Source organism: Pantoea sp. PvP021, assembly GCF_054056055.1.
The window spans coordinates 1-57,671 of record NZ_JBSRXX010000009.1 but is presented as its reverse complement, the minus strand read 5'-3'; the positions used below and the strand labels follow the sequence as shown (position 1 = coordinate 57,671).

Here is a 57,671-nt window from a genome sequence, read left to right as displayed (position 1 = left end):
CGGCGAATAGGAATCAGATATTCGCAACGGATCTCGGTCGGTGGCTCAGCGCGTTTTTTACCGCCATCGGTGTAAAAGCGTTCGATGTCCTGTCCCTGACGGCGGGTCAGCCCCAGCGTCGGCATGCAGGTACCATAGAGCAGCAGGATAAACTCCTGCAGATTGACGCGCGGGCCGGTATAGGTGAACTGCACGTAGTCGCCCGCTTCCAGAATCACGTTCTGCCCGGAGTGCAGGTTGACCGCGCTGTCAGCAGGCACCGCCGTGGTGTAGAGAATCTCCTGCTCGTCATCTTTGTCCTGGCTGGCGCGCACCTGATGCAGGCCATACAGTACCGGCGGCACCGTATCGGTTTCCAGCAGGAACTGCTTCCAGAAGTGCATACGCATCTCGTCGCGGTAGCTGGAAATCTGCTCCAGAATACAGGTGTAGTTCTGGGTTTGTCCCACCAGCACCGTCTCCGGCAGGGTGACGTATGCCGGTTCCGGCTGCGTCTCATCGTCCAGCCGAATAGGGGGACGAATACCGAATGAGTTCCAGTCTGAAGAGCGGCGATACCACGCCGGTGTCTGAGCAAACTGTTTTTTGAATGCGCGAGTAAAAGTCTGTTGTGAATCAAAACGATACTGCAGTGCGATGTCCAGAATCGGGCGGCTGGTCAGGCGCAGCGCCACGGCGGCTTTAGACAGACGACGCGCACGAATATAGGCACCTATTGCGTGTCCGGTTACGTCTTTAAACATCCTCTGTAAATGCCATTTAGAGTAACCGGCTTTCTGGGCAACATTGTCCAGTGAAAGGGGTTGATCCAGATGGCTCTCCAGCCAGACAAGCAAATCGCGAATGATACCGGCTTGGTCCATAAAACATCCTCATACTCTGGTGGTGCAGCTAAACGCATTCGAAGAATATTAGCACTCATTGCTCAAAAGACGTGGGCCGTTTTCCGGGGAAGGTTGTGCTAAATCAGTACGGGCTTCAACCCGTTTTGGTTTGGTCATTAACTCGATTAACAGTACATTACATTCTCATCTATTCCATTTGCAATGGTAACTCCATGACAATATTCCGACTTATGATCGCTGCGCTGACCACGCTGACCTTTTCCAGCCCGCTGTTTGCCGAACAGATTGGCTCTGTTGATACGGTATTCAAGATATTTGGGCCTGACCACAAGATTGTCGTTGAGGCTTTCGATGATCCGGACGTTAAAAATGTAACCTGTTATATCAGCCGGGCGAAAACCGGGGGTATTAAAGGCGGACTGGGTCTGGCAGAAGATACCTCTGATGCCGCGATCTCCTGTCAGCAGGTGGGGCCGGTCGAACTGAGTGATAAAATCGCTCAGGGCAAAGCAGAGGGTGAAGTGGTATTCCGCCAGCGCACCTCATTGATCTTCAAGAAGCTGCAGGTTGTACGCTTCTTCGACAAAAAGCGCAACGCCCTGGTCTATCTGACCTATTCCGATAAAGTGGTTGATGGCTCACCGAAAAATGCGATTAGCGCTGTGCCAATTATGCCGTGGCACTGATTATGCCGTCACACTAAGGACAAAAAAAACGCCCGCAGGGGCGTTTTTTATTTGCCGCGTCTGACAGGGGCTTAATCCTGCAGGTCACCGCAGAAGCGATAACCTTCACCATGAATGGTGGCGATGATCTCTGGCGTGTCCGGCGTTGATTCGAAATGCTTACGAATACGACGAATGGTGACATCAACGGTGCGATCGTGTGGCTTGAGGTCGCGGCCGGTCATTTTTTTCAGCAGATCGGCACGGGTCTGAATTTTGCCCGGGTTTTCGCAGAAGTGCAGCATGGCGCGGAACTCACTGCGTGGCAGTTTATAGTGCTCGCCGTTCGGGTTGATCAGTGAGCGGCTGTTGATATCCAGCTCCCAACCGTTGAACTTGTAGCTCTCTACCTGACGACGCTCTTCGCCTGGCATGGCCAGATTCATGGTGCGCGACAGCAGGTTGCGGGCACGAATAGTCAGCTCACGCGGATTAAACGGTTTGGTGATGTAGTCGTCAGCGCCAATTTCCAGACCAAGAATTTTATCGACTTCGTTGTCACGACCGGTCAGGAACATCAGGGCGACATTGGCCTGCTCACGCAGTTCACGGGCCAGCAACAGGCCGTTTTTACCGGGCAGGTTGATGTCCATGATGACCAGGTTAACGTCATTGTCGGTCAGCACCTGATGCATTTCAGCACCATCAGTCGCCTCATACACCACATAACCTTCCGCCTCAAAAATACTCTTGAGGGTATTACGCGTGACCAGTTCGTCTTCAACGATAAGAATGTGCGGGGTCTGCATGTTTAGCTACCTAAAATTTGCCAACAAATTGAAAACAGGGCGTACAGCGGTATGGCGTTCTCCATCATCGAGAGCGGCGGGCCGCGCTGAACCGTTGTACGAAATCATATTTTGATAAGCCATCTATCAACGTCAACAACAGTATTAGCTCAGCCAGTCAGGATGAAAATTGCATGCCCCGGGCGTTAATGATAATGGCGCATATCCTAACTGTATTAACAGCAACCTAACAGCACCAACTACAACCGATAAGCATAAAAACAACGCTTCGTTGACTTATATCAAATGCAATTGTAGCACGTTAACACTTTTGTGAAAAACTTCTCGCAGATTGCCTGTTTAGCTCACAAAAAGCATCATTTTCGTTACATTTTTTACGCAGTCGGGCCAAAATAAAACCCGCCGGAAATCACATTCTATCTCGTTGAAGTTAAATGGTTTAATAATGATTTCTTTAATAAAGCTCGTTTCAGGGATAAAAAGATTCAGGCCATCACTTTTAACCAGTTTTAACATGGTTAACACACGATTTTCTTATTACCTTCTGGCGACTGAATCATTAACAGCCATGTTAATATGGCGTTATGTTAATGGACCAATGGAATAAATATGCTTTTTCCCCTGATTCTCGTCTCGCCCGCGCGGCCAGAAAATATCGGCGCTGCGGCGCGTGCCATGAAAACCATGGGGTTCAGCCAGCTGCGCATCGTTGCCAGTGACGCCTGGCAGGATCCCGCAGCGCGCCGGGTGGCACATGGTGCCGGCGAAATTCTCGACAACGTTCAGACCTTTGCAACCCTGGCCGACGCGTTAGCGGACATCGATTTTTCGGTCGCGACCACCGCGCGCAGCCGGGCAAAGTTTCGTTATTACGCCACACCGGAGCAGGTTGAAACGCAACTGCTGGAGAAACGCCTGTGGGTAAACAGTATGGCGCTGGTGTTTGGCCGCGAAGATAGCGGGCTGACCAACGAGGAGCTGGAGCTTGTAGACCTGCTGACCGGCATCCCGATGGCGAATGACTATCCTTCACTCAATCTCGGACAGGCGGTGATGGTCTACTGCTATCAGCTGTCGAAGCTGAATCAGGTTGAGGCATCAAAAGCCTCTGCGGCGGATGGGCAGCAGTTGCAGGCGCTGCGTCAGCGTTTCCATCAGCTGCTGGCGCAACTGGAGGTCAGTGATGATGAGAAGCTGTCAGACTGGATTGATCAGCGGGTGGGGCTGCTGGAACAGCGCGACAGTGCGATGCTGCATCGTCTGCTGCACGATATTGAAAAAAAACTCACAGATAAATCCTCGGCAAAAAGCTGATTTTACAGCAACAGATCGCAGGGAATTTCTGCATAGCAACCGATCGAACAGCGTTTTACGCTTTCACCGGTGGCTGTGCGCAGTGGTGGAAATCTGTCCGCCGGACAAATCGGGTTGACTTAATGTGCGCTTTGCTTTACTTCTGGAAGCAAGACGGACAGACAAAAACAGACAGAAAATAAATCTAAATGCGTAAAATCAGCCTGAACACCACAATTATTACCACCACCATTACCACAGGTAACGGTGCGGGCTGACGCATACAGGAAAAACAGAAAATAAGCCCGCACCTAAACAGTGCGGGCTTTTTTTTCGGCTTAAATTCAGGAGAGTTTATATTATGCGAGTGCTGAAATTCGGCGGGACCTCGGTAGCGAATGCGGAGCGGTTTCTTCGCGTCGCTGACATTCTGGAAAGTAATGCGCAACAAGGACAGGTTGCAACCGTGCTCTCTGCGCCAGCAAAGATCACTAACCATCTGGTGGCGATGATTGAAAAAACCATCAGTGGTCAGGATGCTTTGCCGAATATCAGCGACGCCGAACGCATCTTCAGCGAGCTGTTGCAGGGACTGGCTGACGCGCAGCCGGGCTTTGAGTACGATCGACTGAAAACCCGCGTTGACCTGGAGTTTGCGCAGCTGAAGCAGGTTCTGCACGGTATCAGCCTGCTGGGGCAGTGCCCGGACAGCGTCAACGCGGCGATTATCTGCCGCGGTGAAAAACTCTCGATTGCGATCATGGAAGCGCTGCTGCAGGCGCGCGGCCATGAGGTCAGCGTGATCGATCCGGTGGAGAAATTGCTGGCGGTCGGCCACTACCTTGAATCCACTGTTGATATCGCCGAATCAACCCGCCGCATTGAAGCGAGTCAGATTCCGCCGCAGAACATGATCCTGATGGCAGGCTTCACGGCTGGTAACGAGCGAGGCGAGCTGGTCGTACTGGGCCGTAACGGTTCTGACTATTCAGCCGCTGTGCTGGCCGCCTGTCTGCGCGCCGACTGCTGTGAAATCTGGACTGATGTGGATGGCGTCTATACCTGCGATCCGCGTCAGGTGCCGGATGCGCGCCTGCTGAAGTCGATGTCCTATCAGGAGGCGATGGAGCTCTCCTATTTCGGCGCCAAAGTGCTGCATCCCCGCACCATCGCGCCCATTGCCCAGTTTCAGATCCCCTGCCTGATCAAAAACACGGCCAATCCGCAGGCACCCGGCACCCTGATTGGAGCAGAAGGCGAACAGGATGAGAACCCGGTAAAAGGCATCACCAACCTGAATAATATGGCGATGGTCAACGTCTCCGGTCCTGGCATGAAAGGGATGGTCGGGATGGCGGCCAGAGTCTTTGCGGCGATGTCGCGCACCGGCATCTCTGTAGTGCTGATCACCCAATCCTCTTCCGAATACAGCATCAGTTTCTGCGTGCCGCAGAGCGAGCTGGCGCGGGCGCGTCAGGTGCTGGAGGAGGAGTTCTACCTGGAGCTGAAAGATGGCCTGCTGGATCCGCTGGATATCATTGAAAACCTGGCGGTGATTTCGGTGGTGGGCGATGGCATGCGCACGCTGCGCGGCATTTCAGCCAAATTCTTCTCGGCGCTGGCGCGCGCCAATATCAATATCGTGGCGATTGCTCAGGGCTCCTCCGAGCGTTCAATCTCGGTGGTGGTGAACAATGATGAAGTGATCACCGGGGTTCGCGTGGTGCATCAGATGCTGTTCGCCACCGATCAGGTAATCGAAGTGTTTGTGGTCGGCGTCGGCGGCGTCGGCGGCGCGCTGCTGGATCAGTTACATCGCCAGCAGGCGTGGCTGAAGAAAAAGCATATCGACCTGCGCGTCTGCGGCATCGCTAACTCCCGTGCGCTGTTAACCCACGTCCACGGCATCGATTTAAGCAACTGGCAGGCGGCATTAGGCGAAGCGAAAGAGCCGTTCAATCTCGGTCGTCTGACCCGTCTGGTGAAAGAGTATCATCTGCTCAATCCGGTGATTGTGGACTGTACCTCCAGCCAGGCGGTCGCCGATCAGTATGCTGATTTTCTCAGCGAAGGTTTCCATGTGGTGACGCCAAACAAAAAGGCCAACACCTCATCCTGGAATTACTATCAGCAGATGCGCGCCGCCGCTGCCAAATCGCGGCGTAAATTCCTTTATGATACCAACGTCGGCGCCGGACTGCCGGTGATCGAAAACCTGCAGAACCTGATGAACGCCGGTGATGAGCTGCTGCGCTTCTCCGGTATCCTCTCTGGCTCGCTGTCCTACATTTTCGGCCAGCTGGATGACGGAATGTCACTGTCGCAGGCGACAACGATGGCGCGTGAGATGGGCTTTACCGAGCCCGATCCGCGTGACGACCTCTCCGGCACCGATGTGGCGCGTAAGCTGCTGATCCTGGCCCGTGAAGCAGGTCATCAGCTGGAGCTGAGCGACATTGAGATTGAGCCGCTGCTGCCCGCCAGCCTGACCGAAATCCAGGACATTGAGCAGTTTATGCAGCGTCTGCCTGAGCTGGATAATGCCTTTGCCGCCCGGGTTGCGCAGGCGCAGGATGAGGGCAAAGTATTGCGCTATGTTGGCGTGATTGAAGAGGGTGGCATCTGCAAAGTGAAGATCGACGCCGTTGACGGCAACGATCCACTCTATAAGGTGAAAAACGGCGAGAATGCGCTGGCGTTTTACAGCCGCTACTATCAACCGATTCCGCTGGTGCTGCGCGGATACGGTGCAGGAAATGATGTCACAGCGGCCGGTGTTTTTGCCGACCTGCTGCGGACGCTGTCATGGAAGTTGGGAGTTTAATCATGGTAAAAATTTACGCACCGGCCTCGATTGGTAACGTCAGCGTCGGCTTCGATGTGCTGGGCGCGGCGGTTTCGCCGGTAGATGGCTCCCTGTTGGGTGACTGCGTCTCCGTGGAAGCGGCAGAGCAGTTTTCACTGACCAACGCCGGACGTTTTGTCAGTAAGCTGCCCGCCGATCCGAAAGAGAATATTGTTTACCAGTGCTGGCAGCGTTTCTGCCAGGAAATCGGCAAAGCGATCCCGGTGGCGATGACGCTGGAGAAGAACATGCCCATCGGCTCCGGGCTGGGTTCCAGCGCCTGCTCGGTGGTGGCCGGTTTAATGGCGATGAACGAGTTTTGCGGCAAGCTTCTCAGCGACAGCACGTTACTGACCCTGATGGGTGAGCTGGAAGGGCGAATCTCCGGCAGCGTGCACTATGATAATGTCGCCCCCTGCTTCCTTGGCGGCATTCAACTGATGCTGCAGGAGAATGACATTATCAGCCAGGCGGTGCCGGGCTTTGATGACTGGCTGTGGGTGATGGCCTATCCGGGCATTAAAGTCTCAACCGCAGAAGCGCGCGCCATTTTACCGGCGCAGTACCGCAAAGAGGACTGCATCAGGCATGGCCGCTTGCTGGCTGGCTTCATTCACGCCTGCCATACGCGTCAGCCGCAGCTGGCAGCTAAACTTATGCAGGATGTGATTGCCGAACCTTACCGGACCCGGCTGCTGCCAGGCTTCACCGAGGCGCGGCAGGCCGCGAAAGATATTGGCGCACTGGCGTGCGGTATCTCAGGCTCTGGTCCGACACTTTTCGCCGTTTGCAATCAGATGGAAACGGCACAGCGGATGGCTGACTGGCTGAGCCAGCACTATCTGCAGAATGATGAAGGCTTCGTCCATATCTGCCGTCTCGACACGGCTGGCGCACGACAATTGGGATAACGCATGAAACTCTACAATCTTAAGGATCACAACGAGCAGGTCAGCTTCGCCCAGGCGGTGAAACAGGGTCTGGGTTCGCAGCAGGGTCTGTTCTTTCCGCTGGAACTGCCGGAGTTTGAACTGACCGACATCGACGCGATGCTGGAGATGGATTTTGTCAGCCGCAGCAGCAAAATTCTCTCGGCTTTCATTGGTGACGAGATTCCGGCCCAGCAGCTGCATGAGCGTGTTAAAGCCGCTTTTGCTTTTCCGGCCCCGGTGAAAGCCGTCAGCGAAGATATCGCCTGTCTGGAGCTGTTCCACGGCCCGACGCTGGCGTTTAAAGATTTCGGCGGCCGTTTTATGGCGCAGATGCTGTCGTATGTCTCAGGCTCAGATGAGCAGATCACCATTCTCACCGCCACCTCCGGTGATACCGGCGCGGCCGTGGCGCACGCCTTTTACGGCATGAAGAACGTGCGCGTGGTGATCCTCTATCCGCAGGGCAAAATCAGTCCGCTGCAGGAGAAACTCTTCTGTACCCTGGGCGGCAACATCGAAACCATCTCTATCGACGGCGATTTTGATGCCTGCCAGTCGCTGGTGAAACAGGCGTTTGATGACGAAGAGCTGAAGCGCGCGATTGGCCTGAACTCGGCTAACTCCATCAACATCAGCCGCCTGCTGGCGCAGATCTGCTACTACTTTGAAGCGGTCGCACAGCTGCCTCAGGAAAAACGTAATCAGCTGGTGGTGTCAGTGCCGAGCGGCAACTTTGGTGATTTGACCGCCGGTCTGCTGGCGAAATCGCTGGGCCTGCCGATCAAACGTTTTATCGCCGCCACCAACGCCAACGACACGGTGCCGCGCTTCCTGGGCAACGGCGAGTGGCAGCCAAACCAGACGGTCTCTACGCTGTCGAATGCCATGGATGTCAGCCAGCCTAATAACTGGCCGCGTGTGGAAGAGCTGTTCCGCCGTAAAACCTGGCGCTTAACCGATCTGGCCTGTGGTGCGGTCTCGGATGAGACCACGCGCGCCGCCATGCGTGAACTGGCTGAGATGGGCTACATTTCCGAGCCGCATGCCGCCATCGCCTGGCGTCTGTTGCGCGATCAGCTGCAGGAAGGGGAGTATGGTGTGTTCCTGGGAACCGCGCATCCGGCGAAATTCCGCGAAAGTGTGGAAGCGATCCTTGAACAGACCCTGACGCTGCCGCCGGAGTTAGCGGAGCGCGCCGACCTGCCGCTGCTGTCGCATCAGATGAAGGGTGATTTCGCCTCGCTGCGGGCGTTTCTGCTGAAGTAAACCTGTGAAAGGCTTCCCGGTTGCGGGAAGCCTGTTTGTGGAAAGCAGAGGGCGCGGGGTGTTACTGCTCTGCGCGCTTAAAGACCAGCTCGCTCTCGCTGCTGCTGGCTGCATCAAAACGATAGCCATCCAGATCAAACGCCTTAAGCTGTTCCGGCTTCGTCAGGCGCTGCTGAATCACATAGCGACTCATTAATCCACGCGCCTTTTTGGCATAGAAGCTAATCACTTTGTAACTGCCATTCTTCTCGTCGAGGAACACCGGCTTAATCATCTGTGCCCGCAGCGTCTTCGGCTTAACCGCCCGGAAATATTCGTCCGAGGCGAGGTTGATCAACACCTCATCACCCTGTTCCGCCAGCGCGGCATTCAGCGTTTCAGTGATGAGATCGCCCCAGAAGGTGTAGAGATCTTTGCCCGCCGGATTCGCCAGGCGAATGCCCATCTCCAGACGGTAAGGCTGCATTAAATCGAGTGGACGCAGTACGCCATACAGGCCTGACAACATACGCAGGTGCTGCTGAGCAAAATCGAAATCCTGATCGCTGAAGGTCTCTGCCTGTAAACCGGTGTAGACATCACCTTTGAACGCCAGGATCGCCTGACGGGCATTCTTAGGGGAAAAATCGGGCTGCCAGCTGTTAAAGCGCTCGGCATTGAGGTGCGCCAGTTTATCGCTGATGCCCATTAACGAGGCGATGCTGGCGGGTGACAGCTCGCGCGCAATTTCAATCAGCTGTTGTGACTTTTCTAACAGCGCAGGCTGGGTGAAACGCGTTGTCGCCAGCGGGCTTTCATAATCCAGCGTCTTGGCGGGAGAGATCACCATCAACATAGTTGCTTCCTCGGTTAATGCCTGGTTTAACAGGGCATTGGCTGCTTATCAGGCTTCGCAGTGTACCAAAAAAGCCGCAAAGAATGACGAATCACACCTATTTGTTCGCGCTATCGTAAACGGCATTCCCTGACCTTGCGCCACCGTTGCCGCGTGATATTATCGCAACAGCCTTTTTTCACACTGACAGTTAACTAAGAGAAAAGAACATGACGGACAAACTTACCTCCCTGCGTCAGCTCACCACCGTCGTCGCCGACACCGGTGATATTGCAGCCATGAAGCTGTATCAGCCACAAGACGCCACCACCAACCCTTCTCTGATTCTCAACGCCGCGCAAATTCCTGAATACCGTAAACTGATCGATGAAGCGATCGGCTGGGCGCGTGATCAGAGCAGCAACAAAGAAGAGCAGCTGCAGCTGGTTTCTGACAAGCTGGCCGTGAACATTGGTCTGGAAATCCTCAAACTGATCCCAGGCCGCATCTCGACGGAAGTGGATGCGCGTCTCTCTTACGACACTGAAGGCAGCATCGCCAAAGCCCGCAGCCTGATCAAACTCTACAATGATGCCGGTATCAGCAACGACCGCATCCTGATCAAACTGGCCTCTACCTGGCAGGGCATCCGTGCTGCAGAGCAGCTGGAAAAAGAGGGTATCAACTGTAACCTGACGCTGCTGTTCTCCTTTGCTCAGGCGCGTGCCTGTGCTGAAGCGGGCGTGTTCCTGATCTCTCCGTTTGTTGGCCGTATCCTCGACTGGTACAAAGCCAACACCGACAAGAAAGAGTATGCCGCGCACGAAGATCCAGGCGTGGTTTCAGTTTCTGAAATCTACAACTACTACAAGCAGCACGGCTATGAAACCGTGGTGATGGGCGCCAGCTTCCGTAACGTCGGCGAAATTATCGAGCTGGCTGGCTGTGACCGTCTGACCATTTCTCCTGCGCTGCTGAAAGAGCTGGCGGAGAGCGAAGGCACCCTGGAGCGTAAACTGAGCTACAGCGGCGAAGTGAAAGCGCGTCCGGCGCGCATGACCGAGTCTGAGTTCCTGTGGCAGCACAACCAGGATCCTATGGCGGTTGCGAAGCTGGCAGAAGGTATCCGCAATTTTGCCGTTGATCAGGGCAAACTTGAGAAGATGCTGGCAGAACTGCTGTAATCTGTTGACCGTGGCGGCGCAGGCTGCCACGGTTTTCCCTTTTCCGACCCTTTCACTTTATATTATCCTCTCGGCTATTCCCCTTTTACTCCAACCGCACCGCGGTAAATCACAGCGAAGCTAATCATGAATACATTACGCATTGGCCTGATCTCGGTCTCCGATCGCGCCGCGAACGGCATTTATCAGGATCAGGGTATTCCCGCGCTGGAGAGCTGGCTCGGCAGCGCAATCAGCAGCCCGTTTGAGATTGAGTCCCGACTGGTGCCCGACGAGCAGCCGATGATTGAGCAGGCGATTTGCGAACTGGTCGATGAACGTTTTTGCCATCTGGTGTTAACCACTGGCGGCACCGGTCCGGCCCGACGTGATGTCACGCCCGATGCCACCTTAGCCGTTGCCGATCGTGAAATGCCTGGTTTTGGTGAGCAGATGCGCCAGATTAGCCTGCAGTTCGTGCCGACCGCGATTCTGTCGCGTCAGGTCGGGGTGATCCGCAAACAGTCGCTGATCCTCAATCTGCCTGGTCAGCCGAAGTCGATCAAAGAGACGCTGGAAGGGCTGAAGGATGAGCAGGGCAACGTAAAAGTTCACGGCATCTTTGCATCTGTACCTTATTGTTTACAGTTGCTGGAAGGGCCTTACGTCGAAACGCATTCCAGCGTAGTAGCAGCATTTCGGCCTAAAAGCGCGATACGTGAGATAAATAACTAAATATTCCCCATTTCAGGCATAAGCTATAGCCTTGCTGGTGTGGCAAAAGATTGACGGTATAGTAATAAGATCTTTACAACCTTATCTCTTTTGCCTCTGGAATATTATGAATCCGACTCACACTCAGCGTCTGACCGGTAAGGATTACAAGACCCTGGCGCTGGCCGCGCTGGGCGGCGCGCTGGAATTCTACGACTTCATTATCTTCGTTTTCTTCGCCACCGTGATTGGCGAACTCTTTTTCCCTTCGGATATTCCGGAATGGCTGCGTCAGCTGCAGACGTTTGCCATTTTTGCTGCAGGCTATCTGGCTCGTCCGCTGGGCGGCATCGTGATGGCGCATTTTGGCGATAAGCTCGGGCGCAAAAAGATGTTCAGCCTGAGCATTCTGCTGATGGCGCTGCCGACCCTGATGATGGGCGCTTTACCCACCTGGCAGACGATTGGCATTGCTGCGCCACTGCTGATGCTGCTGATGCGGATGTTACAGGGCGCGGCGATTGGCGGTGAAGTGCCGGGCGCCTGGGTGTTTGTCGCGGAACACGTGCCCTATAAACGTATCGGCATCGCCTGCGGCACGCTGACGGCCGGGCTGACTATCGGCATTTTACTGGGTTCGCTGGTGGCCACGCTGATCAATACCTCAATGTCGCAGCAGGCGATCCATGATGGCGGCTGGCGCATCCCGTTCTTCCTCGGCGGCGTGTTCGGGCTGGTCGCGATGTACCTGCGTCGCTGGCTGCATGAGACACCGGTGTTTATTGAGATGCAGCAGCGTAAAGCGCTGGCTGAAACTCTGCCGCTGAAGACCGTGCTGGCAGAGCATAAAAAGTCGATTGTCATCTCTATGCTGCTGACCTGGCTGCTCTCCGCCTGCATCGTGGTGGTGATCCTGATGTCGCCGGTCTGGCTGCAAAAACAGCAGGGCATCGCGCCCGCGCTGACCCTGCAGGCCAACAGCATCGCCACCGTAATGCTCTGCATTGGCTGCATTATTGCCGGACTCGCGGCCGATCGCTTTGGTGCCAGTCGTACGCTGTGTGTCGGCAGCCTGCTGCTGGCGATCTGTAGCTGGCAGTTTTATCACCTGACCGCCCTCTATCCACAGCAGCTCTTCCTGCTTTATGGCGTGGCGGGTCTCAGCGTCGGTATCGTTGGCGTAGTGCCCTTTGTGATGGTGCGCGCCTTTCCGGCAGAAGTGCGTTTTACCGGACTCTCATTTTCCTACAACCTCTCCTATGCGATCTTCGGCGGGCTGACACCGATCTTTGTGTCGCTGCTGATGAACGTCTCAGAGATGGCACCCTGCTGGTATGTGATGGCGCTGGCGCTGGTGGGATTGCTGACGGGGATCTGGCTGCGGCGTGATGTCAGCCACGAGCCTGGCCTGCAGCAGGGGATTAACTCTTTGTGATACAGGGACGCGGAGCCTGGCTCCGCGTCTTTTTTATGTGTAAAAGCAGGCTTAAAGCGATTTCGCGCCAATCGGCAGAATAGTGCGGCCAAAGGTTTCGTTCAGCACTTCACCCATCGCCAGATAGCAGGCGCTGGCTCCACAGAGTATCCCGACCCAGCCCGCGGAGACCACCAGCGCCGGCAGGTGCATAAGATGAGCCACGGCCAGCAGCAGAAACAGCAGCGTGAGCGAGCCGAAAACAAACTGCAGCATCCGCGCACCTTTCAGCGTACCGACGAACATAAACAGCGTGAAAATGCCCCACAGTGCCAGCCAGGCCCCCAGGAAACGTTCGTCTGGCACTTTTGCCAGTCCCATTTCAGGTAACAGCAGGATCGCCACAAAGCTTAACCAGAACATGCCGTAAGAGGTAAAGGCGGTCAGCCCGAAAGTGTTGTTCTTTTTAAACTCCAGCAGACCGGCCAGCACCTGCGCAATCCCGCCATAAAAAATGCCCATGGCTAAAATCGCCACGTCCATGGCAAACAGGCCCGTGTTGTGCAGGTTCAGCAAAATGGTCGTCATGCCAAATCCCATTAATCCCAGCGGGGCAGGGTTAGCCAGCGTTGAATTTGCCATAGTTCCTCGGCAGTAAAATGATCGTTGATGTAATAAACGGATTCCGTCCTGCTCCCTGAGGGGAACAAGGCGACGCATCATATTCAGCGTTGTGGCAGCGTTCTTTGATCCCGACAGGGCCAAAGGTAAAAATTTTTTTTTGGTTTAGCCCTTGATGCGCATCGAAGCGGCCCCATTTACTTGTCATCGAGCGTTGTGAACGTTGGAAAAAAAGCATGTGCTGGCAGTTGAATGCAAACAACCCGCCCACATAAAAGGTTCACAACCCAAATTGGCAACGAATTTAAGTGGGAGATGTTTAGATGGGTAAGATTATTGGTATTGACCTGGGTACAACCAACTCTTGTGTTGCGATCATGGATGGCACTAAAGCACGCGTGCTGGAAAATGCCGAGGGCGATCGCACCACGCCTTCAATTATTGCGTATACACAGGATGGCGAAATTCTGGTCGGTCAACCGGCTAAACGTCAGGCAGTGACCAACCCGCAGAATACCCTGTTCGCAATTAAGCGTCTGATCGGTCGTCGCTTCCAGGACGAAGAAGTACAGCGTGATATTAAAATCATGCCGTACAAAATCACCGGCGCTGACAACGGCGACGCATGGCTGGAAGTGAAAGGTCAGCGAATGGCACCACCGCAGATCTCTGCTGAAGTGCTGAAGAAAATGAAAAAGACCGCCGAAGATTACCTCGGTGAGCCAGTGACTGAAGCGGTTATTACCGTACCTGCTTACTTCAACGATGCGCAGCGTCAGGCAACCAAAGACGCCGGCCGTATCGCAGGTCTGGAAGTCAAACGTATCATTAACGAACCGACTGCTGCTGCACTGGCATACGGTCTGGATAAAGGCCAGGGTAACCGCACCATCGCGGTTTATGACCTGGGTGGCGGTACCTTCGATATCTCAATCATTGAGATCGACGAAGTTGACGGCGAAAAAACCTTTGAAGTTCTGGCGACCAACGGTGATACCCACCTGGGTGGTGAAGACTTCGATAGCCGCCTGATTAACTATCTGGTTGCTGAATTCAAGAAAGACCAGGGCATCGATCTGCACAACGATCCACTGGCGATGCAGCGTCTGAAAGAAGCGGCAGAGAAAGCGAAAATCGAACTTTCTTCTGCACAGCAGACCGACGTTAACCTGCCATACATCACGGCAGATGCGACCGGTCCTAAACACCTGAACATCAAAGTGACCCGCTCTAAACTGGAGTCACTGGTTGAAGATCTGGTTGCTCGCTCAATCGCGCCACTGAAAGTTGCGCTGCAGGACGCCGGACTGTCTGTTTCAGACATCAACGACGTTATCCTGGTGGGTGGTCAGACTCGTATGCCACTGGTTCAGGCCAAAGTGACTGAGTTCTTCGGTAAAGAGCCACGTAAAGACGTGAACCCGGACGAAGCGGTCGCGGTTGGTGCTGCGGTTCAGGGTGGTGTACTGGGTGGCGACGTGAAAGACGTGCTGCTGCTGGACGTTACCCCGCTGTCACTGGGTATCGAAACCATGGGTGGCGTGATGACTTCGCTGATCAGCAAGAACACCACCATCCCAACCAAGCACAGCCAGGTCTTCTCGACTGCTGAAGATAACCAGTCAGCCGTGACCATTCACGTGCTGCAGGGTGAGCGTAAGCGCGCCAATGACAACAAGTCACTGGGCCAGTTCAACCTCGACGGTATCCAGAACGCGCCACGCGGTCTGCCGCAGATCGAAGTGACCTTCGACATCGATGCGGATGGTATCCTGCACGTGTCGGCGAAAGATAAGAACAGCGGTAAAGAGCAGAAAATCACCATCAAAGCCTCTTCAGGTCTGAGCGATGAAGAGATCCAGAAAATGGTGCGTGATGCGGAAGCGAACGCTGAATCTGACCGCAAGTTCGAAGAGCTGGTACAGACGCGTAACCAGGGCGATCAGATTGCCCACAGCACGCGTAAGCAGCTGGAAGAAGCAGGCGACAAACTGTCAGCTGATGACAAAGCGCCAATCGAAGCCGCTCTGGCCGCGCTGGAAACTGCGCTGAGAGGCGAAGACAAAGCGGAAATCGATGCCAAAATGCAGGCGCTGATGGAAGTGTCCGGCAAACTGATGGAAGCAGCACAGCAGTCTCAGGCGGGTGCAGCGGATGCCGGTGACGCGTCAGCGAAGAAAGATGACGACGTTGTCGATGCTGAATTCGAAGAAGTGAAAGACAACAAGAAATAATTGCCCCTGACCGGGCGCGACGGTTGGCCTGACAGCCGTTGAAACCAGCACGGGCGTAGGAGATCTCTCCACGCCCGTGCGATCATGTTAAGGGCTAAATAAACATGGCGAAGAGTGATTACTACGAGATTTTAGGCGTCGCCAAATCCGCGGACGAGCGTGAAATCAAAAAGGCTTACAAACGCCTGGCAATGAAATTTCACCCGGACCGTAATCCCGGTGACAAAGAAGCCGAAGCCAAATTCAAAGAGGTCAAGGAAGCGTACGAAATCCTGACCGATGCGCAGAAGCGTGCGGCCTACGATCAATATGGTCATGCAGCCTTTGAACAGGGCGGTATGGGTGGCGGTGGATACGGCGGCGGCGGCTTTGGCGGCGGCGGCGCAGACTTCAGCGATATCTTTGGCGACGTGTTCGGTGACATCTTTGGTGGTGGACGCCGTCAGCGCGCATCCCGTGGCGCCGATTTACGCTACAACATGGAGCTGTCGCTGGAAGAAGCGGTACGCGGCGTGACCAAAGAGATCCGCATTCCAACGCTGGAAGAGTGTGACGTCTGCCACGGCAGCGGCGCGAAAGCGGGAACGCAGCCACAAACCTGTTCAACCTGTCACGGTGCAGGCCAGGTGCAGATGCGCCAGGGCTTCTTCACCGTTCAGCAGGCCTGTCCGACCTGTCATGGTCGCGGCTCGGTGATTAAAGATCCGTGCAACGCCTGTCATGGTCATGGCCGCGTTGAGAAGTCGAAAACGCTGTCAGTGAAAATCCCGGCAGGGGTCGACACCGGCGATCGCATTCGTCTGAGCGGCGAAGGCGAAGCGGGCGAGCAGGGCGCACCAGCAGGCGATCTCTACGTTCAGGTCTCGGTGAAGAAACACCCGATCTTCGAGCGTGAAGAGAACAATCTCTACTGTGAAGTGCCGATCAACTTTGCGATGGCAGCGCTGGGCGGTGAGATTGAAGTACCGACCCTGGATGGTCGCGTGAAGCTGAAAGTGCCGTCAGAAACTCAGACCGGCAAGCTGTTCCGCATGCGCGGACGTGGCGTAAAATCTGTGCGTGGCGGCGCGGTCGGCGATCTGCTGTGTCGTGTCGTGGTGGAAACACCGGTCAGCCTGAATGAGAAACAGAAAGCGCTGTTGCGTGAACTGGAAGAGAGTTTTGGCGGCCCGAGCGGCGAGCATAACAGCCCACGCTCCAAGAGCTTTTTCGACGGCGTGAAAAAATTCTTTGATGATCTGACTCGTTAATTCTGCCTGATAAAAAGCGGAGCCCCGGCTCTGATGCCAGTCAGTTAAGCGACAGGTGATAACGCAGTCTGGTGCCGCGCAGGGGCTGGCGGTCCTCGCGCCGCTGCGCGGTTCCTTCACTTCATTCCTCTGCCTGACGGACCGGCGGGGATGGCACATCCTGTGCCGCCCCGCCTTTCGCCCGCGTCCTGCGGGCTCTCCTGGCAGACTCATTCTGTTCAGCGCTGCGGATTACCTGCCCCTGCCCGACCCCAGCCTGCTCTGAAACTTCAGTGTGTAGTGTTAAAAAGGGCACGAGAGTGGAGGCCTGAGCGCCTCTGCTGCTGAAAGGGCTATCCGCAGCGCTGAGGTGTGACGGTGGGCCAGAAGTCCACGCCGGGAAGCGTGGACAGTTCGGGGCCGGCCAGGGAGGGCCGATCCCCGAACGGTTCGTCGGCACGCCGTCAAAGCCGAAGGTACCGCGTGAGCGGCGCGAGGACGGCCCGGCAGCAGCAGAGGTGCTCAGGCCCGCACTGCGGCTCGCTCGCCCGGAAAAAAAGCTGCCACGTTTGACCGTGACAGCCTTTACAAATCTAATCTTAACTGACCAGCATTAGAGCCCCGGCTCCGCTTTTTTTTACTTCAAATCCCCGCCTGTAATGGCTGCATTATCTCTCCCTCACCGCAGCACTCATAAAAATGTCGACGTTTACTGCTATTACTGCTCGGCGAAACCGAGCATATAGCGCGGTATAAGCTGCTTTTAACGAACTATATGAATCGTTACACTGTTTAACATTCTGTCTCTGCTCAGGAAGATGAACGTTGAACAAGCCGCGCAAATTAAAGAATCTGCTAAAAAGTTTTATTGAAAGTGATGCCAGCAATGGCGTGATGTTGATCGTGGCGGCGGTCGCGGCGATGATCCTCGCCAATACGGCCGCTACCGCCCAGGGTTACCAGGCGTTGCTGAATGAACCGGTACAAATCCGCTTCGGGGCGCTGGATATCAGCAAAAATTTGCTGTTGTGGATCAACGATGCGCTGATGGCACTTTTCTTTCTGGTTATTGGCCTGGAAGTTAAGCGTGAGTTGATGGTCGGCGAACTTGCCAGCCGTGACAAGGCTATCTTCCCGGTCATCGCGGCAATAGGCGGCATGGCGTTACCCGCCCTGATCTTCCTGCTTTTCAACCATGGTGATGAGATTGCACGTAACGGCTGGGCCATTCCCACCGCAACCGATATCGCTTTTGCGCTGGGTGTGCTGGCCCTTCTGGGCAGCCGTGTTCCCGTTGCGCTGAAAGTCTTTTTGATGGCACTGGCGATTATTGATGACCTGGGTGCCATTGTGATTATCGCTCTGTTCTATACCAGTGACCTCTCAGTGCTCTCCCTGTGCGTGGCTGCTGGCGCCATTGTCGTGCTGGCACTCCTGAACCGCTTTAACGTCCGTAGAATCTCAGTCTACATACTGGTGGGTATCGTACTCTGGACCGCCGTGCTGAAGTCGGGCGTCCACGCAACCCTGGCTGGCGTCATTGTGGGCTTCTTCGTGCCTCTGGAGAAGAAAGAGGGGCACTCTCCAGCGGAACATCTGGCTCATGGTCTGATGCCGTGGGTGAACTGGATGATTCTGCCGCTGTTTGCCTTTGCTAATGCCGGTATCTCACTTGCTGGCATTACGCTGAGTGATGTCCTCTCGCCTGAACCGTCAGGCATCATCTTCGGCCTGTTAATCGGTAAGCCATTAGGCATTACGCTCTTCTGCTGGCTGGCGGTAAAACTGCGGCTGGCAGTATTACCCAACGGCACAACCATACGCGATATTATGGCGATTGGTGTGCTGTGCGGAATTGGCTTCACTATGTCAATTTTTATCAGTTCGCTGGCCTTTGATGCCGCGCATGAACAGCTGGTGACCTTTTCAAAACTGGGCATTCTGACCGGCTCTCTGCTTTCAGCTGTCATCGGCTATACGCTGCTGCGAATTAAACTGCGTTAATGGAGAGGAGGCGCAAGCCTCCTTTTTTCTATGAATCAGCTCAATTTCAATCATCTCTACTACTTCTGGCACGCCTGCCGTGCGGGATCAATTACGGCAGCAGCAGAGGCACTCTCCCTGACGTCACAGACCATTACCGGGCAGATTAAGGCACTGGAGGAGCGCCTGCAGGGCAAGCTGTTCCGGCGTCAGGGACGGGGCCTGGTACCGACGGAGCTGGGGCAGCTGGTTTTTCGCTATGCTGACCGCATGTTTATGCTGAGTCAGGAGATGCTGGATATTGTGAATTACCGCAAAGAGTCCCATCTGCTACTGGATGTTGGCGTGGCAGATGCGCTCTCAAAGCAGCTGGTCAGCAAGGTGCTGGAGACGGCGGTGGTCGCAGAGGAGAAAATTCATCTGCGCTGTTTTGAATCGACCCACGAAATGCTGCTGGAGCAGCTCAGTCAGCACAAGCTGGATATGATTATCTCTGACTGCTCCATCGACCCCACCCAACAGGAAGGGCTATTTTCGGTGGAGCTGGGGGAATGCCCGATCAGCTTCTGGTCAACCCAGCCGCTCAGCGATCTCTCTTTTCCGGCCTGCCTGGAGACGCGTCCCCTGCTGATTCCGGGGCGCCGCTCCATGCTGGGGCGCAAAATCCTCAACTGGATCAGCACCCAGGGAGTGCAGGTGGAGATTCTCGGTGAGTTTGATGATGCGGCACTGATGACGGCGTTTGGTGCGCGACAGAATGCGATTTTTGTCGCGCCTTTGCTGGAGATGGGTCAACGTGAGGGGATATATGAAGTCGGGCGGCTCGACGCGGTATCAGAGGAGTATCACATACTCTTCGCGGAGCGGATGATTCAGCATCCGGCGGTGCAGCGACTCTGTCACGCAGACTTCAGCGAACTCTTTCCCCGCCAGGGGACAGACGAAAAAAAACCGGCGTAAGCGCCGGCTTTTTTAACAAAGCGATTAACAACAGGCGATTAAGCCAGTTTGTTGATCTGTGCAGTCAGGTTAGACTTATAACGTGCAGCTTTGTTCTTGTGGATCAGACCTTTAGCAGCCTGACGGTCCACGAGTGGTTGCATTTCATTGAATGCGTTCTGCGCAGCAGCTTTGTCGCCTGAAGCGATCGCCGCGTATACTTTCTTAACGAAGGTACGCATCATAGAGCGGCGGCTAGCGTTATGCTTACGGCGTTTCTCAGATGTTACGGCGCGTTTCTTAGCTGATTTGATATTAGCCAAGGTACAACTCCCAAATGTGTTCTATAGAGACAAATCAAAGGCCGAGGACTATGCCCTTCTAACCTGATTTTGTCAATGGATTTGTGCAAATAAGCGTCGCCCTGAGAGCGGCACTCGGTTACGTATTTGATGGCGCAGGATTCTACCAGCTTCCCCTCGCTGAATACAGTATTTCGCGACAAAATTCTTAACATGCGCTTCTGCAACAGGAAATGCAGCGCCTAAAGCATGAAAGGCGTGCTGACGGGTTAACCTGAGTCGCTTTCAAGGGTATAATCCGCCGATTTCCACCGGTTTGGGCCAGCCATGAAGTTTATCCGCGGTATTCATAATCTTAACGAGCAGCATCGCGGCTGCGTTCTGACCATTGGTAATTTCGATGGCGTGCACCGTGGGCATCAGGCGCTGATGTCGCGGCTGTGTGAAGAGGGACGTAAGCGCAATCTGCCGGTGGTGGTCATGGTTTTTGAGCCACAGCCGCTGGAGCTGTTTGCCGGTGACAAAGCGCCGGCTCGTCTGACGCGTCTGCGTGAAAAACTGCGATATATGGCGGAAGCCGGCGTCGATAAAGTGTTGTGCGTGCGGTTCGACCGTCGCTTTGCGGCCTTGTCCGCCCAGCGTTTTATCAGTGACCTGTTAGTCGAAAAGCTGGACGTAAAGTACCTTGCGGTAGGCGATGATTTCCGCTTCGGCGCTGGTCGCCAGGGTGATTTCCTGTTATTACAGAAAGCCGGTGCGGAGTACGGCTTTGAGGTCGTCAGCACCGAAACCTTCTGTGATGGCGGTAAGCGAATCAGCAGTACTGCCGTGCGTCAGGCGCTGGCCGTGGATGATTTAGCGCTGGCGCAGTCGCTGCTAGGTCACCCTTTCACTATTTCCGGCCGCGTTGTGCACGGTGATGCACTGGGACGCACGCTGGGTTTCCCCACGGCGAACCTCCCTTTACGCCGCAGCGTCTCGCCGGTGAAAGGGGTTTATGCGGTAGAGGTACGGGGTCTGACGCCCGAGCCACTGCCAGGTGTCGCCAATATCGGCACCCGTCCGACCGTAAAAGGTTTACGCCAGCAGCTTGAAGTTCACCTGCTCGACATCAATATGGATCTCTATGGTCGTCACATTGATGTGGTGCTGAAACAGAAAATACGAAACGAGCAGCGCTTTGCCTCACTGGAGGCGTTGAAAGAACAAATTGCGAACGATGTGGTAACGGCCCGGCAGTTCTTTGGGCTGCTTTAACCTGAGCGAAAAACGGAATCGAGAATCTGATGAGTGACTATAAATCTACCCTGAATTTGCCGGAAACGGGATTCCCGATGCGTGGCGATCTGGCCAAACGCGAACCGGGAATGTTGCAACGCTGGTATGCCGACAATCTGTACGGCATCATCCGCGAAGCCAAAAAAGGGAAAAAAACCTTTATCCTGCATGATGGCCCTCCGTATGCGAACGGCAGCATTCATATTGGTCACTCCGTTAACAAGATTCTGAAAGACATTATCGTTAAGTCGAAAGGCATGGCGGGTTATGACTCGCCGTATGTGCCGGGCTGGGACTGTCACGGTCTGCCAATCGAACACAAAGTTGAGCAGATGATCGGCAAGCCAGGCGAGAAAGTCACCGCTGCTGAATTCCGCGAAGCGTGCCGCAAATACGCCGCAGAACAGGTTGAAGGCCAGAAGGCGGACTTTATCCGTCTGGGCGTGCTGGGCGACTGGGATCGTCCTTACCTGACCATGGATTTCGGTACCGAAGCCAACATCATTCGTGCGCTGAGTAAAATCATCGGCAACGGCCACCTGCACAAAGGCGCTAAGCCCGTGCACTGGTGCCTGGATTGCCGTTCTGCCTTAGCAGAAGCGGAAGTGGAGTATTACGACAAAACGTCACCGTCGATTGATGTGATGTTCAACGCCATTGATGCCGACGCGGTGCGTCAGGCGTTTGGTGTGGCACAGGTTAATGGTCCGATTTCACTGGTGATCTGGACGACGACACCGTGGACGCTGCCAGCTAACCGCGCCATCTCGTTAAACGCGGAATTTGAGTATCAGCTGCTGCAGATCGACGGTCGCGCGCTGATCCTGGCAAAAGATCTGGTCGAGAGCGTGATGAAGCGCGCGGGCGTCAGCGAATGGCAGGTACTGGGCGAATGTAAAGGCGCGGCGCTGGAGCTGCAGAAATTCCAGCATCCGTTCCTGGCGCTTGAGTCGCTGGTGGTGCTGGGCGATCACGTCACCCTGGAAGCGGGTACCGGTGCAGTCCACACGGCACCTGGCCACGGTCCGGATGACTATGTTATCGGTCAGAAATATGGCATCGAAACCGCCAATCCGGTCGGACCGGATGGCCGCTATCTGCCAGGCACCTATCCGACGCTGGATGGAGTCAACGTATTTAAAGCCAACGACATGATCGTTGAGCTGCTGAAAGAGAAGGGCGCGCTGCTGCACGTTGAGAAACTGCTGCACAGCTACCCGCACTGCTGGCGCCATAAAACGCCGATCATCTTCCGCGCCACGCCGCAATGGTTCATCAGCATGGATCAGAAAGGATTGCGTGCGCAGTCGCTGAAGGAGATCAAAGGCGTGCAGTGGATCCCGGACTGGGGCCAGGCGCGTATCGAATCGATGGTGGCTAACCGCCCTGACTGGTGTATCTCTCGTCAGCGTACCTGGGGCGTACCGATGGCGCTGTTCGTTCATAAAGAGAGCGAAGAGCTGCACCCGGACACGCTGGCGCTGATGGAAAAAGTGGCGCAGCGCGTTGAGCAGGAGGGGATTCAGGCCTGGTGGGATCTCGATCCGCGCGAACTGATGGGCGACGATGCCGATCATTACGTAAAAGTGCCGGATACGCTGGATGTCTGGTTTGACTCCGGTTCAACCAGCTATTCCGTGGTTGATGCGCGTCCGGAATTTGGCGGACATGCGCCTGACCTCTATCTGGAAGGGTCCGATCAGCATCGCGGCTGGTTTATGTCCTCGCTGATGATCTCCACGGCGATGAAGGGCAAAGCGCCTTATCGTCAGGTACTGACGCACGGTTTCACCGTGGATGGTCAGGGCCGCAAGATGTCGAAATCGATCGGTAACACGGTTGCGCCGCAGGATGTGATGAACAAACTGGGCGCCGATATTCTGCGCCTGTGGGTGGCATCAACCGATTACTCGGGCGAAATGGCGGTCTCCGATGAGATCCTTAAACGTTCTGCCGATGCCTATCGCCGCATCCGTAACACCGCGCGTTTCCTGCTGGCTAACCTCAGCGGCTTTAACCCGGCGACCGATCTGGTGAAACCGGAAGAGATGGTGGTGGTGGATCGCTGGGCCGTCGGTCGCGCTCAGGCGGCACAGGCCGATATCGTTGCCTCTTACGAGAACTACGATTTCCACGAAGTGATCCAGCGTCTGATGCAGTTCTGTTCAATTGAGATGGGCAGCTTCTATCTCGACATCATCAAGGATCGTCAGTACACCGCGAAAGGCGATGGCCTGGCGCGTCGCAGCTGCCAGACCGCACTGTGGCATATCGTCGAAGCGCTGGTGCGCTGGATGGCACCGATCATGTCCTTTACGGCGGATGAGATCTGGGGCTACCTGCCAGGCGAACGTGCGCAGTATGTCTTTACCGAAGAGTGGTATCAGGGGCTGTTTGGCCTGGCTGAAGATGAAGCGCTGAATGACGCCTACTGGGCTGAGCTGCTGAAAGTGCGTGGCGAAGTGAACAAGGTGATCGAGCAGGCGCGTGCGGATAAACGTATCGGTGGCGCACTGGAAGCAACGGTAACGCTCTATGCCGATCCGGAGCTGGCGGCTAAACTGCAGGCGCTGGGTAATGAGCTGCGCTTTGTGCTGCTGACCTCTGGCGCACAGGTGGCTGATTACGCCCTGGCGAACGACGAAGCGCAGCAGAGTGAGCTGCTGAAAGGTCTGAAAATTGCGCTGCACAAGGCGGAAGGCGAGAAATGTCAGCGCTGCTGGCATTACACTACCGACGTCGGACAGAATCCTGAGCATGCTGAGGTCTGTGGTCGTTGTTACACTAACGTAGCCGGTGACGGCGAACAGCGTGAATTTGCCTGATGCGTAAACCTATTTTATCAACCGGATTGCGCTGGCTGTGGCTGGTGCTGGTGGTGATTGTTGTCGACTTCGCCAGCAAGCAGTGGGTGATGAACAACATGATGCTGCATGAAACCCAGCCACTGATGCCCTACCTGAACCTGTTCTACGCGCACAACTACGGCGCGGCGTTCAGTTTCCTGGCGGACAAAGGCGGCTGGCAGCGCTGGTTCTTTGCCGGTATTGCGCTGGCTATCGTGATCTCACTGGTCGTGATGATGTATCGTAATCATGCCAGTCAGAAGATCGCTAACATCGCGTATGCCCTGATCATCGGCGGCGCGATAGGCAATCTGTTTGATCGCTCATACCATGGCTTTGTGGTCGATTTTATCGATTTCTATGTCGGTAACTGGCACTTCGCTACATTTAATATCGCTGACTGCGGCATCTGTATCGGTGCTGCATTGGTGGTGCTGGAGGGCTTTTTCAGCCCGAACGGCAAACAGGCTAAACAGAAAGGGTAAGTGATGACTGAGTCCGTACAGCGCGAAAGCGCGGTGTTGGTGCATTTTACGCTGAAGCTGGAAGATGGCTCGACGGCGGAATCGACCCGTGCAAACGGCAAGCCCGCGCTGTTCCGTCTCGGTGATGGCAGCCTCTCTGCGGCACTTGAGCAGGCACTGCTGGGGCTGAAAGCGGGTGAAACTAAACAGTTTACCCTGGAACCGGACGACGCCTTTGGCGGCGTCAGCCCTGACCTGATCCAGTATTTCTCGCGTCGGGACTTTATCGATGCGGGTGAGCCGGAAGTGGGAGCCATCATGCTGTTCAGCGGCATGGGCGGCAGTGAAATGCCTGGCGTGATCCGTGAAATCTCCGGTGACTCTATCACTGTGGATTTCAACCATCCGCTGGCAGGTCGTCGTATTCAGTTTGATGTAGAGGTGCTGGAAATCGATCCCGCACTGGAGGCCAACGATGCAAATCCTGTTAGCTAATCCGCGCGGCTTCTGCGCTGGCGTTGATCGTGCCATCAGTATTGTTGAGCGCGCGCTGGAGATGTATGGCGCGCCAATCTATGTCCGTCACGAAGTGGTGCATAACCGTTACGTGGTAAACAGCCTGCGTGAGCGCGGTGCCATCTTCATTGAAGAGATCAGTGAAGTGCCGGATAACGCGATTCTGATCTTCTCTGCGCACGGTGTTTCTCAGGCGGTGCGTGCCGAAGCCAAAGCGCGCAATCTGACTATGCTGTTTGACGCCACCTGTCCGCTGGTGACTAAGGTGCATATGGAAGTGGCTCGCGCCAGCCGTAAAGGCGTTGAGGCAATACTGATTGGTCATGCGGGTCATCCGGAAGTTGAAGGCACCATGGGGCAGTACAACAACCCTAATGGCGGCATGTATCTGGTGGAGTCACCGGAAGATGTCTTCAGACTGACAGTGAAAGACGAAAACAATCTGAGCTTCATGACGCAGACCACGCTCTCTGTGGACGACACCTCTGACATCATTGATGCTCTGCGCCAGCGCTTCCCGGCGATTATCGGGCCGCGTAAAGATGATATCTGCTACGCCACCACCAACCGTCAGGAAGCGGTTCGTACTCTGGCTAAAGATGCGGAAGTGGTGCTGGTGGTGGGGTCGAAGAACTCCTCTAACTCTAACCGTCTGGCTGAGCTGGCTCAGCGTGCCGGTAAGCTGGCGAAGCTGATCGACTCTGCGGATGATATTCAGGAAGAGTGGGTAAAAGGCGTGGCCTGCATCGGCGTCACCGCAGGCGCGTCAGCGCCCGATATTCTGGTGCAGCAGGTGATCCAGCGGCTGCGTGAACTGGGCGGCGAAGCGGCAATTGAGCTGATTGGCCGTGAAGAGAATATTGTCTTCGAAGTGCCCAAAGAGCTGCGTGTCGAAGTGCGTAACGTGCAGTAACTCATCGATATTACTGATAAAAAGGCCGACTCTGTTCGGCCTTTTTTGTTTTTTGAATCTGACAAAAAAAGTCGTTATTTGCTGCGGTGATTGCTTTTACTGATAATCACGGGCGGCTGGCATAAAATTCTTATTATCACGGATTAATAGTGGCGTGACTGTTAACTCATCGTTAACCTGATGACGCTTTGGATGCATAGTTTTGTTTTAGGAATGAATAAATATGAACACAATCCGCATTGCTATTGTGGGCGCGCCGGGCCGTATGGGCCGTAATCTGATTCAGGCGACGCAGCAGGCAGAAGGCGCAGAACTGGGTGCGGCACTGGCTCGCCCGGGCTCATCGCTGACCGGCAGCGACGCTGGTGAATTAGCGGGCATCGGAAAAAATGGCATTATCATCGCTGACGATTTACGCGCGGTGATTAACGATTTTGATGTGCTGGTCGACTTCACCCGCCCGGAAGGCACGCTGGAGTATATGGCGATCTGCCGTGAGCAGGGCAAAGCGATGGTGATCGGCACCACCGGTTTTGATGAAGCAGGCAAAGCGGCCATTCGGGCCGCGGCAGAAGATATCCCTATTGTGTTCGCCGCTAACTTCAGCGTGGGGGTTAACCTGGTGCTGAAGCTGCTGGAGAAGGCTGCCAAAGTGATGGGGGAGTATGCGGACATTGAGATTGTTGAAGCGCACCACCGCCATAAAGTGGATGCGCCCTCCGGAACCGCGCTGGCGATGGGTGAGGCGATTGCCGATGCGATGCAGTGGAAACTGGATGAGCATGCGGTCTATACGCGTGAGGGCCACACCGGCGAACGCCAGCCGCAGAGCATCGGTTTTGCGACAGTACGCGCGGGCGACATCGTCGGTGAGCATACTGCGATGTTTGCAGATATTGGCGAGCGCGTAGAGATAACCCACAAGGCTTCAAGCCGTATGACCTTTGCAAATGGCGCGGTTAAGTCCGCTTTATGGTTGAAAGATAAGAAATCTGGCCTGTTTGATATGCGGGATGTGCTGGATTTGTCGATGTTGTAAGTGTTGTGAACCATCGTGATGTGGTTGTTTCAATCGATAATCGCTTGATTGAAAAGGGGCAATGTTTTCATTGCCCTTAATTTTACCTTAAATGTGCCTTCCCGATATAAATTTATCTCTGACTTCTGTTTTTGCCTGTTTTCTTCATTTATTTGCTCTGCTGGATGCTATTTTTGACCATTTGGTCAAAAATAAAGGCCGCGCTGCATCTGTTTTGCTTTTACGCTGCCTGGCAAACGATTATTCCACCGAGTTTTCCTCTCTTTTTGCTGCTTATGCCCGTTATTTTCCTCAGAAGGCAGATAAGGGTGAAAAAATCCCGCCGCAGGGTAGACAATAGCCAGGGCGATCATTAGAATGCGCGCAATTTGCCAAAAATCGACAATTCAGGCGGTTTTTGCATTGATTCAGGCGGCTATTTTGAATTAATATGCAGATATTGTGACTGTTTATTCCCTGGAGGATGTTTTGATTAAGTCAGCGCTCTTGGTTCTGGAAGACGGAACCCAATTCCACGGTCGGGCCATCGGGGCAACAGGGTCGGCAGTGGGAGAAGTCGTTTTCAATACCTCAATGACCGGTTATCAAGAAATCCTCACTGATCCTTCCTATTCCCGCCAAATCGTTACTCTCACTTATCCCCATATCGGTAATGTCGGAACCAATGCCGCCGACGAAGAATCCAGCCAGATTCATGCGCAGGGCCTGGTTATCCGTGACCTGCCGCTGATTGCCAGCAACTTCCGTAGTGAAGAGGGCTTATCCGCCTACCTGCAGCGCAACAACATCGTGGCGATTGCCGATATCGATACCCGCAAGCTGACGCGCTTGCTGCGTGAGAAAGGTGCGCAAAACGGCTGCATCATTGCGGGCGATAATCCGGATGCCGCGCTGGCGCTGCAAAAAGCTCAGGCGTTCCCGGGACTGAAAGGGATGGATTTGGCGAAAGAGGTCTGCACCACTGAGACCTACAGCTGGCAGCAGGGCAGCTGGACGCTGGAGGGAGGGCTGCCAGAGCAGGCCGACGCTGAATCACTGCCTTACCATGTGGTGGCTTACGATTACGGTGCCAAGCGCAACATTCTGCGGATGCTGGTCGATCGCGGCTGTCGTCTGACCGTCGTTCCGGCACAGACGCCTGCCGAAGAAGTACTGAAGCTTAATCCGGATGGCATCTTCCTCTCCAACGGTCCTGGCGACCCGGAGCCGTGCGACTACGCCATCAGCGCGATTCAGGCCTTCCTGAAAACAGAGATCCCGGTGTTTGGTATCTGTCTGGGTCATCAGCTGCTGGCGCTGGCCAGCGGGGCTAAGACCGTGAAGATGAAGCTGGGCCACCACGGCGGCAACCATCCGGTGAAAGATCTCGATAACAATCGCGTGATGATCACGGCGCAGAACCACGGTTTTGCGGTCGATGAGAACAATCTTCCCGCTAACCTGCGTGTTACACACATTTCGTTGTTCGATAAAACCGTGCAGGGCATTCACCGCACCGACAAGCCCGCATTCAGCTTCCAGGGACACCCGGAAGCCAGCCCGGGCCCAGGCGATGCTGCGCCGCTGTTTGACCACTTTATTGAATTGATTGACGCATTCCGTCTGCAAGCGAAGTAATCAGGAGCTAATTCATGCCAAAACGTACAGACCTAAAATCCATCCTGATTCTTGGTGCCGGTCCGATTGTGATCGGCCAGGCCTGCGAATTTGACTATTCCGGTGCGCAGGCGTGTAAAGCGCTGCGTGAAGAGGGTTACCGCGTCATTCTGGTGAACTCCAACCCGGCGACGATCATGACCGACCCGGAAATGGCTGATGCGACTTACATTGAGCCGATTCACTGGGAAGTGGTGCGCAAAATCATCGAAAAAGAGCGCCCGGACGCGGTACTGCCGACCATGGGCGGTCAGACAGCGCTGAACTGTGCGCTGGAGCTGGAACGTCATGGCGTGCTGGAAGAGTTTGGCGTCACCATGATCGGCGCAACGGCTGATGCGATCGACAAAGCAGAAGATCGTCGTCGTTTCGACGTGGCGATGAAAAGCATCGGTCTGGATACCGCGCGCTCCGGCATTGCGCACACCATGGAAGAAGCGCTGGCCGTGGCTGAAGATGTCGGTTTCCCCTGCATTATCCGTCCCTCATTTACTATGGGCGGAACCGGTGGCGGCATCGCCTACAACCGCGAAGAGTTTGAAGAGATTTGCGAACGCGGTCTGGACCTTTCACCGACCAATGAGCTGCTGATTGATGAGTCGCTGATTGGCTGGAAAGAGTATGAGATGGAAGTGGTGCGCGATAAAAACGACAACTGCATCATCGTCTGCTCAATTGAAAACTTCGATGCGATGGGGATCCACACCGGTGACTCCATCACGGTGGCACCTGCCCAGACGCTGACCGACAAAGAGTATCAGATCATGCGTAACGCCTCGCTGGCGGTACTGCGTGAGATCGGTGTTGAAACCGGTGGCTCCAACGTGCAGTTCTCGGTTAACCCGAAAGATGGCCGACTGATTGTCATTGAGATGAACCCGCGCGTGTCACGCTCCTCGGCGCTGGCCTCCAAAGCGACCGGTTTCCCGATTGCTAAAGTGGCGGCCAAACTGGCGGTCGGCTATACCCTCGACGAGCTGATGAATGATATCACCGGCGGTTTAACGCCTGCCTCGTTCGAGCCTTCCATCGACTACGTTGTCACCAAGATCCCGCGTTTCAACTTCGAAAAATTTGCCGGTGCCAACGATCGCCTGACCACGCAGATGAAGTCGGTCGGGGAAGTAATGGCAATTGGTCGTACTTTCCAGGAATCCATGCAGAAAGCGCTGCGCGGCCTGGAAGTAGGCGCTAACGGCTTCGACCCGAAAGTCCACCTCGACGACCCGGAAGCATTAACCCGCATCCGCCGTGAGCTGAAAGATGCCGGTTCAGACCGCATCTGGTACATCGCAGACGCTTTCCGTGCCGGCATGTCGGTTGATGGCGTGTTCAACCTGACCAACATTGACCGCTGGTTCCTGGTGCAGATCGAAGAGCTGGTGCGGCTGGAAGAGCAGGTTGCCCGTGAAGGGGTTAATAGCCTGGATGAGACGTTCCTGCGCGCCCTGAAGCGTAAAGGCTTTGCTGATGCACGGCTGGCGACACTGGCGGGTGTGGCAGAGAGCGAAATCCGCAAGCTGCGTCAGCAGTTTAACCTGCACCCGGTTTATAAGCGCGTGGATACCTGCGCCGCAGAGTTCGCGACAGACACCGCCTATATGTACTCCACCTATGAGGAGGAGTGCGAAGCTAATCCAAGTCCGGATCGCGAAAAAATCATGATTCTGGGCGGTGGGCCAAACCGTATCGGCCAGGGTATCGAATTCGACTATTGCTGCGTTCACGCCGCCCTGGCGCTGCGTGAAGATGGTTATCAGACCATTATGGTCAACTGTAACCCGGAAACAGTCTCGACCGATTACGACACCTCTGATCGCCTCTACTTCGAGCCGGTCACGCTGGAAGATGTGCTGGAGATTGTGCGCATTGAGCAGCCAAAAGGTGTGATTGTGCAGTATGGCGGTCAGACTCCGCTGAAACTGGCGCGTGCGCTGGAAGCCGCAGGCGTACCGGTCATCGGCACCAGCCCGGATTCCATCGACCGTGCTGAAGACCGTGAACGTTTCCAGCAGGCGGTTGATCGATTGAACCTGAAGCAACCCGCCAACGCCACGGTGGCCACACTGGAGCAGGCGGTTGAGAAAGCCGCGGGTCTGGGTTATCCGCTGGTGGTGCGTCCTTCTTATGTGCTGGGTGGCCGTGCCATGGAGATCGTCTACGACGAGATCGACCTCAAGCGCTACTTCCAGACGGCGGTCTCGGTTTCCAACGATGCACCGGTGCTGCTGGATCGCTTCCTGGATGATGCGGTCGAAGTGGATGTTGATGCGATTTGCGACGGTGAGCGGGTGCTGATTGGCGGCATCATGGAACACATCGAGCAGGCTGGCGTCCACTCCGGTGACTCCGCCTGTTCACTGCCGGCCTACACCCTGAGTCAGGAGATTCAGAATGTGATGCGCCAGCAGGTTGAGAAGCTGGCGTTTGAGCTGAACGTTCGTGGCCTGATGAACGTCCAGTTCGCGGTGAAAGACAACGAAGTCTACCTGATCGAAGTTAACCCTCGCGCGGCGCGTACCGTGCCGTTCGTCTCTAAAGCGACCGGTGTCCCGCTGGCGAAAGTTGCCGCGCGCGTGATGGCAGGCAAAACGCTGGCAGAGCAGGGCGTCACTGAAGAGGTGATTCCGCCTTACTACTCTGTCAAAGAAGTGGTGCTGCCGTTTAACAAGTTCCAGGGCGTTGACCCGATTCTGGGGCCAGAAATGCGCTCTACCGGTGAAGTCATGGGCGTGGGCCGCACCTTCGCTGAGGCGTTTTCTAAAGCGATGCTGGGCGCACAGAGCAACATGAAGAAGTCGGGCCGTGCGCTGCTGTCGGTGCGTGAAGGCGACAAGAAACGTATTGTCGACCTGGCCGCTAAGCTGCAGAAGTTTGGTTTCGAACTGGATGCGACTCACGGCACGGCGGTTGTGCTGGGCGAAGCGGGCATCAATCCGCGCCTGGTGAACAAGGTGCACGAAGGGCGTCCGCACATTCAGGACCGTCTGAAGAACGGCGAGTATAGCTACATCGTTAATACCACGGCGGGTCGTCAGGCGATTGAAGATTCGAAACTGATTCGCCGCAGTGCTCTGCAGTATAAAGTGCACTACGACACCACGCTGAACGGCGGCTTCGCCACCGCGATGGCGCTGAATGCTGACCCGACGGAACAGGTTATCTCCGTTCAGGAGATGCATGCCCAGATCAAGGCGATGTAAGGCGATATAATGTGAAAAACGGCTCCTGCGGGAGCCGTTTTTTTTGACCATCTTATTGGCGATAATCCGAAAACAGGGTCCAGGGAAAGCAAAGAGTTTGCGTTAAAGTGACTGATTTGGCTTAATTTTTTAGCTATAGGTGCGGATAAGGCCGGTTCGCACAAATTTATAATATAAACACTTCCTGTGCGGATTTTTCGTCAGTACTATGCCTGCCGCTCATCACTGGAGCGTATCAGGACATAAATAAAAAATGAAAATGCGTACTTTTTCTCTGAGTGCAGTGGCTGCACTGATGGCAATTCTTCCTTTCGCCAGCCAGGCGGAAATTACCCTGTTAAAACAGGATCCGCAGGCAGGCGATCCGCTTAGCCGTCTTAACTTTACTTTTGGCGGTAGCATTCGTGCTCAGTTCAATCATCAGACCGGCGTGGATGATAAATCCTACAAGCGCGACGGTTTTGATGGCGGCACCCGTTTCCGTTTCGGCGCTGACTACTACCTGTTTGATGACGTCAGCTGGATCAGCTACTACGAACTGGGCGTTAACGTCCCGGCGGTCTTCAGCTGGGATCGTCACTATGCGGACGGTGCCAATAACACCACGCGTCGTCAGCTCTACACCGGTCTGAAAAGCAAAACCTGGGGCCAGCTTACCTTTGGTCAGCAGAACAGTGTCTATTACGATACCGTGGGCGCCAAGACCGATATCTGGGATTACGACATGGTCGGCCAGGCTCCGGGTAACGGGATCAACGGCGACTACGACGGATCTTACCGCTCACGCAAACAGCTGAAGTATAAAAACAGCTTCGGCGATGCGGATCTTTACGCCTCTTATCTGTTCGAAGATAACGAGTATCTGCCAGGCAACGGCCTGCGCTATAAGCGCAAAGGCGGCGGCTCGCTGGGTGTGGACTACCACATCACGGACGATCTGAGCTGGGGCACGGCGTGGAACTACACCCGCGCGGCGATGCGTAACCCGAACAACGGCGACAGCCGCGATTACGATCAGAACATTTACGGCACCGCGCTGAGCTGGACCCCAGGTAACTGGACGTTGTCAGCCGGCGGTGGCTGGTATGAGAACTTCATGACCACCAAACGCAAAGATGTGCATGACTACTTTGCCGGCGACGCGTGGGGCATTGAATATTTCGCCGGTTACAAGATTCCGGTGGGGCAGTATGGTCTGAAAGCGGTACAGCCGTATGTCATGGGCGATCGCATTGAGTATGCGACAGGCCGTGATTATCAGCGCATCGACAACGGTCTGGGTGTGGTGCTGTTCCTCGACTACGGTTTCCGTGTCGATTACGAACATGTGTTTACCTCCAGCACCGATAACCTGGGTGATATGAATCTGGTGCGTCTGCGCTACGACTTCTGATAACCCTGACGGCTCCTCCGGGAGCCGTTTTCTTTTGCGCACGACTTTTGTGCCAGCCTGAGGCCGATCGCTGGCGAGCTGCGGCAAACTGACGCGATTAGGCGGTGAAAAACGCTGCACAGGCCGTGAAAAACGACGTCATGAAAAGCTTTACGCAATTAGACCTTTCCCCCTATCGACGAAAGTTTCACCTTTACGTATCATGGCGCCAATTTTTTTCAGTGAGTGGTTAACATGATTAGTCTTATCGCGGCATTAGCAGCAGATCGCATTATTGGAATGGAGAACGCCATGCCGTGGGACCTGCCTGCAGATCTGGCGTGGTTCAAGCGCCATACGCTGAAGAAACCGGTGATTATGGGCCGACTGACCTTTGAATCTATTGGCCGTCCGTTACCTGGCCGACTGAATATCGTGGTCAGCAGCCAGCCGGGCACCACCGAAGGCGTTACCTGGGTCACTTCGCTGGATGAGGCGTTACAGGCAGCCGGTGACGCTGAAGAGATCATGGTGATTGGCGGTGGCCGCGTCTATGAGCAGATGCTGAAGCGTGCCGATCGTCTCTATCTGACGCACATTGATGCGGAAGTCGAAGGTGATACGCAGTTCCCGGATTACGAGCCGGATGAGTGGCAGTCAACGTTCAGCGAATTCCACGACGCTGATGAGCAAAATTCCCACAGCTACTGCTTTGAGATCCTTGACCGTCGTCGCTAATCCCCCCCTGCCGGGCTGTAACCTGGCTGTCATCTTTATTCATTAGCATTGCTTCTTTTCTGGGATCGACACAAAGGAAGCAATCACTAATGAAAATCGAACTCTCCGCATTAAGCACTGACCGCCTGCCTGATCCACTGCGTCGTAAATTCCTTGCCGGTTCCGGTGCTATCGGCCTGACCGGCTTTCTCAGCGGCGGCCTGACGCTCTCGGGCAGTGCACTGGCGCAGGAGAAGCCTGCGGGCAGCCCACTGCTGGGCTTTCAGGCGATTGCCGCGTCCACGGCCGATGAGATTGTGGTAGCCCCTGGCTATCGCGCCGACGTGTTGATCTCCTGGGGTGATCCGCTGGTGAATGGCGCAGCCGCGTTTGATCCGCAGGGCAACAACAGCGCCGAAGACCAGGAAAAGCAGTTCGGTGACAACAACGACGGTATGAGCTTCTTCGCGATTAATGACCATCGCGGCGTGATGGCGATTAACAATGAATATGTGAATGAGCCGACGCTGTTCGCCCACGGCGGCAGTAAAGCGACCAGCCTGGAAGATGTCAAAAAGTCGCAGGCGGCGCACGGTATCTCCATCGTTGAAGTCAAACGGGGTGAGGACAATCGCTGGCAGGTGGTACGTCCTTCTGACTATAACCGCCGCATTACCGCCAATACCCCGATGCGCTTTTCCGGTCCGGCAGCGGGGGATAAAGCGCTGCAGACTGCCGCCGATCCGCAGGGAATGAATGTCCTGGGCACCTTTGGTAACTGCGCCAACGGCAAAACGCCGTGGGGCACCTATCTCACCTGTGAAGAGAACTACGACACCTACTTTGGCACCCATCAGGCGGACTTTACGCCGACCCCACAGCAGAAGCGCTATACCCTGAATGCCGCTGAGCCGGAGCGCAACTGGGCCGATTTTGATCCCCGCTTCGATATCGCTAAGAATCCCAACGAATTCAACCGTCACGGCTGGATTGTCGAAATCGATCCTTTCGATCCTCACTCCGTGCCGGTAAAGCGGACCGCGCTGGGCCGCTTCAAGCACGAGAATGCCGCCGTGACGGTCGCGAAAACCGGCCAGCTGGTGGTTTATATGGGCGACGACGAGCGCGGCGAGTATATCTATAAATTTGTCTCAGATGACAAGGTCACTCCGGATGATGCTAAAGCCAATCACGGACTGCTTGATAAGGGCACGCTCTATGTGGCGCAGTTCAACGGCGATGCTCAGGGCACGCCGCTTAAAGGCACCGGGCGCTGGCTGGCGCTGAAGTGGGGCGAAAATGGACTCACCGCTGAAAAGGGATTCAATAGCCAGGCAGATGTTTTGATCAATGCGCGTGCCGCGGCAGATGTGGTCAACGCAACGCGAATGGACCGGCCGGAGTGGATTGCGGTTAACCCGCATGACGGCCGTGCCTACTGCACCCTGACCAACAACAACAAGCGCGGAAATGAAGGCATGCCGGTCAATGCAGCGAATCCGCGGCCAAAAAATATCTACGGTCAGATTATTCGCTGGGATGAGAAGGGCGATGCTACCGCGCAGACGTTTGAGTGGGATATCTATGCGCTGTGTGGCAACCCGATAGCGCATCCTGAGGGGATCTATCGTGGCACACCGAACATCACCGCGGAGAATACCTTTAACAGTCCGGATGGGCTGGGGTTTGATGCGCAGGGGCGGTTATGGATCCTGACCGATGGCAAATACAGCAACAAAGAGGATTATCAGGGGCAGGGGAATAATCAGATGCTGGTGGGTGATCCTGATAGTGGCGAGATCCGCCGGTTTATGGTCGGTCCAAAATCGTGCGAGCTGACCGGTATTACCTTCACGCCCGATTACAAAACGCTGTTCGTGAATGTGCAGCATCCCGGCGAAGAGGGTGACTCGCACTTCCCAGACAACAGTCCGCGTCCGCGGTCGTCGGTGATTATGATCACCCGTGAAGATGGCGGCATTATCGGCGCATAAAACAGGATGCTGGCCTGATGGCCAGCATCGCCGTTATAGCGTGGGCGGTGCCAGACTGTCGCTGGAGGCCAGTGCTTTTTCGCGATTAGAGGGCTGCACCACATAGCGCTGCGTCTCCCAGTGCAACAGGGTCAGCGTTCCGCCCCAGCAGCAGCCGGTATCCAGCCCGATAATGCCCTCTGGCGTGCCTTTGCCTTCCAGCGAGGCCCAGTGACCAAAGACGATGGTGTAGTCACGTGCGACCGGCCCCTCAATGTTAAACCAGGGTTTCAGCGGCGGAAGCGCCGATTCCGGGGCATCTTTGCAGATCATGTCCAGCTGGCCGTTGGGGAAGCAGTAGCGCATGCGGGTGAGGGCGTTGGTGCTGAAGCGCAGACGCGCCAGGCCGGTCAGATCCTCACTCCAGTTGTTCGGCATGTCGCCATACATGGCATCCAGGAACAGCGGATAACTGTCGCTGGCGAGAACCGCTTCGACTTCACGCGCGCACTTTTTCGCGGTCTCAATATCCCATTGCGGCGTAATACCGGCGTGTCCCATCACCAGCTTTTTCTCTTCATCAACCTGTAACAGCGGCTGACGACGCAGCCAGTTGATCAGCTCATCCGCATCATCCGCTTCCAGCAACGGGGTCAGGCGATCTTTAGGCTTGTTACGGCTGATGCCGGCGTAGACCGCCAGCAGATGCAAATCGTGATTGCCCAGCACCAGACGCACCGCGTCGCCCAGCGATTTTACGTAGCGTAAGACTTCCAGTGAGCCAGGACCGCGCGCCACTAAGTCGCCGGTCAGCCAAAGGGTATCCTGCTCAGGATTGAAGTCGACCTGTTGCAGCAATGCACGTAATTCATCGTAGCAACCGTGAACGTCGCCAATCAGGTATGTGCTCATAACGTTTTATCCATCAGGAAGGTGCCCGACTTAACGGGCAAAAAGCGTGTGAATCAATGAATGTGGGTCTGAATGGCGAGGCGGAACACCGGGATCTCTACGTGAAAGGTGTCGCCCTGTTCGTCGACCATCACATAGTGCCCCTGCATGGTGCCCATCGGTGTTTCGATCACGGCACCGCTGGTGTACTGAAATTCATTGCCTGGCGCGATAAGCGGCTGTTCACCGACCACGCCTTCACCCTGAACTTCCGTTTCGCGGCCGTTACCGTTGGTAATCAACCAGTAGCGTCCCAGCAGTTGCACTGAGGAACGGCCCAGATTGCGTATCGTAATGGTATAGGCGAAGACGTAGCGATCATCATCCGGTGAGGATTGTGAGGCGACGTACTGGCTTTGCACATGGACGGAGACGCGGGCCGTTTCACTCATGACTTACTCCTGCGATTTTCCCTGATGATTCGCCAGCCAGTTCGCCAGCTGACAATATTGCGCCACCGAGACGTTCTCGGCACGCAGGGTTGGATCTATGGATAACTCTTCCAGCGCACCGGCGGCCACCATTTGGCTCAGGCTGTTGCGCAGCGTTTTACGACGCTGGCCGAACGCTTCAGTGGTAATACGGCTCAGGATACGCACATCGCTGACCGGATACGGCGGCTCGGCATACGGCACCAGACGCACCACGGCAGAGTCCACTTTCGGTGGTGGCGTGAAAGAGTGCGGAGGCACTTCCAGCACCGGAATGATCTGGCAGTAGTACTGCGCCATCACCGTCAGACGACCGTAGGTCTTGTTACCCGGACCGGCAACCAGACGATTAACCACCTCTTTCTGCAGCATGAAGTGCATATCTTTGATCGAACCAGTATAGCTGAAAAGGTGGAACATCAGCGGGGTCGAAATATTGTACGGCAGGTTACCAAATACCCGCAGCGGCTGGCCTCTCTCCTGCGCCAGCGCGGCGAAGTCGAATGTCATGGCATCCTGCTGGAAGATAGTCAGTTTCGGGCCAAGGAACGGATGCGTTTCCAGACGCGCAGCGAGATCGCGGTCCAGCTCTATCACCGTTAATTTATCGAGGCGTTCGCCTACCGGCTCGGTTAAGGCACCCAGGCCTGGGCCGATCTCCACCAGCGCTTCGTCGCGCTGAGGATGGATGGCAGAGACAATGCTGTCGATAATGTACTGATCGTTCAGGAAGTTCTGCCCGAAACGTTTACGGGCGTAGTGCCCCTGATGGACGCGATTATTCATTACTGCTCTTGATCATAGTGATGGCGAGGTTAAGCGCCGTGATGAAGCTGCCCGGTTCAGCCTGACCCAGGCCAGCGAGTTCAAGCGCGGTGCCGTGGTCAACTGAAGTCCGGATAAAGGGCAGGCCCAGGGTGATATTTACCGCCCGGCCAAACCCCTGAAATTTGAGTACCGGCAGGCCCTGGTCGTGATACATCGCCAGCACCGCATCGGCGTATTGCAGATATTTGGGCTGGAAAAGGGTATCCGCAGGCAGCGGGCCGGTCAGATTAATGCCCTGCTGACGCAGTTCATTGAGTGCCGGCGTGATGGTCTCGATCTCTTCCCGACCCATGTGACCGCTTTCGCCGGCATGAGGGTTAAGACCACAGACGTAAATATGCGGCTCGGCAATCGCAAACTTCTGCTGCAGATCACGATGCAGAATCGTAATCACTTCATGCAGACATTCACGGGTTACCGCAGCGGGCACATCTTTCAGCGGCAGATGGGTGGTGGCCAGTGCGACTCGTAGCTCTTCTGTCGCCAGCATCATGACCACCCGATGGCCGCCTGCGCGATCGGCGAAGAATTCGGTATGGCCGGTAAAGGCGATGCCGGCATCGTTAATCACGCCTTTATGCACCGGGCCGGTAATCAGGGCAGCGAATTCACCGTCGAGACAACCGTCGCAGGCGCGCGTCAGCGTGGCCAGCACATAGTCGCTGTTGGCGACGCAAAGCTCGCCGGGTGTGACCGGCGCTGCCGTTTCAATTGGCAGGATAGTCAGTATACCCGCCTGCTGTGGCTCGGCTGCCACACCAGGCTGGTAGGGCCGCAGGGTCAGCGGCAGACCGAGTTGCGCCGCACGCTGCTGCAACAGGGCAGGCGAGGCGCAGACCACCAGTTCAACCGGCCACGACTGCTGGGCCAGCTGAACGGTAAGATCGGGACCAATCCCGGCAGGTTCGCCGGGCGTGATCACCACACGGGCATTACTGCGCATTGCCATCCAGAATCTTCACGTAGGCACTGGCACGTTGTTCCTGCATCCAGGTCTGCGCTTCTTCCGCGAACTTACGGTTAAACAGCATACGGTAAGCACGCTCTTTCTGGGCCGCATCGGTTTTATCCACCTGACGGGTATCCAGCAACTGAATCAGATGCCAGCCGAAAGAGGAGTGAACCGGCTGGCTGGTCTGGCCTTTCTGCAGGCGCAGCAGCGCGTCACGGAACGCCGGGTCAAAGACTTCCGGAGAGGTCCAGCCGAGGTCGCCGCCCTGGTTCGCCGAACCCGGATCGTCAGAATACTGTTTAGCCGCCGCCGCAAAGGTGGTTTTGCCACTGCGGATATCGTTAGCAATCTGCTCCAGCTGTGCGCGTGCCTGATCGTCTGTCAGGATCGGCGATGGCTTCAGCAGAATGTGACGCGAATGGACTTCGGTGACCGAGACATTTTTGCTCTCGCCACGCAGGTCGTTCACTTTCAGGATGTGGAAGCCCACACCAGAGCGCACCGGCCCGACGATATCGCCTTTTTTGGCGCTTGAGAGTGCCTGAGCAAACAGGGTCGGTAACTCTTCGATTTTACCCCAGCCCATGTTGCCGCCTTTCAGCGCCTGGGAGTCGGCGGAGTAGGTCACGGCCATCTTGCCGAAGTCAGCGCCATTTTTCAGTTCGCCAACCAGCTGTTTCGCCAGCGTTTCCTGCTCATCAACCTGCTGTTGCGTCGGGTTTTCCGGCAGCGGCAGCAGAATATGACTGACGTTCAGTTCAGTACCCTGGCTGTTCTGAGAGCCGATCTGGGTAGCAAGCGTATCCACTTCCTGCGGCAGAATCGTGACACGACGACGCACTTCGTTGTTGCGCACTTCGGCGATAGTCATCTCTTTGCGGATCTGAGAACGATACACGCTGTAGTTCATGCCGTCATAAGCCAGACGGCTACGCAGCTGATCAAGGCTCATCTTGTTCTGCGCAGCGATGTTCTGAATAGCCTGGTCCAGCTGCTCGTCGCTGATCTGAATTCCCGCTTTATCACCCATCTGCAGAATGATGTTGTCCATGATCTGACGTTCCAGAATCTGATGGCGCAACGTTTTATCATCCGGCAACTGCTGACCAGCCTGCTGGGCCTGAGATTTAACGGTGCTCATCATGCCATCCACGTCACTCTCAAGAACCACGCCGTTATTGACCACGGCTGCAACTTTATCAACGACTTGTGGTGCTGCGAACGCGGTGTTGGCACTGATTGCCACACCAAGAATCAGCATTCTCCAGTTCTTCATACTTTATCCATTGTTGGTTCCGCACTGCGGGATTGCCTGTCAAACATCACAACATCAGAAAGCAGGCTGGTAAGGGATAATGCCCTGACGCAGCATATCGTTGGTGCCTAAGCCATAGTTCGGACTCAGACCACGCAGCTCAATGTTGAATGAGATTTGGTTGTCATACTTACTGTCGTTGTTTTCCCAACCGTTAATTTTGCGTTCATAACCGACCCGGATAGCGTAACAGCATGAGCTGTATTGCAGGCCAACCAGTTGTGAAGCCGGACGCGTGTTGCGGGTATCGTAGTAGTAAGCGCCTACCACAGACCATGCGTCGGCAATCGGCCAGCTGGCCGTAGTACCTACCTGTGAAATCCCATTTTTGTAGATAGGATTCGTGACCAGGCTGCTATCGTTCAGCGCGGTCGCAACATACTCCGGGCTGCTGTAACGGTAGCTCAGCTGCACCATGCGGTCGGCATCACGACGGTATTCCAGTACGGTATTGCCCTGGGAGACGTTGTCGAGTTTGGTGTCATATTGCAGCCCACCACGGACGCCCCAGCGATCGCTGATTTTCCAGTATGTATCGCCAGCCCAGATCAGGCTGCCGGTATCATCTTCTTTACTGGTTTGATTCACACCAGTACGAGAAGGGGTAAACGAGTAGATTTGACCTACAGAAACGTTAAAACGTTCAACCAGATCGTTATCATAAATACGCGAGGTGACGCCGGTAGCCACTTCATTGGCGGAAGCGATGCGATCCAGGCCGCTATAAGTACGATCGCGGAACAGACCGGTGTAGTCGGTTTGCAGCAGCGTTGAGTCGTACGGATAGATATTGCTCTGATTACGATACGGGATATAAAGGTACTGCACGCGCGGTTCCAGCGTCTGGGTATAACCCACCGCCGAGTTCATATCGCGGTCAAACACCAGACGACCATCAACTTTAAATTGCGGCAGGGTGCGGTTGACTGACTCATCCAGTTCGCCGCTCTTATCACCCCTGAGACCATTGGCTGCGTTGTTATAGAAATCAACGTCAGTCTGCTGATAGTGGGTCGCCAGGAACTTCGCTTCGGTATCCAGGCTGGCCCAGCCGTTTGACAGCGGCAGGTTCAGCGTTGGCTCAACATGTAAACGGGTCGCTTCGGGATAGCGGCTGCTGACGTTGGTGAACTTCACCGCCTGGGCATAAACCCGGCCATCAAACGGGCCGATATCGTTCTGATAGAGATTGACGTCCAGCTGCGGCATGGCGCGGTAGACGTTATTGCTGGTGGTATCGCCGAACACCTGGAAATCTTTGGTGGAGAGCGTGGCATCCCAGTTGGTGTCCGCATAGCCGATGCTGAATTTCTGCGTGGCGTAGTTGTCGGTCGAGCTGTAGTACTTCGAGTCGAGATCGTTGAAGTAGTACTTATCGCTGACCTTGGTGTAGTCCGCGTTGAAACGCCAGTTCTGGTCATAGACACCGGCATGCCGCCAGTAGAACAGCCAGCGATCGGAGCTGTCATTTTCGGCGATGCCACGCACCGCTTTGTCGTTATCGTACTGTTTGTCCGAGCCGAGGTAGTCGAATTCAACCAGACCCGCACCCAGCGTGGTCAGATAACGAAATTCGTTTTCAAACTGCATGCCGCGCTTACTCATGTAGTGCGGCGTGATGGTCGCATCGGCCTGCGGCGCGATGTTCCAGTAATAGGGCAGCGTGAACTCAAAGCCATTGTTGCTGCCATATTTTGCATTCGGGATCAGGAAACCGGAGCGGCGACGATCGCCAATCGGTAACTGCAGATAGGGGCTGTAGAACACCGGAACGGAACCGATTTTAAAGCGGGCGTTCCAGATTTCCGCCACTTCCTCTTCGCGATCCTGGATTACCTCTGAACCCACCACGCTCCAGCTGTTGGAGCCGGGCAGACAGGAGGTAAAGGTGCCGTTTTCCAGAATGGTGTAGCGGTTATCGCCGCGCAGCTTCATCTGATCTGCGACGCCGCGTCCCTGACGATCTACCATCTGGTACTGACCATTCCAGACGTTGGTATCTTTGCTGTTGAGGTTTGACCAGGCTTTCGGACCTTTCAGGATGACCTGATTGTCATCGTAGTGCACATTACCCAGCGCATCGACGGTACGTACGGGCGCGGTCTGGCCTTCCTGCTGACGCTGATGAAGCTGGACTTCATCCGCCTGCATACGGCTGTTGCCCTGCTCAATATTCACATTACCGGTGAATACCGCATCGTTGGGATAGTTCCCTTTGGCGGCGTCGGAGTGAATGGTGACGGGCATCTGATTCGTATCGCCATTCACCAGCGGGCGGTTATAACTCGGCACGCCTAACATACACTGCGACATCAAATCGTCGGCAAAGGCTTGCTGGCTAATGGCTGCGCCGATCAGTGTGGCCAGCAGGGTAGGTATATGTTTTTTCATACGCGGTATCGAGAATTCCATGAAAACTGGCATCATGCCGACAATCGGGTCAGAGACTAACTTACTGCCCGGCGTTGCGCCAGTGTTAATCCTGGTCAGTCAGCGTTGCCGTTAGGCGCTGAGATAAATGACAGGTATGATAATGCAATTTTCAGCCGCAAGCATGGCGAATTGAGGAGTTTATGCGCTACTGGGGAAAAGTTGTGGGTCTGGCGGTGGGATTACTTTCCGGCGCAGGCTTTTGGGGTATTGTGATCGGTTTGATCATTGGCCATATGATTGACAAAGTACGCGGCGCGCAAGGCAAGGCTTACTTCTCAAATAATCAGACCCGACAGACGCTGTTTTTCAGCACCACCTTTCAGGTGATGGGCCATCTGACCAAGTCAAAAGGGCGCGTCACGGAAGCGGATATTCAGATTGCTTCGCTGTTAATGGAGCGGATGCAGCTGCACGGTGACTCTCGCACGGCTGCCCAGCGCGCGTTCCGCGAAGGCAAGCAGGCGGATTATCCGTTACGCAGCAAACTGCGTGAACTGCGCAGCGCCTGTTTTGGCCGGTTTGATCTGATTCGGATGTTCCTGGAGATCCAGATTCAGGCCGCCTTTGCCGACGGTTCACTGCATCCTAATGAGCGACAGGTGCTCTATGTGATTGCCGAAGAGCTGGGCATTTCACGCGGTCAGTTCGATCAGTTCCTGCGCATGATGGAAGGTGGCCAGCAGTTTGGCGGTGGTCAGCGCAGTTCAGGCGGTTTTCAGCAGGCGCAACGCGGGCCAACGCTGGAAGATGCCTGTAGCGTGCTGGGTGTGAAGAGCAGCGATGACGCCACCACCATCAAACGCGCCTACCGCAAACTCATGAGCGAACACCATCCTGACAAGCTGGTAGCGAAAGGGTTACCGCCAGAGATGATGGAGATGGCGAAGCAGAAAGCGCAGGAAATTCAGGCGGCGTACGATCTGATTCGCAAAGAGAAAGGCTTTAAGTAAACACCATGTTCCGTGGCCGCTTCTGCAACAGAGGAGGCCACGGCGACAGGCGAGCAGTAAACCTTAAAAATCGGCGGGCTGACGAAACGTCATGGCATTACCAAATGCCGGATGGGTAATGGTTAGTGACTCCGCATGCAGCAGTAAACGGGGCGCCATCGCTTTGGCCTCCGGATGCGCATAGAAGTTATCCCCCAGAATCGGATGGCCCAGCGCCAGCATATGCACCCGCAGCTGGTGTGAGCGGCCGGTAATCGGTTTCAGCGAAACACGCGCACTGTTATCCGCACGATATTCCAGCACCTGGTATTCCGTCTGCGCGGCTTTGCCGGTCTCGAAGCAGACCATCTGCTTCGGACGATTTGGCCAGTCGCAAATCAGCGGCAGATCAACCAATCCCTCTTCCTTCGCCGGATGACCCCAGATGCAGGCCACGTAAGTCTTGGAAGGCTCCCGCTCACGGAATTGTCGTTTCAGCTCGCGCTCAGCAGCCTTAGTCAGCGCCACGACCATTACGCCGCTGGTCGCCATATCCAGTCGGTGGACAGATTCAGCCTGCGGGAAATCACGCTGAACCCGCGTCATCACGCTATCTTTATGTTCGTCCAGCCGACCGGGTACCGAGAGCAGACCGCTGGGTTTGTTCACCACCATGATGTGCGCATCCTGATAAAGGATGTGCAGCCAGGGTTCACGCGGTGGATTGTAAGGTTCCATGGGGCTTTCCAAAAATAAGGGGCCATGCGGCCCCTGAGCTTACTGGTGTGTCACCACAATCAGGCGCAGCGCGTCGAGACGCCAGTTGGCCTGATCGAGACTTTCCAGCACCTGTTCACGGTTGCTTTCCAGCGCCTCGACTTCATCGTCACGGATGTTCGGGTTCACCGCTTTCAGCGCGTTGAGACGGGAGAGTTCTGCGCCCAGCTTCTCGTTCGCTTCGGCACGCGCTGCATCAATCACCGCACGCGCTTCGCTGACCACGCTCTCTTCGCCCTGGGTCAGAATCGCATGCACATCCTGCTGCACCGCATTCACCAGTTTACTGGCGGTATGACGGTTAACCGCATTCAGCTGACGGTTAAAGCTTTCGAACTCCACTTTGTCCGCCAGGTTAGTGCCTTTGGTATCCATCAGCAGACGGATTGGCGTTGGCGGCAGGAACCGGGTCAGCTGCAGATGCTTCGGTGCCTGTGCTTCAACCACATAGATCAGCTCGACCAGCAGCGTCCCCACCGGCAGCGCCTTGTTCTTCAGCAGTGACAGTGCGCTGCTGCCGGTATCGCCCGACAGAATCAGATCCAGACCGTTGCGGATCAGCGGATGTTCCCAGGTAATGAACTGGGTATCTTCGCGCGACAGCGCCTGATCGCGGTTGAAGGTGATGGTGCAGCCATCTTCCGGCAGGCCAGGGAAATCGGGCACCAGCATGTGGTCGGAAGGGGTCAGCACGATCAGGTTATCGCTGCGATCTTCCTGATTGATACCAACGATATCAAACAGGTTGAGCGCGAAGTTCACCAGGCCTGTGTCGTTATCCTGCTCGCTGATGGCATTGGCCAGTAGCTGAGCCGATTCGCCGCCGTTGGAGTTCAGCTCCAGCAGGCGATCGCGACCCTGTTCCAGCTGCAGTTTCAGCGCGTCATGCTGTTTACGGCAGTCGGTGATAAACGCATCAAAACCTTCGCTGTTTTCCGGCGCGGCCAGATAGCCGATCAGTTGCGAATGGACGCTGTCATAGATTGTCCGGCCGGTCGGGCAGGTATGTTCAAACGCGTCCAGCCCTTCGTGATACCAGCGCAGCAGCACCGCCTGTGCGGTCTGCTCCAGCCACGGCACCAGAATCTGGATGTCGTGCGCCTGGCCAATACGATCCAGACGACCGATACGCTGCTCCAGCAGGTCCGGGTTAAACGGCAGGTCGAACATCACCAGACGGCTGGCAAACTGGAAGTTACGGCCTTCAGAACCGATCTCGGAGCACAACAGCACCTGCGCGCCATTCTCTTCTGAGGCGAACCAGGCGGCAGCACGGTCACGTTCAATGATCGACAGACCTTCGTGGAACACCGCTGCACGGATACCTTCGCGTTCACGCAGTACCTGCTCCAGCTGCAGCGCGGTGGCCGCTTTGGCGCAGATCACCAGCACTTTCTCTTTGCGGTTGGTGGTGAGATAGCCCATCAGCCATTCCACGCGCGGATCGAAGTTCCACCAGGTGCCGCTGTCGCCTTCAAATTCCTGATAAATCTGCTCCGGATAGAGCAGGTCACGCGCCCGCTCTTCTGCACTTTTGCGCGCGCCCATAATGCCGGAGACTTTAATCGCCGTCTGATACTGCGCAGGCAGCGGCAGGCGGATCTGGTGCAGTTCGCGTTTCGGGAAGCCTTTAACCCCGTTACGGGTGTTACGGAACAGCACGCGGCTGGTGCCGTGGCGGTCCATCAGCATGGAGATCAGCTCCTGACGCGCCTCCAGCTTGCCGTCACGGTCGCTGTTGGCGACCTGCAGCAGTGGCTCAATATCCTGCTCGCCGACCAGATCGTTGATCCGGTTCATCTCCTCCTGGGAGATCGCTTTATCGGCCAGCAGCGCGGTGACGGCATCGGCAATCGGACGGAAATGCTGCTGCTCTTCAACAAAGGCGGCAAAGTCATGGAAACGATTAGGGTCGAGCAGACGCAGACGGGCGAAGTGACTCTCCATGCCCAGCTGCTCCGGCGTTGCGGTCAGCAGCAGAACCCCGGCGGTTTTCTCAGCCAGCTGTTCGATAACCTGATATTCACGGCTGGGCTCGCCTTCTGACCAGGCCAGATGGTGCGCTTCATCGACCACCAGCAGATCCCATTCGGCATCGGCCAGCATCTCAAGACGCTGCTTGTTACGGCGCACGAAGTCCAGTGAGCAGATAATCAGCTGCTCTGTTTCAAACGGGTTATCGCTGTCGTGCTGCGCTTCGGTATAGCGGTCGTCATCAAACAGCGCAAAGCGCAGGTTGAAGCGGCGCAGCATCTCGACCAGCCACTGATGCTGTAAAGTTTCAGGTACCACGATCAGGACGCGATCGGCGCGGCCAGCCAGCAGCTGCTGCTGGATGATCATCCCGGCTTCAATAGTTTTACCCAGGCCAACTTCATCGGCCAGCAGGACGCGCGGCGCATGGCGGCGGCCGACATCGTGGGCGATATGCAGCTGGTGAGGGATCAGGTTGGTGCGCATGCCGCGTAAGCCGCTGATTGGCAGGCGATATTGCTCACTCTGGTATTTACGGGCGCGGAAGCGCAGGGCAAAACGATCCATCCGGTCGAGCTGGCCGGCAAACAGGCGATCCTGCGGCTTACTGAACACCAGCTTGCTGTCGAGCATGACTTCGCGCAGCATCACTTCGCTCTCTTCGGTATCCAGACGGGTACCGATATAGGTCATCAGGTCATTTTCGTTGCGTACTTCATCGACGCGCATCTGCCAGCCTTCGTGGCTGGTGATGGTATCACCCGGATTAAAGATGACGCGGGTAACTGGCGAATCGTTGCGGGCGTAGAGGCGGTTTTCCCCCGTGGCCGGAAACAGCAGGGTGATCATGCGGGTATCGATCGCCACCACGGTGCCCAGTCCCAGTTCACTTTCCGTATCACTAATCCAGCGCTGACCTAATGTAAAAACCATATATTTTTTGCTCGAATTTTAACGTTTTTAGAGGTGTTCCCAAAGCTCAGGCAATAGCGTTACCGCCAGACAACAAGGCCTGGAGCGTACTTAAGAGCGGTGAGTTTCAGGAAGGGCGCTATGGTACTGGATGGCAGGACGTTCGTCACCTGTCAAAAAAGCCCCAGCTGTCCGGTAATAAGTGTAGCAAAGTCCCCCTCGACAAAGGGCAGAATCCCCTCTGCAACCGGCTGAAGTTGCTTCGTCACGTAGTGGTCATAGTCCAGCGGCGTGCTGCGCGCCTCCAGTGGCTCGGGGCCTGCGGTGGCGATGACATAACGGATCCGGCCACCATTCTGGTACTGCAAGGGCCGGTTTAATTTACGATTGTGCTCATCGGCCAGCCTGGCAGCGCGCACGTGCGGGGGCACGTTTCGTTCATATTCTTTCAGCGGACGCCGCAGCCGCTTTTTGTAGATCAGCTGATCGTCGAGTTCACCCGCCAGCAACTGCGCCACGGTTGTACGGATATAATCCTGCCACGGCTGACGGTGGAAGATACGGTGGTAGAGCTGCTGCTGGAATGCTTTTGCCAGCGGCGTCCAGTCTGTTCGCACCGACTCCAGCCCCTTAAAGACCATGCGCTCACCGGCGGCGTCACGAATCAGTCCGGCGTAGCGTTTCTTGCTGCCCTGTTCCGCGCCGCGAATAGTGGGCATCAGAAAACGGCAGAAGTGATTTTCATACTCCAGTTCCAGTGTGCTGGTCAGCCCCTGCGTCTGCTGCAGATGGTCGCGCCACCAGGCGTTCACTTTCTGCACCAGCTGCTGACCAATCGCGGCGGCATCTTCTTCACTGTGCGCCGACTTCAGCCAGACAAAGGTGGAGTCGGTGTCGCCATAGATGACGTCGTAGCCTTCCGCCTCAATCAGCGTGCGGGTCTGCTGCATGATGGCGTGACCGCGCAGCGTAATAGAGGAGGCGAGCCGCGGATCAAAGAAGCGGCAGGCGCTGGTGCCCAGCACGCCGTAAAAGGCGTTCATGATGATTTTCAGCGCCTGGGACAGCGGCTGATTATTCTGCTTTTTCGCCGCTTCGCGACCCAGCCAGATCTGTTCAACTATCGCAGGCAGGCAGTGGGTATGCCGCGAAAAACGCGCTTCACGGAAACCCTCAATCGAATCGGCATCATCAGGATGGGCCAGCCCTTCCACCAGACCCACCGGGTCAATCAGGAAGGTGCGGATAATCGACGGGTAGAGGCTTTTGTAATCCAGCACCAGCACTGAGTCATACAGGCCGGGGCGCGAATCCATCACATAACCGCCAGGACTGGCTTCCGGGGCTACATCACCCATGTTCGGGGCGACAAACCCGGCGCGATGCATCCGCGGAATATAGAGATGACCAAAGGCCGCTACCGAACCGCCGTGGCGATCCACCGCCAGTCCATTGACCGCCGCGCGTTCCAGCAGAAACGGCATAATCGCCGTTTTGTGAAAAATGCGCGTCACCAGTTCGCAGTCTTTCAGGTTGTAGCGCGCCAGCGCCGGTTTATCGTTGGCAAAACGCCAGTTGATCTCCTCCATACGCTGCCAGGGATTATCAATCGCTTTTCCTTCTCCCAGCAGTTGCTGCGACACCGACTCCAGGCTGAATGAGGGAAAATCCCAGAACGCCGATTTCAGCGCGTCAATACCATCAATAATCAACCGGCCACTGGCCTGAGCGAAAAATACGCCGGGTTTGAAGCCATGTTCACGCCACTCCAGCGCGGCCTGCTGGCGTCCCAGACGCAGCGGAATGCCGTAACGATCGGCATGCTTTTGTAATACCCGCAGGTCAAACTGCACGACGTTCCAGCCAATTAAGACATCCGGATCATGCTCTGCAAACCACTGGTTCAGCGCTTCAAGTAACTGCGGCCGGCTGTCGAGATAGATCAGCTCGAAATCCAGCGTGCTGGCATCACCGTTGGCCGGGCCGAGCATAAAGACCTGGCGCTGACCGCATCCCTCCAGCCCGATGCAGTAAAGCTCGCCATGCTGTGTGGTTTCAATGTCCAGCGAGACCCATTTCAGCGGCGGGCGATAGTCGGGATGGGGTTTGAGCCGCGCATTGACCACGCTGTCTCCGCGCTGCTCGCCGTCAAACCAGACCGGCGCGGTAATAAAACGCTCCATCAGGTAGCGCTCCGGCGGACGGATATCGGCTTCATAGACCGGAATACCCTCTTCGCGCAGCCGTTTTTCAATGCGCTGTAGCTGGCGGTTCTGCTGGCAGTAGAGGCCGAAAACCGGGCGACGCCGAAAATCTTTCAGCGCCAGCGACTGAATCCGAAACTGACGTTCATCTTTCAGTAATTCGCTGACCTGCGCCTGAAATTCCTCAGGAATAAACGCGACGGACTCCTGCACCGGCAGCACCACGCGCTGCGCGCCCGCATCGGTCGCGAGCCAGAGGATAATTTCGGTGCCATGCGGGCTGTCGCGCCAGTGGCGGGTGAGCAGAAAACCTGCACGGGGCATATTCAGATGTTCTCCGGACTCAGCATTTCAGGATGAGAAAACCGCTTCAGTATAACATGGATATTTATACAGTTCCCGCCACCCGCTTTTGTCAACATTGTCCTACAATTCTTGCCTTGACGCTGTGTGGCTGGCTCAGGACAATCCAGCCTTCTGCTTTTACTTAGGATGATTATGGAAGCCTGGATTCAACAACTGATTACGCAGTCCCTGGAGTGGGCGCTGTTTGCCGTTGCGCTGGTGACGTTTCTTGAGTCGCTGGCGCTGGTCGGGCTGTTGCTGCCAGGTACGGTGATGATGGCCAGTCTGGGCGCGCTGGTCGGCAGTGGCGAACTTGGCCTTTACCCGGCCTGGGCGGCGGGCTTTGCGGGCTGCCTGATTGGTGACTGGGTTTCCTACGGCATCGGCTGGAAATTTCAGGGGCCGCTGCATCGCTGGAAGTATCTGCAAAAGTATAAAGGCCTGCTGGATAAAACCGAGCACGCCCTGCATCAGCACAGCATGTTTACGATTCTGGTCGGACGCTTTGTTGGCCCCACGCGTCCGCTGATCCCGCTGGCGGCCGGTATGCTGGAGCTGCCGGTGCGTAAATTCCTGCCGCCGAACATTATCGGCTGCATTCTCTGGCCGCCGCTCTATCTGCTGCCCGGTATTCTGGCGGGTGTGGCGATCGATGTGCCCAAAGCCGCGCAGGGCGGCAGCTTTAAATGGCTGTTACTCGGCGCAGCACTGCTGATCTGGCTGGGTGTCTGGTTATGCTGGCGCTGGTGGCGCAGCGGCAAGAGTCGCGACTGGGCATCGGCCTGGCTGCCGCCTGAGCGCCTGCGCTGGGCAGGGCCGCTGGGGCTGGTGATTGCCGTCGCGGCTTTCGTCGGTATTCAGTTCCATCCGATGATGCCCATTTTCCGTCATCTGCTGTGGCAGGTTTTCTTCGCCTGAATCGCTTAACGACGCGGGATGCCGAGCACGTCGGCCTCCCGCGTGTCGCCCGACAGTAACTGTCGGGTCTCGCCATCCCAGTAAACCCGGCCATCCACAATCACCACGCTGCGCGGCGCAATCTGCTGGGCATCTTCCAGACTGTGCGACACCATCAGCAGCGTGATGCTGCGCGCTTCACACACCGAACGCACCAGTTGCAGCATCTCTCCGCGCAGCGCGGGATCCAGCGCAGAAAAAGGCTCATCCAGCAGCAGCACCGGACGGTCACGTAGCAGACAGCGTGCCAGCGCCACGCGCTGTCGCTGTCCGCCTGACAGCTCGCCCGGCAGGCGCGTCAGCAGATCGCCTAATCCCACCTGATCGGCCAGCGCTGCAAGCTGCTGGCGCTGCCCGGCGCTCAGCTTCAGTCCGGGGTGCAATCCCAGCGCCATGTTCTGCTGCACGCTGAGGTGCGGAAACAGGTTGTTCTCCTGAAACAGCATCGAAACCGGCCGTCTGGCCGGCACGCTGTGGGTGTGCTCCTGGCCGTCAATCATCAGGGTGCCCTGTTTCACCGGCAGGAAACCGGCAATCAGGCTCAGCAGGGTGCTTTTACCGGCCCCGCTGGGGCCGAGGATCGCGATGCGCTCGCCGCGGGTGGCTTTGAGACTAAAGCGCATCGGCAGATGCTGATAAAGGTACGTGAGGTTATTCAGTGTCAGCATGGCGGCCTGGTAATTTTTCCATCAGGGTGAACAGCAACAAACAGAGCAGCAGCAGCAGCAGCGCGGTCACTGCACCGTCAGCACCGCGATAGGCACCGATCTGTTGATAAAGGTAGAACGGCAGGGTGCGGAAATCGGCAGTACCAAACAGCGCCACCACGCCAAAATCACCGATCGACAGCACGCAGGCAAAGGCCAGCGCCTGGGCCAGCGGACGTTTCAGCGCCCGCAGTTCAATCAGCCGCAGCCGGTTCCAGCCGTGGATATCCAGCGAATCACAGAGTCTGCCGTAACGCTCCGCGACGTCACGCATCGGGTTCTCCAGCACTTTCAGCGCATAGGGAATGGCGATCAGCGCATTGGTGAAGATCACCAGCCCGTCCGCCGACGCCGGCAGACCAATGGTGGCGTTAAACAACAGGAAAAAGCCGGTGGCGAGCACGATGCCTGGCATCGCCAGAATCAGCATGCCGCTGGTGTCGATAAGGGTTGCCGCCGCCGGGCGCTGACGCAGGCGCAGCTCGCGGCTGCTCCACAGCAGCATCATGGTCAGCACCACACAGAGCAGACCGGCGCCGGTGGCGATGCGCAGTGAGGTAAACGTCGCCTGCCAGAGTGCAGGCTGCGCCAGCGCGCCGCGCAGTCCGCCGTGCAGACCATCGATGATGACCGCCGCCAGCGGGGGCAGCAGCAGGATCAGCGCCAGCAGGATCAGCAGCGCATCAACCAGCTGCGCCCCGCGCGAATCCTGCGGATCGCGCCAGCCATTCAGCTGGCTGGTTCCGGCGGGAATCGCTTTGCTGAAGCGCTGGCTGAGCAGCACCAGCGTCACGCAGCAGCCAAGTTGGATCAGCGCCAGCAGTGCAGCGCGCCCCGGATCGTAGTCATAACTCAGCGCCTGGAAAATCGCCAGCTCGATGGTCGTCGCCTGCGGGCCGCCGCCCAGTGAGAGCACGGTAGCAAAGCTGGCGAAACAGAGCATGAAGATCAGCGCGCCGGTCGGCAGCAGCTGACGCCGCAGCCATGGCCACTCCAGCAGACGAAAATGGTGCCAGCCGCGCAGGTCGAGCTGTGCCGCCAGCTGACGCTGTTCCGCCGGAATGCTCTCCAGCGCCTGCAGCATCAGGCGGGTCGCCAGCGGCAGGTTAAAGAAGACGTGCGCCAGCAAAATGCCCGACAGACCGTAGGGAGAGAAGTGGTAATCAATCCCTGCCAGCTGGCACAGCTGCGCCAGCCAGCCGACACGACCATAGACGGTGAGCAGACCAAATACCGCCACCAGCACCGGCAGTACCAGGGTCATGGCGCACAGACGCAGCAGCAGCTGACGGCCAGGGAAACGGCGTCGATAGAGCGCGCGCGCCAGCGGTATCGCCGGCAGCAGCGACAACAGCGCGGAGAGCAGCGCCTGACCAAAAGAGAAGGCGATAACGTGATGCAGGTAATCATCCTGCAGCACGCTGCGCCAGTCATTCTCTGGCGCGGCGCTCCAGAGTGCACCGAAGGCCAGCAGCGCCACGCTGATTAACAGCAGCGTGGCGAGCGAACCGGGGATAAGCCAGCGCGGCATCAGCGGCTGACGGCGCGTTGCCACTGGCTGATCCAGCCTGAACGCTGGCTGGCAACCTCTTCCGGCGAGAACTGCAGGGCGGTGGCGGGCACAGTGAGCGCGCTAAAACCGGCAGGCAGCGGCGTGTCGATTACCGGGTACATCCAGTTACCGGTCGGGATAGTGCGCTGGAAGTCGGGTGACACCATAAACTTCATGAATTGCTGTGCCAGCGCCGGCTGTTTGCTGCTGGCTAACTGCGCGGCAACTTCAACCTGCAGATAGTGGCCCTCTGCAAACGGCGCGGCGGCATAGTTCTCTTTTTTCTCTTCGATGATGTGGTAAGCCGGTGAGGTGGTGTAGCTCAGCACCAGATCGCCTTCGCCCTTGAGGAACAGGCCATAGGCTTCACTCCAGCCTTTGGTCACCGTCACGGTTTTCTGCGCCAGCTTTTGCCACGCCTGCGGTGCCTGATCGCCATAGACTTTCTGCATCCACAACAGCAGACCTAAGCCGGGGGTGCTGGTACGGGGATCTTCGTAGATCACCCGCCACTTCTCCGGGCTGTCGACCAGCTCTTTCAGGCTTTTTGGCGGATTCTTCAGCCGGGTTTTGTCATAGACAAACGCGAAGTAGCCATAATCAAACGGCACGAAAGTGGTGTTGTGCCAGCCGCCGGGCAGTTTTAATGTCGAGGAATCGACCTGACTTTCGGCAAACAGACCGGTTTTCTGCGCCGCCTGTACCAGATTGTTATCCAGCCCCAGTACCAGATCGGCTTTGCTGTTTTTCCCTTCCATGCGCACGCGGTTCAGCAGCGACACGCCATCTTCCAGCGTGACGAATTTCAGCTCGCAGTTGCACTGCGCCTCGAAGGCTTTTTTAACCGCCGGGCCAGGGCCCCAGTCAGCGGAGAAGGAGTCGTAGGTGTAGACCGTGAGAACCGGCTTAGCCGCCAGAACGGGGGCGGAGAGTAACAGCAGCACCGGCAGAACTTTGTTTAACACTTTGCGCTCCTTCAGGAGAATAGGGGATGAGTCGCAAAGGATCTGAGCACAGAGGCCTCCCAAATCCCTACGTCGGTATTAACCGAATCAGGTTCGACGGGTATCTCTCAGCTGCTTGCTGGTGACAGGCGGCACCCCGTTGAGAACGTCACATTCTAGTCATTTCAGCGCCGGGGCGAAAGCCTCACAGCGCGGGTGGCGCGAACCAGGCGGATTTAAAATCAAACCAGCCCAGCGTATTCATCCGAACGCCGCGCATGCTGCGCTGACCTTCAAGCAGCAGCCAGTGGTGAAACAGCGGATGAAGACCCGCTTCTTCGACTAACTGTTTACTCCATTCGGCCAGCGGCAGCGTTTTCTCGCGCCAGCGGGCCGCATCGCTGTGCCAGTCGATCGGCAGACAGTGATGCAGCAACGGGATCTCATAAAGCTGCGCAAACAGAGAGTAATTCAGCGGCAGGGTAAAGTTCACGCTGCCAAGCCAGATATCACTTTCCGCTTCGCCCTGATACCAGCTTTCGTAGCTGATCTCGCGGGTCTCCAGCGTGACGCCATGCTCTGCCAGCAGCGGACGCAGCGCGTTAGCGATGCCTTCATGCTCCACGTGCTGGCTGTACCAGGTCAGCGTCAGGTGGGTTAAGCCGGGCGGTTTTTCCACTGGCGTCAGGTCGCGCCGGTGATGCCAGCGCGGCAGCAGGCCATACGCCGGAAACCAGTAGCGCTGGTAGCCGACACCGGCGTGATTGAGCAGGGCGATAGGATTAAACAGGTAGCTGACCCAGCGCCGGACCGCCTCGTTGCGTCCCTGTTCTGAACGCTGGTCGAACAGCAGATAGTAGCAGCCCTCTTCAAGACGGCTCTCCTCCTGAACCTCATCGGCTCCGTCGCCCTGCAGGCGGACACCGGCATAGACCAGCTCATCGCTGATGTCGGGCAGTACCCAGATAGAGACATCATCAATCAGGGCGCGAAAACCAAAATAGTCATCAAACGCTTCGATCTTCAGCTGACTCTCCTGATTGCGGATCACCCGGTAAGGACCGGTGCCAACGGGCTGGCGGGCAAAATCGTGCAGCGTCGGCCATTCGCGCGGCAGGATCATCGCACTGACGCTGCCCAGCAGCCAGGGCAACCCTTCATCGGGCTGGCTTAAGCGGATATCCAGCGTCCAGGGCGCGGGCGAGTCGATCTGCTCGATATGGGAAAAGAGCGGATGAGGGCGCTGACGCTCAAGCGTGGCCAGCACATCCTCCATCTCCAGTTCTCTGCCGTGATGAAAGCGAATCGCCGGACGCAGAAAGAAGCGCCAGTGAAGCGGGGAAGTCTGCTGCCAGTGGTGCGCAATATCGGGCTCGATTTCCCCGTTTTCCTCATTTATCCGCGTCAGGCCGTTGAAAATCTGTCGCGCAATGTGGGTTTCGGAGCGCCGCAGCGGCGAACCGGGCAGCAGATTGAGCAGCGGACGATAGTAGAGCACCCGCAGGATATGCTTGCCCTGACGGAAACTGCGGCCCAGATGCGCGGCGATCATCTGCCGTACCTGATTTTTATCGCCCACCAGCTGGACCAGCTGATCGATGCGATCCTGCTCCAGCAAATCCTCGGCACGTTGCTGCTGCAAAGCCAGTCCGGTATAGCAGAAGGTAAGCTGTGAACGCTTGCCGCGTCCGGCTTCCGCCTGCCAGATTAGCCAGCCCGCGGCCTGCATCCGGTTGAGCAGATTGCGCATATGGCGGCGCGAGCAGTGCAGCAGGTCAGCCAGTTCGCTAAGGGTAATCTCCTGCGTTTGCCCCTGACAGCTCTGCCACAGGCGAATGAACTGCTGCTTCAGACGTGATGAGGACATAAAAGAGGAACTCCCGATGAAAAGCGCTCTGTTTTTCTTGCCCTATTTTAAGAGCAAACTTTACGTTATGGGAAGAGCGGGAGGCATTCAGCACTGAATGGCGTTCGACCCTGACTTCGCTGTTCAGCGGAGTGCTTTTCTGAGTAGGGTGCATTTACACCGCCAGCAGATGATCTCTGCTGGCTTTTTTCATGTTGCGCGGTATCGTCTACCCTTCTTTTTCCCCTCTGTTTGTTCTGTAAGGGATTTCGGTATGAAATCGCTGTTAACGCGGCAGCGCCGCATCAATCCGGTTTACCTCGCTTTTATGGTCGCCTCGTTCATGCTGGGCATCGCGGGCGCACTGCAGGCGCCGACGCTCAGCCTGTTTCTGACGCGCGAGGTGCAGGCGCGGCCCTTCTGGGTCGGACTGTTTTTCACCATCAATGCGGTGGCCGGTATCGTGGTGAGCATGCTGGTGGCAAAGCGTTCTGACAGCGTCGGCGATCGTCGTCATATCATTCTCTTTTGCTGCCTGATGGCGCTGGTCAATGCGCTGCTGTTTGCTTTTACCCGCCACTATCTGACCTTGCTGACGCTGGGCGTGCTGCTGTCGGCGCTGGCCAGCGTCTCGATGCCTCAGCTGTTTGCGCTGGCGCGGGAATATGCCGATCAGTCGGCGCGTGAAGCGGTGATGTTCAGTTCGGTGATGCGTGCGCAGCTGTCGCTGGCGTGGGTGATTGGGCCGCCGCTCTCCTTCGCGCTGGCGCTGAACTACGGCTTTGTAACGCTATTTATGGTGGCCGCCGCGCTGTTTCTGATCTGTATCCTGCTGGTCTGGTTCACCGTGCCGTCGGTGCCACGTTCGCAGCCCCTGATGCAAAGCGGCGGGCTGCCGCTAAGTGGCTGGCGCGATCGGGATGTGCGTTTACTGTTCCTGGCCTCAGTCGCGATGTGGACCTGCAACACTATGTATATCATCGATATGCCGCTCTATATCAGCACCACGCTGGGCCTGCCCGAGAAGCTGGCCGGTCTGCTGATGGGGACGGCGGCGGGGCTGGAGATCCCGGTGATGCTGCTGGCCGGACATTACGCGCGGCGTATCGGCAAGCGCCGGTTAATGCTGATCGCGGTGGCGGCTGGCGTACTGTTTTATCTGGGGCTGGTGCTGTTCAATTCCCGCACGTCGCTGATGGTGTTGCAGCTGTTTAACGCGGTGTTTGTCGGGATTATTGCTGGCATAGGGATGCTGTGGTTTCAGGATCTGATGCCAGGACGGCCTGGTGCAGCGACCACCATGTTCACCAACTCGATCTCGACCGGCATGATTCTGGCTGGTGTTATTCAGGGCACGCTGAGTGAGCGACTGGGACATGAGGCGGTTTACTGGCTGGCATTCGGGCTGGCTATTGTGGCGCTGGTGATGTCGGCACGGGTGCGCGACGTATAAAGAAGAAGGGCGACCCGATGTCGTAATGCCAGTCAGTTAAGCGACAGGTGATAACGCAGTCTGGTGCCGCTCAGGGGCTGGCGGTCCTCGCGCCGCTGCGCGGTTCCTTCACTTCA

Annotated in this window: 46 protein-coding genes, 1 riboswitch and 1 other annotated feature (1 of these 48 running past the window's edge); of the genes, 28 read left to right on the top strand and 18 right to left on the bottom strand. The window is 56.2% G+C overall.

The window, feature by feature from the left end:
* Positions 1 to 863 carry the 5' portion of an MDR efflux pump AcrAB transcriptional activator RobA gene (gene robA, locus ACVKSX_RS19345; protein WP_010253667.1) on the bottom strand. It extends 19 nt beyond the left edge of the window, so 863 of the gene's 882 nt are visible here — the first part of the coding sequence; its start codon is at positions 861 to 863; the stop codon falls past the left edge of the window.
* Between the two features lie 194 nt (positions 864 to 1,057).
* On the opposite strand from robA, the gene creA reads away from it, so the two are divergent.
* A complete protein-coding gene (gene creA / locus ACVKSX_RS19340) occupies positions 1,058 to 1,531 on the top strand; it encodes a protein CreA (RefSeq protein ID WP_010253671.1) in 474 nt (157 codons plus the stop codon).
* A 71-nt stretch (positions 1,532 to 1,602) separates the two neighbouring features.
* Here the strand turns inward: creA and arcA are convergent, their stop codons facing one another.
* On the bottom strand, positions 1,603 to 2,319 hold the full coding sequence (gene arcA, locus ACVKSX_RS19335) for a two-component system response regulator ArcA (RefSeq protein WP_010253677.1): 717 nt from the start codon (positions 2,317 to 2,319) through the stop codon (positions 1,603 to 1,605).
* 609 nt (positions 2,320 to 2,928) lie between these two features.
* Between arcA and ACVKSX_RS19330 the strand changes: the two genes are divergently transcribed.
* The 5 genes from ACVKSX_RS19330 (at position 2,929) to thrC (ending at position 8,655) form a co-directional block, all read left to right on the top strand.
* Entirely contained in the window at positions 2,929 to 3,633 is a 705-nt protein-coding gene (locus ACVKSX_RS19330) for a tRNA/rRNA methyltransferase (RefSeq protein ID WP_354439013.1), read from the top strand.
* A gap of 188 nt (positions 3,634 to 3,821) precedes the next feature.
* Positions 3,822 to 3,890, top strand: a complete 69-nt coding sequence (thrL, locus tag ACVKSX_RS19325; protein WP_071591720.1) for a thr operon leader peptide — start codon at positions 3,822 to 3,824, stop codon at positions 3,888 to 3,890.
* Positions 3,829 to 3,947 (top strand) — a sequence feature (Thr leader region). (Overlaps the previous gene by 62 nt.)
* Before the next feature lie 26 nt (positions 3,948 to 3,973).
* Positions 3,974 to 6,436, top strand: coding sequence for a bifunctional aspartate kinase/homoserine dehydrogenase I (gene thrA, locus ACVKSX_RS19320; RefSeq protein ID WP_010671695.1), 2,463 nt, complete (start codon positions 3,974 to 3,976; stop codon positions 6,434 to 6,436).
* A gap of 2 nt (positions 6,437 to 6,438) precedes the next feature.
* A complete protein-coding gene (gene thrB / locus ACVKSX_RS19315; protein WP_354439015.1) occupies positions 6,439 to 7,368 on the top strand; it encodes a homoserine kinase in 930 nt (309 codons plus the stop codon).
* A 3-nt stretch (positions 7,369 to 7,371) separates the two neighbouring features.
* The gene (thrC, locus tag ACVKSX_RS19310; protein WP_010671693.1) at positions 7,372 to 8,655 is read left to right on the top strand and encodes a threonine synthase; all 1,284 of its coding nucleotides are present in this window, start codon (positions 7,372 to 7,374) and stop codon (positions 8,653 to 8,655) included.
* Between the two features lie 61 nt (positions 8,656 to 8,716).
* Here thrC and yaaA read toward each other — a convergent pair whose 3' ends face one another.
* A complete protein-coding gene (yaaA, locus tag ACVKSX_RS19305; protein WP_010253688.1) occupies positions 8,717 to 9,490 on the bottom strand; it encodes a peroxide stress protein YaaA in 774 nt (257 codons plus the stop codon).
* Between the two features lie 209 nt (positions 9,491 to 9,699).
* On the opposite strand from yaaA, the gene tal reads away from it, so the two are divergent.
* From tal to ACVKSX_RS19290, 3 genes are all read left to right on the top strand, one after another.
* Entirely contained in the window at positions 9,700 to 10,653 is a 954-nt protein-coding gene (gene tal, locus ACVKSX_RS19300; RefSeq protein WP_010253690.1) for a transaldolase, read from the top strand.
* 126 nt (positions 10,654 to 10,779) lie between these two features.
* The gene (mog, locus tag ACVKSX_RS19295; protein WP_010253692.1) at positions 10,780 to 11,367 is read left to right on the top strand and encodes a molybdopterin adenylyltransferase; all 588 of its coding nucleotides are present in this window, start codon (positions 10,780 to 10,782) and stop codon (positions 11,365 to 11,367) included.
* A 106-nt stretch (positions 11,368 to 11,473) separates the two neighbouring features.
* Positions 11,474 to 12,781 (top strand): MFS transporter, encoded by a 1,308-nt coding sequence (locus ACVKSX_RS19290; protein WP_010671691.1) that lies wholly within the window; start codon positions 11,474 to 11,476, stop codon positions 12,779 to 12,781.
* Positions 12,782 to 12,832: 51 nt separating this feature from the next.
* Here the strand turns inward: ACVKSX_RS19290 and satP are convergent, their stop codons facing one another.
* On the bottom strand, positions 12,833 to 13,402 hold the full coding sequence (gene satP / locus ACVKSX_RS19285) for an acetate uptake transporter (RefSeq protein WP_050680515.1): 570 nt from the start codon (positions 13,400 to 13,402) through the stop codon (positions 12,833 to 12,835).
* 302 nt (positions 13,403 to 13,704) lie between these two features.
* On the opposite strand from satP, the gene dnaK reads away from it, so the two are divergent.
* The 4 genes from dnaK (at position 13,705) to nhaR (ending at position 19,787) form a co-directional block, all read left to right on the top strand.
* Positions 13,705 to 15,615, top strand: a complete 1,911-nt coding sequence (dnaK, locus tag ACVKSX_RS19280) for a molecular chaperone DnaK (RefSeq protein WP_010253698.1) — start codon at positions 13,705 to 13,707, stop codon at positions 15,613 to 15,615.
* A gap of 104 nt (positions 15,616 to 15,719) precedes the next feature.
* Positions 15,720 to 16,865, top strand: a complete 1,146-nt coding sequence (dnaJ, locus tag ACVKSX_RS19275) for a molecular chaperone DnaJ (RefSeq protein ID WP_010253699.1) — start codon at positions 15,720 to 15,722, stop codon at positions 16,863 to 16,865.
* Between the two features lie 804 nt (positions 16,866 to 17,669).
* A complete protein-coding gene (nhaA, locus tag ACVKSX_RS19270) occupies positions 17,670 to 18,848 on the top strand; it encodes a Na+/H+ antiporter NhaA (RefSeq protein WP_010253702.1) in 1,179 nt (392 codons plus the stop codon).
* Positions 18,849 to 18,878: 30 nt separating this feature from the next.
* Positions 18,879 to 19,787 (top strand): transcriptional activator NhaR, encoded by a 909-nt coding sequence (gene nhaR / locus ACVKSX_RS19265; protein WP_354439017.1) that lies wholly within the window; start codon positions 18,879 to 18,881, stop codon positions 19,785 to 19,787.
* Between the two features lie 38 nt (positions 19,788 to 19,825).
* Here the strand turns inward: nhaR and rpsT are convergent, their stop codons facing one another.
* The gene (rpsT, locus tag ACVKSX_RS19260; RefSeq protein WP_008925553.1) at positions 19,826 to 20,089 is read right to left on the bottom strand and encodes a 30S ribosomal protein S20; all 264 of its coding nucleotides are present in this window, start codon (positions 20,087 to 20,089) and stop codon (positions 19,826 to 19,828) included.
* A 306-nt stretch (positions 20,090 to 20,395) separates the two neighbouring features.
* Here rpsT and ribF point away from each other — a divergent pair, with 306 nt between their 5' ends.
* The 12 genes from ribF (at position 20,396) to ACVKSX_RS19200 (ending at position 36,066) form a co-directional block, all read left to right on the top strand.
* On the top strand, positions 20,396 to 21,325 hold the full coding sequence (ribF, locus tag ACVKSX_RS19255) for a bifunctional riboflavin kinase/FAD synthetase (RefSeq protein WP_010253714.1): 930 nt from the start codon (positions 20,396 to 20,398) through the stop codon (positions 21,323 to 21,325).
* A gap of 29 nt (positions 21,326 to 21,354) precedes the next feature.
* A complete protein-coding gene (gene ileS / locus ACVKSX_RS19250; protein WP_010671810.1) occupies positions 21,355 to 24,171 on the top strand; it encodes an isoleucine--tRNA ligase in 2,817 nt (938 codons plus the stop codon).
* Complete coding sequence (gene lspA, locus ACVKSX_RS19245) at positions 24,171 to 24,677, top strand: signal peptidase II (RefSeq protein WP_010253719.1); 507 nt, start codon at positions 24,171 to 24,173, stop codon at positions 24,675 to 24,677. The genes ileS and lspA overlap by 1 nt, the downstream gene beginning before the upstream one ends.
* Before the next feature lie 3 nt (positions 24,678 to 24,680).
* Positions 24,681 to 25,151, top strand: a complete 471-nt coding sequence (gene fkpB / locus ACVKSX_RS19240) for an FKBP-type peptidyl-prolyl cis-trans isomerase (protein WP_010253720.1) — start codon at positions 24,681 to 24,683, stop codon at positions 25,149 to 25,151.
* The gene (gene ispH, locus ACVKSX_RS19235; protein ID WP_010253724.1) at positions 25,132 to 26,085 is read left to right on the top strand and encodes a 4-hydroxy-3-methylbut-2-enyl diphosphate reductase; all 954 of its coding nucleotides are present in this window, start codon (positions 25,132 to 25,134) and stop codon (positions 26,083 to 26,085) included. Before fkpB ends, ispH begins: the two co-directional genes overlap by 20 nt.
* A gap of 223 nt (positions 26,086 to 26,308) precedes the next feature.
* Positions 26,309 to 27,124, top strand: coding sequence for a 4-hydroxy-tetrahydrodipicolinate reductase (gene dapB / locus ACVKSX_RS19230; RefSeq protein WP_010253726.1), 816 nt, complete (start codon positions 26,309 to 26,311; stop codon positions 27,122 to 27,124).
* 91 nt (positions 27,125 to 27,215) lie between these two features.
* Positions 27,216 to 27,464, top strand: coding sequence for a hypothetical protein (locus ACVKSX_RS19225; RefSeq protein WP_192072983.1), 249 nt, complete (start codon positions 27,216 to 27,218; stop codon positions 27,462 to 27,464).
* Positions 27,465 to 27,592: 128 nt separating this feature from the next.
* The gene (gene carA, locus ACVKSX_RS19220; protein ID WP_010253731.1) at positions 27,593 to 28,741 is read left to right on the top strand and encodes a glutamine-hydrolyzing carbamoyl-phosphate synthase small subunit; all 1,149 of its coding nucleotides are present in this window, start codon (positions 27,593 to 27,595) and stop codon (positions 28,739 to 28,741) included.
* A 14-nt stretch (positions 28,742 to 28,755) separates the two neighbouring features.
* Positions 28,756 to 31,983 (top strand): carbamoyl-phosphate synthase large subunit, encoded by a 3,228-nt coding sequence (gene carB, locus ACVKSX_RS19215; RefSeq protein ID WP_010253739.1) that lies wholly within the window; start codon positions 28,756 to 28,758, stop codon positions 31,981 to 31,983.
* A gap of 253 nt (positions 31,984 to 32,236) precedes the next feature.
* Positions 32,237 to 33,376: a porin gene (locus ACVKSX_RS19210; protein WP_010253747.1), complete on the top strand. Its 1,140-nt coding sequence runs from the start codon at positions 32,237 to 32,239 to the stop codon at positions 33,374 to 33,376.
* A gap of 234 nt (positions 33,377 to 33,610) precedes the next feature.
* Entirely contained in the window at positions 33,611 to 34,093 is a 483-nt protein-coding gene (gene folA / locus ACVKSX_RS19205; protein ID WP_010253752.1) for a type 3 dihydrofolate reductase, read from the top strand.
* Between the two features lie 89 nt (positions 34,094 to 34,182).
* On the top strand, positions 34,183 to 36,066 hold the full coding sequence (locus ACVKSX_RS19200; RefSeq protein ID WP_033770950.1) for a PhoX family protein: 1,884 nt from the start codon (positions 34,183 to 34,185) through the stop codon (positions 36,064 to 36,066).
* 33 nt (positions 36,067 to 36,099) lie between these two features.
* Here ACVKSX_RS19200 and apaH read toward each other — a convergent pair whose 3' ends face one another.
* Genes apaH through lptD form a run of 6 tightly spaced genes read right to left on the bottom strand, consistent with a single transcriptional unit; the run spans position 36,100 to position 42,913 of the window.
* Positions 36,100 to 36,957 (bottom strand): bis(5'-nucleosyl)-tetraphosphatase (symmetrical) ApaH, encoded by an 858-nt coding sequence (gene apaH, locus ACVKSX_RS19195; protein ID WP_010253765.1) that lies wholly within the window; start codon positions 36,955 to 36,957, stop codon positions 36,100 to 36,102.
* Positions 36,958 to 37,010: 53 nt separating this feature from the next.
* A complete protein-coding gene (apaG, locus tag ACVKSX_RS19190; RefSeq protein WP_003854807.1) occupies positions 37,011 to 37,388 on the bottom strand; it encodes a Co2+/Mg2+ efflux protein ApaG in 378 nt (125 codons plus the stop codon).
* A gap of 3 nt (positions 37,389 to 37,391) precedes the next feature.
* Positions 37,392 to 38,213, bottom strand: a complete 822-nt coding sequence (gene rsmA, locus ACVKSX_RS19185) for a 16S rRNA (adenine(1518)-N(6)/adenine(1519)-N(6))-dimethyltransferase RsmA (RefSeq protein ID WP_010671812.1) — start codon at positions 38,211 to 38,213, stop codon at positions 37,392 to 37,394.
* Positions 38,206 to 39,198 carry a 4-hydroxythreonine-4-phosphate dehydrogenase PdxA gene (gene pdxA, locus ACVKSX_RS19180; protein WP_354439022.1) on the bottom strand — a complete coding sequence of 331 codons (993 nt, stop codon included), beginning with the start codon at positions 39,196 to 39,198 and terminating at the stop codon, positions 38,206 to 38,208. The genes rsmA and pdxA overlap by 8 nt, the downstream gene beginning before the upstream one ends.
* The gene (surA, locus tag ACVKSX_RS19175; RefSeq protein ID WP_010253800.1) at positions 39,188 to 40,483 is read right to left on the bottom strand and encodes a peptidylprolyl isomerase SurA; all 1,296 of its coding nucleotides are present in this window, start codon (positions 40,481 to 40,483) and stop codon (positions 39,188 to 39,190) included. The genes pdxA and surA overlap by 11 nt, the downstream gene beginning before the upstream one ends.
* Before the next feature lie 54 nt (positions 40,484 to 40,537).
* Complete coding sequence (gene lptD / locus ACVKSX_RS19170) at positions 40,538 to 42,913, bottom strand: LPS assembly protein LptD (RefSeq protein WP_010671814.1); 2,376 nt, start codon at positions 42,911 to 42,913, stop codon at positions 40,538 to 40,540.
* Positions 42,914 to 43,095: 182 nt separating this feature from the next.
* Between lptD and djlA the strand changes: the two genes are divergently transcribed.
* Positions 43,096 to 43,905, top strand: coding sequence for a co-chaperone DjlA (djlA, locus tag ACVKSX_RS19165; RefSeq protein WP_010253811.1), 810 nt, complete (start codon positions 43,096 to 43,098; stop codon positions 43,903 to 43,905).
* Between the two features lie 63 nt (positions 43,906 to 43,968).
* Here djlA and rluA read toward each other — a convergent pair whose 3' ends face one another.
* From rluA to polB, 3 genes are all read right to left on the bottom strand, one after another.
* Complete coding sequence (gene rluA / locus ACVKSX_RS19160) at positions 43,969 to 44,622, bottom strand: bifunctional tRNA pseudouridine(32) synthase/23S rRNA pseudouridine(746) synthase RluA (protein WP_010253813.1); 654 nt, start codon at positions 44,620 to 44,622, stop codon at positions 43,969 to 43,971.
* A gap of 39 nt (positions 44,623 to 44,661) precedes the next feature.
* A complete protein-coding gene (rapA, locus tag ACVKSX_RS19155; RefSeq protein WP_010253817.1) occupies positions 44,662 to 47,568 on the bottom strand; it encodes an RNA polymerase-associated protein RapA in 2,907 nt (968 codons plus the stop codon).
* A gap of 152 nt (positions 47,569 to 47,720) precedes the next feature.
* Positions 47,721 to 50,081: a DNA polymerase II gene (gene polB / locus ACVKSX_RS19150; RefSeq protein WP_095522737.1), complete on the bottom strand. Its 2,361-nt coding sequence runs from the start codon at positions 50,079 to 50,081 to the stop codon at positions 47,721 to 47,723.
* Between the two features lie 168 nt (positions 50,082 to 50,249).
* Between polB and ACVKSX_RS19145 the strand changes: the two genes are divergently transcribed.
* Entirely contained in the window at positions 50,250 to 51,014 is a 765-nt protein-coding gene (locus tag ACVKSX_RS19145; protein ID WP_010253821.1) for a DedA family protein, read from the top strand.
* 5 nt (positions 51,015 to 51,019) lie between these two features.
* On the opposite strand, the gene thiQ is transcribed toward ACVKSX_RS19145, so the two are convergent.
* The 4 genes from thiQ to sgrR all read right to left on the bottom strand — a co-directional run bounded on the left by thiQ (position 51,020) and on the right by sgrR (position 56,123).
* Positions 51,020 to 51,721, bottom strand: coding sequence for a thiamine ABC transporter ATP-binding protein ThiQ (gene thiQ, locus ACVKSX_RS19140; protein WP_167433543.1), 702 nt, complete (start codon positions 51,719 to 51,721; stop codon positions 51,020 to 51,022).
* Entirely contained in the window at positions 51,705 to 53,315 is a 1,611-nt protein-coding gene (gene thiP / locus ACVKSX_RS19135; RefSeq protein ID WP_124889688.1) for a thiamine/thiamine pyrophosphate ABC transporter permease ThiP, read from the bottom strand. The genes thiQ and thiP overlap by 17 nt, the downstream gene beginning before the upstream one ends.
* Positions 53,291 to 54,277, bottom strand: a complete 987-nt coding sequence (gene thiB / locus ACVKSX_RS19130) for a thiamine ABC transporter substrate binding subunit (protein WP_010253828.1) — start codon at positions 54,275 to 54,277, stop codon at positions 53,291 to 53,293. The genes thiP and thiB overlap by 25 nt, the downstream gene beginning before the upstream one ends.
* A gap of 46 nt (positions 54,278 to 54,323) precedes the next feature.
* Positions 54,324 to 54,426, bottom strand: a riboswitch (TPP riboswitch).
* A 35-nt stretch (positions 54,427 to 54,461) separates the two neighbouring features.
* The gene (gene sgrR, locus ACVKSX_RS19125) at positions 54,462 to 56,123 is read right to left on the bottom strand and encodes an HTH-type transcriptional regulator SgrR (RefSeq protein ID WP_010671817.1); all 1,662 of its coding nucleotides are present in this window, start codon (positions 56,121 to 56,123) and stop codon (positions 54,462 to 54,464) included.
* Positions 56,124 to 56,376: 253 nt separating this feature from the next.
* Between sgrR and ACVKSX_RS19120 the strand changes: the two genes are divergently transcribed.
* Positions 56,377 to 57,555 carry an MFS transporter gene (locus tag ACVKSX_RS19120; protein ID WP_010253833.1) on the top strand — a complete coding sequence of 393 codons (1,179 nt, stop codon included), beginning with the start codon at positions 56,377 to 56,379 and terminating at the stop codon, positions 57,553 to 57,555.
* Positions 57,556 to 57,671: the final 116 nt, after the last annotated feature.

Coding starts and splice junctions, on each gene's coding strand:
- dnaJ (WP_010253699.1), top strand. CDS start 15,720: ATGGCGAAGAGTGATTACTACGAGATTTTAGGCGTCGCCAAATCCGCG.
- dapB (WP_010253726.1), top strand. CDS start 26,309: ATGAACACAATCCGCATTGCTATTGTGGGCGCGCCGGGCCGTATGGGC.
- ACVKSX_RS19330 (WP_354439013.1), top strand. CDS start 2,929: ATGCTTTTTCCCCTGATTCTCGTCTCGCCCGCGCGGCCAGAAAATATC.
- rapA (WP_010253817.1), bottom strand. CDS start 47,568: ATGGTTTTTACATTAGGTCAGCGCTGGATTAGTGATACGGAAAGTGAA.
- ribF (WP_010253714.1), top strand. CDS start 20,396: ATGAAGTTTATCCGCGGTATTCATAATCTTAACGAGCAGCATCGCGGC.
- folA (WP_010253752.1), top strand. CDS start 33,611: ATGATTAGTCTTATCGCGGCATTAGCAGCAGATCGCATTATTGGAATG.
- fkpB (WP_010253720.1), top strand. CDS start 24,681: ATGACTGAGTCCGTACAGCGCGAAAGCGCGGTGTTGGTGCATTTTACG.
- nhaR (WP_354439017.1), top strand. CDS start 18,879: ATGAATCAGCTCAATTTCAATCATCTCTACTACTTCTGGCACGCCTGC.
- surA (WP_010253800.1), bottom strand. CDS start 40,483: ATGAAGAACTGGAGAATGCTGATTCTTGGTGTGGCAATCAGTGCCAAC.
- rsmA (WP_010671812.1), bottom strand. CDS start 38,213: ATGAATAATCGCGTCCATCAGGGGCACTACGCCCGTAAACGTTTCGGG.
- thrA (WP_010671695.1), top strand. CDS start 3,974: ATGCGAGTGCTGAAATTCGGCGGGACCTCGGTAGCGAATGCGGAGCGG.
- ACVKSX_RS19145 (WP_010253821.1), top strand. CDS start 50,250: ATGGAAGCCTGGATTCAACAACTGATTACGCAGTCCCTGGAGTGGGCG.
- creA (WP_010253671.1), top strand. CDS start 1,058: ATGACAATATTCCGACTTATGATCGCTGCGCTGACCACGCTGACCTTT.
- satP (WP_050680515.1), bottom strand. CDS start 13,402: ATGGCAAATTCAACGCTGGCTAACCCTGCCCCGCTGGGATTAATGGGA.
- mog (WP_010253692.1), top strand. CDS start 10,780: ATGAATACATTACGCATTGGCCTGATCTCGGTCTCCGATCGCGCCGCG.
- dnaK (WP_010253698.1), top strand. CDS start 13,705: ATGGGTAAGATTATTGGTATTGACCTGGGTACAACCAACTCTTGTGTT.
- arcA (WP_010253677.1), bottom strand. CDS start 2,319: ATGCAGACCCCGCACATTCTTATCGTTGAAGACGAACTGGTCACGCGT.
- ispH (WP_010253724.1), top strand. CDS start 25,132: ATGCAAATCCTGTTAGCTAATCCGCGCGGCTTCTGCGCTGGCGTTGAT.
- lspA (WP_010253719.1), top strand. CDS start 24,171: ATGCGTAAACCTATTTTATCAACCGGATTGCGCTGGCTGTGGCTGGTG.
- thrC (WP_010671693.1), top strand. CDS start 7,372: ATGAAACTCTACAATCTTAAGGATCACAACGAGCAGGTCAGCTTCGCC.
- lptD (WP_010671814.1), bottom strand. CDS start 42,913: ATGAAAAAACATATACCTACCCTGCTGGCCACACTGATCGGCGCAGCC.
- ACVKSX_RS19200 (WP_033770950.1), top strand. CDS start 34,183: ATGAAAATCGAACTCTCCGCATTAAGCACTGACCGCCTGCCTGATCCA.
- ACVKSX_RS19225 (WP_192072983.1), top strand. CDS start 27,216: ATGTGCCTTCCCGATATAAATTTATCTCTGACTTCTGTTTTTGCCTGT.
- yaaA (WP_010253688.1), bottom strand. CDS start 9,490: ATGTTGATGGTGATCTCTCCCGCCAAGACGCTGGATTATGAAAGCCCG.
- carB (WP_010253739.1), top strand. CDS start 28,756: ATGCCAAAACGTACAGACCTAAAATCCATCCTGATTCTTGGTGCCGGT.
- pdxA (WP_354439022.1), bottom strand. CDS start 39,198: ATGCGCAGTAATGCCCGTGTGGTGATCACGCCCGGCGAACCTGCCGGG.
- thrB (WP_354439015.1), top strand. CDS start 6,439: ATGGTAAAAATTTACGCACCGGCCTCGATTGGTAACGTCAGCGTCGGC.
- apaH (WP_010253765.1), bottom strand. CDS start 36,957: ATGAGCACATACCTGATTGGCGACGTTCACGGTTGCTACGATGAATTA.
- djlA (WP_010253811.1), top strand. CDS start 43,096: ATGCGCTACTGGGGAAAAGTTGTGGGTCTGGCGGTGGGATTACTTTCC.
- sgrR (WP_010671817.1), bottom strand. CDS start 56,123: ATGTCCTCATCACGTCTGAAGCAGCAGTTCATTCGCCTGTGGCAGAGC.
- ACVKSX_RS19120 (WP_010253833.1), top strand. CDS start 56,377: ATGAAATCGCTGTTAACGCGGCAGCGCCGCATCAATCCGGTTTACCTC.
- ileS (WP_010671810.1), top strand. CDS start 21,355: ATGAGTGACTATAAATCTACCCTGAATTTGCCGGAAACGGGATTCCCG.
- thiQ (WP_167433543.1), bottom strand. CDS start 51,721: ATGCTGACACTGAATAACCTCACGTACCTTTATCAGCATCTGCCGATG.
- rluA (WP_010253813.1), bottom strand. CDS start 44,622: ATGGAACCTTACAATCCACCGCGTGAACCCTGGCTGCACATCCTTTAT.
- ACVKSX_RS19290 (WP_010671691.1), top strand. CDS start 11,474: ATGAATCCGACTCACACTCAGCGTCTGACCGGTAAGGATTACAAGACC.
- ACVKSX_RS19210 (WP_010253747.1), top strand. CDS start 32,237: ATGAAAATGCGTACTTTTTCTCTGAGTGCAGTGGCTGCACTGATGGCA.
- apaG (WP_003854807.1), bottom strand. CDS start 37,388: ATGAGTGAAACGGCCCGCGTCTCCGTCCATGTGCAAAGCCAGTACGTC.
- tal (WP_010253690.1), top strand. CDS start 9,700: ATGACGGACAAACTTACCTCCCTGCGTCAGCTCACCACCGTCGTCGCC.